The organism is Bradyrhizobium sp. Pa8 (assembly GCF_052588265.1).
In genome coordinates, this window is record NZ_CP176767.1 from 508864 (window position 1) to 565485 (window position 56622).

Below are 56622 nucleotides of genomic sequence, written 5' to 3' on the forward strand. Positions count from 1 at the left end.
CCTCGCCACGAGCGCCAGCGCAAAGGGCAGCGCGTCGGGGTGGGACTTCCTGAAGGCATCGAGTTGCGCGGTGATCTGGGCAACCTGGCCATCGTCGAATTTCGCGATCTTCTCAGGCAGCTTTTCGTTGAACTTCGGCAGCGCGTCGCCGGCGCGCAGCACTTGCTGCATTTTCCTCACGTCGTCGAAGGCGGTGAGCGAGGCCGTGTATTGCGTGAGCTTGGCACGTGCGGACTCGGTGCTCTCCGCCGATGCGAGGGTGTTCTCGAGGACCTTGAGCACCTTGGTCTGGAAGACCGACGCGGTTTTCAGCACTTCCTTCGGGTTGTTGGCGGTGACCTGGTCGTTGATCGCCTTGATGTAGTCGCGCGCCATGGTCGGCAGCAGGTCGCGGCAGATCCACTCCCAGATCGGCGTGAGCGTGTTGCGTGAAATCCGCCCCGCATTGGCATGCTCGGGCGCGCCGTCGATCAGGAGCAGTTCGAGCGGCGCGAAGAAATTGCGTGAGGGACTGGTGGCGCGTGCCTGGCTCGATCCGTCCTTGCGGAACTCGGCGCGCAACTTCGCCTGGATGTCGGACGAGCCCGGCATGTCGATGCCGCACAGTTCGAGCCGCTCGAGTTCGCTGAGCAGACAGCTGCGCGACAGCGGCGTCAGCCTCTGCAAGAACTCGGACAGCTGATCGATCTCGCTCATGGCACGCAATCTTCCGCAGCGTTTCCCGCAGGCCTGCCGGCCTCATGCGTGGAGGCATTTGCGCGCTCTCAATCGTGACCAAGAGAAGCAAGTCATTGTTAATTTATCCGTAAAAACCGGGAGGCGCGGGCGCGCGCTGGGGAGCGTTGGTTAAGGAGGCATTTCGTTGCCCGCTCAAGTTTTGGGCGAAATCCTCAACCTGCGCGTGGTTAGGCGCGTTGTTACTCAAGCATAAATTGTGCCTGCGCCGGTATTTCAGCACAAAACTGCCAAAATCACCGTAGTCTTACGGAGCAAAAAGTTAACCACAGACGGGCCTCGGTTCCGCTAAACGAGTCACATGGGGTCACAGAACGATACGGCCACCGATTCGCGGCCGTCGGAATGGTTCGAAAGCAGCACTGCTCCGACCGAAGAGCTCGATTTCGCCCGCCTGAACGCCGCCCGCGCCAAGGCGGCCGACGAGATGGCCAGCGCCATCGCCCGCGAGCTCAACGGCCCCCTGACCGCGCTCCTGCTCTACATGGGCGAGATCAAGCACCACAGCGACCAGTTCGCGCCGGTTACCGCCGATCGGGCCTATTTGCAGCGCGTGGTGGAGAATGCGCTGGCGCAAACCGAACGGGTTTGCGGCGTGGTCAAGCAGCTTGCCGGTCCTCACAGGGATGCCTTGCCGATCCCGTCCAGGACCGAGGGCGCCGGATTGAACGCCGCCCGCGCACAGCAAGCGCAGCGTGGGCCGAGCACCGAGTTGCTGGGCCTGTCGGGCCAGAAGCGGCTGACCAAGCGCGAACGCGAGGTGCTGAGGCTGATCAGCGAGGGTTACTCGAACAAGCAGGGCGCGCTGCGGATGCAGATCAGCCCGCGCACATTCGAGAGCCATCGCGCCGAGGCGATGCGCAAGCTCGGCGCGCGCAACACCGCGGACCTCGTCCGTGCGGCGCTGCTGCATTCGATCGATTGATTGAGGTTCTGTCCTGCGCCGCCGGGCGGGCGATCAAGCCTGAGAATGGCCTGGCGACCCGATGGACTCAGAGATAATCCTCGGCGAAAGGGCGCACCCGCGACGGCGGTCGCAGCGACTTGGGCTCTTCCTTCGGCGCGCTCGGAATGATCGTGATGGTCCAGCGCGGCGGCATGCTCGATTCCTGCTCCAGCACCGAGCGAACGAAACCAGTCACCGTCGCCTCGCCAGCCTTCACCGTCGCCGTCCTGCCGTTGAACTGTGCGATGCGGAAGCGACGGACCTCTTTCTGATCCGCAGTCTCATAGGTGAACATGGAAACCCTCCTGGTTTCCGGCGACTATCGCCACCTATGATTAGCCATCTGTGAAAATCCCAAACCGTAGAAGTACGGCGGGCTTGGCGCGGTTTTCGTCAGAGCGTTTTCGAGCGAAGTGGATACGGTGCGCGCAAGCCCCGCTCCGATTCCATCGAAATGAAAATGGCTCTAGCCCAGCGGCTCCTGCGCGCGCGCCGCGGCGTAGGCGTCATCCATCAGGTCCAGGAGACCGTGGAATTCGGCCTCGCCAAGGGTCTCCGCGGTCTGCTCCAGCCGCAGCGCCAGCGCCGCAAGCCTGACATAACCGAACGTTCCGGCCGCGCTCTTCAGCGAATGCGCTTCGCGGATGATCCTGGCGAGGTGCCGCGCGAGCGAGAGCGTGCGGAACAGTTGCAGGCGCGCGCAGGTCTCGCTCCAGAACACGTCACGGACTTCACAGGCCCCGTCCTCGCCGATCTCCCGCACCAGCGCCTCGTACGCACCCGGCTCGCGCGCGGGGGCGGCATCGAGCGCTTTTGGCATCGGCGCGGCGGTCACTTCAAGCATGGCTTTGGCCTGTCCTGGTCAGGGTTCGTCTGCCGCGCGGCCTGTACGGCGCGAGGCACGCCCCGTGTCTACGGCATCCGAATTTCAGTTCCGGTAGCAGGACGATCCGTGTTTGCAGGCCGGCGTTAGCCGCCGGTTTACCAAGGCGCCTGTCAGCGCGGGCCGAGCAGCCGGTCGTACTGGGCCTTCACGGTGGCGTAGCATTCGCACGCCGTCTGGCGCAGGCCGTCCAGGTTGAGGATCTGGATGTGTCCGCGGCTGTAGTGGATGAAATTGGCGTGCTGCAACGTATTGGCGACCAGCGACACGCTGTTGCGGCGCGCCCCGATCATCTGCGCCATCGCCTCCTGGGTCAGCAGCAGCCGGTAGTCGCCGGAGAGGTCATGGGTGTGCAGCAGGCATCGCGACAGCCGCGACTCCACCGGATGGGCGGCGTTGCAGCCCGCGGTCTGCTGGACCTGTGCGTAGACGGCCAGCCCGTGACGGGTGAGCAGCGTCCGCAAGCTGCTGCTCCGGTCGGCCGCGTCGCGCAGCCGGTCGAGGTCCATCACGGAGGCGGCACCGGGGACCAGCACGACCGCCGTGTTCAGCGCGCAGGCATCGCCCATGGTCGAGAGCGTTCCGAGCAGGCTGTCGCGGCCGACCATGGCGACCTGCACATGCTCGCCCTTGGCGAGTTTCACCACCAGCGAGATGACGCCCCGGTGGGGAAAGTAGGCGCGCTTGAGCGTCTCGCCGGTCTCCACCAGGATCGCTTCGTGCGGCAGATCGACCATGCGCAAATGCGGGCGGATCAACTCGTAATCCTCCGCCGACAGTGCGGACAGGAAACCGTTGGATGGACGCGCCATCGTTTCCAAGACTGCCTCCGTCTCAATCAGCCCCCGAAACGCGAAGCGGACGGGCTGCTCGCTGCACGGATAAATTTCATCATGTTCCCGACGGGATATATTGGCAATTGGGACAAGATGTCCGGTAGCGATGGCGCCCCCTGCTGCACTGTGTGCACACCGGCATGCAGGCCGGTTGTGCCGGGCTATCGTCACCGCGGGGCTCCCAGCAGGCGGGCGTGGCAGCCCTTTACCGCCGCATAGCAGTCGCAGGACGTCGTTTCCAATGCGCGCTCGTCGACGATCTCGATCTGGCCGCGGGTGTAGTGGATGATGTCGGCGCGCTGGAGCGCATTTGCGACGAGGGAAATCGCGTTGCGCCGTACGCCCATCATCTGCGCCAGCGTCTCCTGTGTCAGCGGAAGGAACCTGCTGTCGGACAGGTCGCGGGCACGCAGGAGCCAGCGCGCCAGCCGCGCTCCGACCGGGTGCACCGTATTGCACAGCACCGATTGCTGCGCATGCGCGAGCAACACCTGCTCGTGGCGGATCATCAGGCTGCGAAACTGCGCGCTTGCGGCCGCCACCGCCCGGAAGGCCGAGATTTCGAGCACGGACGCAGTCCCGGGGAAGAGCACGGCGGCGTCCGTCGGTGCGATGCCGTCGGCAAGCGCCGCGCCGCTGCCGACGGCGCTGTCGCGGCCCAGCATCGCAACCTCGATCATCTGTCCCTCGGAGAGACCCACCGTAATCGAAACGGATCCGCCGTGCGGGAAGTAGACATGTCGCAGCGCGGCGCCTGCCTCGGCCAGGACAGATTCCCTGACCATTTCGACTGTCGCGAGATGGGGGCGCAGCAGATCGAAATCCGCCGCGCCGAGCATTCGCAGCAACTGGTTGGGCGGGTGGTCGCTCGCGGTCATGCAGGTCTATCCGGCGCGTTCATTAGTACGATCGGGCGCCGCGCCCTTTGCGTCATCTAGTTGCACGGCGATCAATACATATTGTAAAGGTTGTGGGCCCGTCCATATACCCGTTGGAGGGCAGACAGCCTGCGGCATTTGCGGCGGAAATTGAGAATTCGCTCGTGAGCTAAGGGGCCGTCTGCATCAAGCGGCAGGAAAAAGCGGCAAGGGGGCTGTCACGAGCCGGGAGCATCGCGTCCGCGCCGCCATCGGACACCGGCCGACACCTGCGGCTTCCCATCTCAAGCGCGCATGTCCGGCCATCTGGTCTGCGCGGCTTCGCAACACCGCGCTTGTCGCACCCCTTGCCCCCGATTTCCCGACAGGACCGGTGACGCTTGCGGCCATCAAATATTTCGACCCCAGCCAGAGAGCCAGCCAGAGAGAACGGCGTGGCCCACGGTTCGATTTTTGAATCGCCGAAACGGGAAGCTCAAACGGGGCCAGCAGATCTGCACCATATTCTCGTCGTCGACGACGACCCGATGGTGTGCATGGCCATCGAGATCTAGCTGCAGCAGAATAATTTCCGGGTGACGATTGCCGACGGAGGAGAAGCCAGCCTCCGCGCTCTCGAAAACGATCAGGTCGATCTGATGATGATCGATATCTCCATGCCGCATATGCGAGGGTTCGAGTCGATCCCGATCTTCCACGAGCGCGCGCCGGCTATTCCGCTGATTGCGATGTCCGGCTACGCCTTCGCAAATTTGAACGCGCCCGCACCCGACTTCCTCCGGATGGCGCTGGAACTCGGCGCCGCGCGTTGCCTTCGCAAACCGTTTACACCGGACGCGTTACTCGCTGCCATCAAGGATTGCCTCGCGGAGCATGGTGCTGTCTCCGCAATTGGGTTAGCGCAGTAGCAATCGCGGTGGCCGCGAATAAGCGTCCGTTTACCGCAAGCGACGCTGTTGCGGACGGAGCAGGCGAGCAGCACGCGGTCGTGTGAGTGATTCTGATTGCGCGTGATTTGATTCAATTCGCGCGGTCCGTGCATATCGTCCTTCGCCGGCAGGATTTTTCGCGCACGTCGCAGTGTTGTTATCGGAGCGTTTACCTATCGCGTCTGTCGCGTGAGATGCGGCGCCGCTTTTGCCGAAAGACGCAATCGCAGGTCTCGAAGCGCAAACTTGTCTTCAATATCCGTATTAGCACGGAGGCTGAAATTAACGGGACCGTGAAAGGGGTTGTCTAACGATCCAGCCGCGGACCTCCGCCGAACTCCAGGTGCGGCCACTCCAAGTGCGGCCCAGGCGTCGAAGTCCGGCTCAGTAAGGCGTAGCTCATGGATGATCTGTTGCGGGAGTTTTTGACGGAGACCAGCGAGAGCCTGGACACCGTCGACAATCAGCTGGTGAAGTTCGAGCAGGAGCCGAACAACGCCAAGATCCTGGATAACATCTTCCGCCTGGTCCACACCATCAAGGGCACTTGCGGCTTCCTCGGCCTGCCGCGGCTTGAAGCGCTGGCGCATGCCGGCGAGACGCTGATGGGCAAATTCCGCGACGGCATGCCGGTGACGGGGCAGGCCGTGACGGTGATCCTGTCCTCGATCGACCGCATCAAGGAGATCCTCGCCGGGCTGGAGGCGACCGAAGCCGAGCCCGAGGGCACTGACCGCGATCTCATCGACAAGCTGGAGGCGATGGTCGAGCAGGGCATGGCGGCAATGGCGGCTGGCAGCGCTGCTCCCGTTGCTGAAGCGCCGCCGCTGGTGCCGGAAGCCCCTGTTGCTGCTGCGCCTGCACCCGCCAAAGAGATGACGCAGGGCTCGCTGATCGACCAGACCCTGGAGCGGCCGTTGCGTCCGGGCGAAGTCTCGCTCGACGAGCTCGAGCGCGCCTTCCGCGAGACCGCGATCGAAGCGCCGGCCCCTGTCGTCAAGGCCGAGCCTGCGCCGGCTGCTGAAGCTCCGGCACCCGCCGCCAAGGAAGCTGCAAAGCCCGCCAAGGAGAAGGCCGCGCCGAAGAAGTCGATGGCTGACGAGGGTGCCGCCGAAGGCGACCGCATCGCCAACCAGTCGATCCGCGTCAACGTGGATACGCTGGAGCATCTGATGACCATGGTCTCCGAGCTGGTCCTGACCCGCAACCAGCTGCTGGAGATCTCCCGCCGCAACGAGGACACCGAGTTCAAGGTGCCGTTGCAGCGCCTGTCCAACGTCACCGCCGAGCTGCAGGAAGGCGTCATGAAGACGCGCATGCAGCCGATCGGCAATGCCTGGCAGAAGCTGCCCCGCATCGTCCGCGATCTGTCGAGCGAACTCGGCAAGCAGATCGAGCTGGAGATGCACGGCGCCGACACCGAGCTCGACCGCCAGGTGCTCGATTTGATCAAGGACCCGCTCACCCACATGGTGCGCAACTCCGCCGACCATGGCCTGGAGACCCCCGCCGAGCGGCTCGCGTCCGGCAAGGGCGAGCAGGGCACCATTCGCCTGTCCGCCTATCACGAGGGCGGCCACATCATCATCTGCATCGCCGACAACGGAAGAGGCCTCAACACCGAGAGGATCAAGGCCAAGGCGATCTCCTCCGGTCTCGTCACCGAGGCCGAGCTCGAGAAGATGAGCGAAGCCCAGATCCACAAGTTCATCTTCGCGCCCGGCTTCTCCACGGCAGCGGCCATCACCTCGGTCTCCGGCCGCGGCGTCGGCATGGACGTGGTGCGTACCAATATCGACCAGATCGGCGGCACCATCGACATCAAGAGCGTTGCCGGTGAAGGCTCCTCCGTCACCATCAAGATCCCGCTGACACTGGCCATCGTCTCGGCGCTGATCGTCGAGGCCGCCGGCGACCGCTTCGCGATCCCGCAGCTCTCGGTGGTCGAGCTGGTCCGAGCCCGCGCCAACTCAGAGCACCGCATCGAACGCATCAAGGACACCGCTGTCCTGCGCCTGCGCAACAAGCTGCTGCCGCTGATCCACCTCAAGAAGCTCTTGAAGATCGACGACGGCGCCGCCTCCGATCCCGAGAACGGCTTTATCGTGGTGACCCAGGTCGGCAGCCAGACCTTCGGCATCGTGGTCGACGGCGTGTTCCACACCGAAGAGATCGTCGTCAAGCCGATGTCGACAAAACTGCGTCACATCGACATGTTCTCCGGCAACACCATTCTGGGCGATGGCGCGGTCATCATGATCATCGACCCCAACGGCATTGCCAAGGCGCTCGGCGCCGCCGGCTCCTCGGCCCATGACATGGGCGACGAGAACGGCGCGCATCACATCGGAAGTGGCGAGCAGACCACCTCGCTCCTCGTCTTCCGCGCCGGCTCCAGCCAGCCCAAGGCGGTCCCGCTCGGGCTCGTCACCCGCCTGGAGGAGCTGCCGGCCGACAAGATCGAGTTCTCCAACGGCCGCTACATGGTGCAGTACCGCGAGCAGCTGATGCCGCTCGTCGCCATGGAGAGCGTCACCATTGCCAGCCAGGGCGCCCAGCCGATCCTGGTGTTCGCCGATGACGGCCGCTCCATGGGCCTCGTCGTCGACGAGATCATCGACATCGTCGAGGAACGGCTCAACATCGAGGTCGGCGGCTCCGCCTCCGGCATTCTCGGCTCGGCCGTGATCAAGGGCCAGGCCACCGAAGTGATCGACGTCGGCCACTTCCTGCCGATGGCGTTCGCCGACTGGTTCACCCGCAAGGAGATGAAGCCGTCGCAGCACTCGCAGTCGGTGCTGCTGGTCGACGACTCGGCCTTCTTCCGCAACATGCTGGCCCCGGTGCTGAAGGCGGCCGGCTACCGCGTCCGCACCGCGCCGACCGCGCAGGAGGGCCTGGCTGCGCTCCGCGCGCAGAGCTTCGACGTGGTCCTGACCGACATCGAGATGCCCGACATGAACGGGTTCGAGTTCGCCGAAGTGATCCGCTCCGACACCAATCTGGGCGCGATGCCGATCATCGGCCTGTCCGCGCTGGTGTCGCCGGCGGCGATCGAGCGCGGCCGTCAGGCCGGCTTCCACGATTATGTCGCCAAGTTCGACCGTCCCGGTCTGATCGCGGCGCTGAAGGAACAGACCGCGGGTGCCGCCGGCGCCTCCGAGCTGAGCCGGGCAGCGGCCTAAGAGCGGGATGGATCAGGAGATACGCAGATGAGCAACAAGACCCAGACCACCGAAGGCGCCATGGTCGAATACGTCACCGCGATGATCGGCGGCCAGCTGTTCGGCCTGCCGATCTCCCGGGTCCAGGACGTGTTCATGCCCGAGCGCGTCACCCGTGTTCCGCTGTCCTCGCGCGAGATCGCGGGGGTGCTGAACCTGCGCGGCCGCATCGTCACCGTGGTCGACATGCGCGCCCGGCTCGGCCTGCCCAAGCCCGAGGACGGCAAGACGGCGATGGCGGTCGGTGTCGACCTGCGCGGTGAATCCTACGGCCTCCTGATCGACCAGATCGGCGAGGTGCTGCGGCTTGCCGAGGACGGCAAGGAAGAGAACCCCGTCAACCTCGATCCCCGCATGGCCAAGCTCGCCGGCGGTGTCCACCGCCTCGACGGGCAGCTCATGGTCGTCCTCGACGTCGATCGCGTCCTCGAGCTTAAAACCGAAGTGCAAATGGCTGCCTGAGCTAACCAAAACATCGAAGCTGGAGAACCAAAATGAAGACATGTTTGGTGGTCGATGATTCCAGCGTCGTGCGAAAGATCGCGCGCCGAATCCTGGAAGGCCTGGAATTCGAAGTCACCGAGGCCGAGGACGGCTCGAAGGCGCTGGAGATCTGCAAGCGGCAGCTGCCCGACGCTGTACTGCTCGACTGGAACATGCCGGTCATGGACGGCTTCGAGTTCATGGGCCACATGCGCCGCCTGCCCGGCGGCGACCAGCCGAAAGTGGTGTTCTGCACCACCGAGAACAACGTGGCTCATATCGCCCAGGCGCTCAGCGGCGGCGCCAACGAGTACATTATGAAGCCCTTCGACAAAGACATCATCGCCGACAAGTTCGCTGAAGTCGGCTTGATCCCGGTCGGACAAGCCATGGTCTGAGTATCTGGCCCAAGCGTTTCAGCCAGAGTGTCCCCAGTACAGCTTCCGAGAGGCTATCCGTGACCCCGACCGAGTATGAGTATCTGCGTAAGTTCCTGAGGGATCATTCCGGGCTCGACCTGTCCGCAGACAAGCAATATCTGATCGAAAGCCGGTTGTTGCCGCTCGCCCGCAAGGCCGGGCTCTCCGGGATCGGCGAGCTCGTGCAGAAGCTGCAGGGCAGCTCGAGCGCGCTCGTCACCAGCGTGGTCGAAGCCATGACCACCAACGAGACCTTCTTCTTCCGCGACAAGGTCCCGTTCGATCATTTCCGCGACACCATCATGCCTGAGATCATCAAGGCGCGCGCCGGCCGCCGGAGCGTGCGCATCTGGTGCGCCGCCGGCTCGACCGGGCAGGAGCCCTATTCGCTGGCGATGTGCCTGAAGGAGATGGGCGCGGCCCTGACCGGCTGGCGCGTCGAGATCATCGCGACCGACCTGTCGCAGGAGGTGCTCGAGAAGGCCAAGGCCGGCATCTACAGCCAGTTCGAGGTGCAGCGCGGCCTGCCGATCCAGATGCTGATGAAATATTTCAAGCAGACCGGCGAGACGTGGCAGATCAATCCCGAGCTGCGCGCGATGATCCAGCACAGGCAGCTCAACCTGCTGCATGATTTTGCCCAGCTCGGCACCTTCGACGTCATCTTCTGCCGCAACGTGCTGATCTATTTCGACCAGGACACCAAGATCAACATCTTCAACCGCCTGGCCCGCCAGATCGAGGGAGACGGCTTCCTGGTGCTGGGTGCAGCCGAAACCGTGGTCGGACTGACCGACACGTTCAGGCCGATCCCGGATCGTCGCGGCCTCTACAAGCCGAACGACCCGCGTGCAGCGGCAGCCAAACCGGCGATCGCCGGCGCCGCGCCGCCGCGCATGGCGGTGTTGGCAGGACGATAGGCATGGCAGAGGATGGCAAGGGCGCGGAGCGCGTCACGTTCAGTCGAGGCTATGATGTCTGCATCATGGCGATCGACGGCACGTGGCGGCGCGACTGCAAGCTCAATGCGATTTCCGACACCGACGCCATCCTCACGGTGGATGGCTCGATCCAGGGATTGAACCTGAAGGAATTCTTCCTGCTGCTGTCGTCGACCGGGCTCGCCTATCGCCGTTGCGAGCTGGTGCGCGTCAACGGCGCCGAAATGGACATCCAGTTCCTGCGCGGCAAGAACCGGAAGAAGCGCGGCGCCTCCAGCGGCCGGGACGAGGCTGCGTGATTTTCACGCGCGCCTCGTCGTCGTTCTCTGCGACGTTGGTTCACATTTGCTAAAACATCCAGACGAATTCGCCGCGCCGGCTTTACGGGGTTGAAGCGCGATCCGTGTATCGATCGCTCGTCTCAATTCTCAGGATACGGTAATGCCCAGAAGCTCCCTCTCCCCCATCCCGTCAAACCTGCCCGACGTCGCCGAGCGGCGTGCGCTTCAGCTTCTGGTGGTCGACGACGACGCCACGCAGCGCAGCCTGATCACGGTCGCCGCCAGGCAGGCCGGCCATGAAGTGACGGTGGCGCCGTCGGTCGCCGAGGCGATCGAGAAGCTCCGCGCCGCCCGCTTCGACTGCGTGACGCTCGATCTCGTGCTGGAGGATGGCGACGGCATCGACGTGCTGCGCGAGATGGCGGCGGCGAAATTCGCAGGCCACGTGATCGTCATCAGCGGTATGGACGGCAAGCGCCGCAGCGCCGCCCGCAGCTTCGCCCGTTCCGTCGGGATCCAGCTCCAGGGCCTGCCGAAGCCGCTCGATCTCGCCGCGCTGCGCATCAGCCTCGCCAATCTCGGCAAGACCGCAATGGGGCTGCCGGCGATGCATACCTGGGGTGGCGTCGCCACCGACGCGATTGTGGAACGGCACCGCGCCTGAGGCGCGGAGCTGCCATGCGATCGGACGCGGGCACTCCGCCGCGCCGGTCGCAATTCAAGCCGGGTTGCCGGATTCAGACAGGCATTGCAGGGCGTGGCCGAGGCCTGACCGGCAGGCGTTGAGAGCGGCATTCGCGGTGGCATAACGCGGCGTGACGTCGTCGAGTACGAAGACGTCGGCGGAACCTTCCGGATCGTTGCCGTGTTCTCGATCCATGGCTGCGGCGATCCGGCGCATACTGGTCTCGATCTGCGCGATCAGCAAGCGAAGGTCGGCGGCGATCAATCGTTGGCTGTCGGCCTCGGATGTCGCGACCAGCGGCGGCGTATCGGCCAAATTTAGCATGGATATTCTCCGTCTCCTGCAATTAGGCGCAATGCCGCTACTTGTGCGTTAAGTCTATGTCCCGTACAAATACGGGTGGGCCGAATCCGCGCCGAACGCCATAACGGTTGGCGCGGACGCGAGTCCGTAATGCCAACTGGATGTGGCACATGGCCGAGCAAACCTCTCGTGGTGAAATCTTCGTGGTCGACGACGACCCTGCGGTTCGCGACACCTTGTCGATGGTGTTGAAGGCGGCGGGTTATGAGGTGATCTGTTTTGCGGACGGCGCAGCGCTGCTCTCCGTCGCGCGGAACCGTACGCCGGCTGCGATCCTGCTCGACGTGCACATTCCCGGAAAGTCGGGCCTCGACATTCTGAAGGAACTGCACGGCGAAGATTATCCGGCGCCGATCTTCATGATCTCCGGGCAGGGCGACATCTCGATGGCGGTGGGCGCCATCAAGAGCGGCGCGCTCGATTTCATCGAAAAGCCGTTCCGCGGCAGCGAGATCGTCGGCCGGCTGGACGAGGCGATCGGAGCCTATGCACGCAGGCAGGCAGAGAGCGTATCGCCGAAATTCTCTTCGCTGCACTTCCCCGGACGCGAGCCGTTGACGCGGCGTGAACGCGAGGTGCTCGAGCAGTTCGCTTCCGGTGCGTCCAACAAGGAAGCCGGCCGTACGCTCGGCATCAGCCCACGCACCATCGAGGACCATCGCGCCAACATCATGAAGAAGCTCGGGGCGCGCAACGCCGCCGATCTGATCCGCATCGTGATGACCGCGGCCCAACGCGCGTCGTAAGGCGACTGGCCATCTCTCTCGTGCCCCGGACGCTGCGCGTCATGCAATGATGCGCTGCTGAGCCGGGGCCTATCTCTCCAATCTCACGGCTGAGGTTCCTGGGCCCCGGCTCTGCACAGCAGCGCATAGCGCGTCGAAGACGCGCGTGAGCGCGGTTACGGCGCTGCAGTGCGTCCGGGACACGAGACTGTCATCCCTGCAGCGCCTTGCGGATGATCCGCGCCAGATCGGATTTGCGATACGGCTTCGCCAGCAGCAGCACACCTGAATCCAGCCGGCCGTGATGGATGATCGCGTTCTCGGTATAGCCTGAGGTGTAGACCACCCTGAGGTCGGGACGCGTCTTCGACACCTCGTCGGCAAGCTGCCGTCCGTTCAACTTGCCGGGCATGATGACGTCGGTGAACAGCAGGTCGAACGGCTTGCCGGTGGCGACGATCGCGAGCGCCTCCGCGGCGTTCGCAGCCTGCAAGGTGACGTAGCCGAGTGAATGCAGCTGCGCCAGCACGTAGTCGCGCACAAGCCGGTCGTCCTCGACCACGAGGATCGTCTCGTGTCCGCCCTCGATCGTCGACGGCATCACGCCTTCGCCCACGGCTGCGGGCGTCTTGCCGGGCGGCAGATACATCTTGATCGTGGTGCCGTGGCCTTCCTCGCTGTAGATCTTGATGTGGCCCGTGGACTGCTTGATGAAGCCGTAGACCATCGAAAGCCCGAGCCCGGTGCCCTTGCCCGGTCCTTTCGAGGTGAAGAACGGATCGAACACCCGGGCCAGCATGTTCGCAGGAATGCCGGTGCCGGTGTCGCTCACGGCGATCAGCACATAGTGTCCGGGCCTGACGTCGTTGACGCTGGCATAGACCTCGTCGAGATAGGCGGCGCCCGTCTCCACGATCAGCTTGCCGCCGCCGGGCATGGCGTCGCGGGCATTGAGCGCGAGATTCAGGATCGCGGTTGTGAGCTGGTTGGGGTCGACGATCGCGACGCAGCTCTCGTCCTCGAACACCGATTCGATCTGGATCTGCTCGCCCAGCGTCGGGCGCAACAGCCTTGCGGTGTCGATGATCAGCGCGTTGATGTCGACCTCGCGCGGCTGGAGCGGCTGCTTGCGCGCGAAGGCGAGCAGGTGCTGGGTCAGCTCGGCGCCGCGCCCGGCGGCCTCGTCGATCATCTTCGTGATCGCCGCAAGCTCCGGCTCCTTCGCCACCGCGTCGGCCAGGATCTCGATCGTCCCGGTGATGACGGTGAGGATGTTGTTGAAGTCGTGCGCCACGCCGCCGGTGAGCTGGCCGACCGCCTCCATCTTCTCGGCGTGGCGGATGCGCTCCTCGGACGCGATCTTGTCGGTGAGGTCGCGGTAGAACACGTTGAACAGAATGCCTTCGCGGCGTCTCAGCGCCGTGACGCTCAGCTCGGCCCTGAATTCCTTGCCGTCGCGACGACGAACCATGAGCTCGCGGCGGCGATTGAGCGTCTGGCCGTCCCGGGACTCGAGGAAGCGCGCGAGGCCGGCCTTGACCCGCTCCCGCTCGCTCTCGGCGACGATGAGGTCGACCCCATTCCTGCCCAGCGCCTCGTCGCGACGCCATCCGAACAGCTCTTCGGCCCGCGAGCTCCAGTTCAGGATGATGCTGCGGTCATCGGTCTGGACGAAGGCGTCGAGCGCGGTCTCGACGATATTGCGCGCGAGCAGCTCGCTTTCGCGCAACGACTCTTCCGCGCGCCGCGCCTCGGTCATGTCGCGTCCAACGAAGAAGAAACGCTTGGCCTGATCGGACCAGTTGCCGAGCCAGGACAGCCAGACCTCGCGTCCGTCCTTGTGGATGCAGCGGGTGTCGGCGAGCTTCGGGTGCCCGCCGCGCCGGAGCGCGCGCATCTCCTCGCGGGATTGCTCGAGATGCGCGGGATGGATGAAATCGACGCCGCTGCGGCCGATCATCTCGTCCGGCGGGTAGCCGAGCACGGCCTGGCTGCTCGGGCTGACCTGCACGATATGGCCCCGCGAATCCATGATCATGATCAGATCTTCCGAGGCGTCGAACAGCTGCCGCCGTTCCTCGATCTGCTGTTGCAGCGCGCGCTCGGTCCGTCGCGCATCGGTCAGGCTGCGCGCCGTGCCGGACGCGCCGATGATCTCGCCCGAATCGCCCCTGATCGGTGACAGGCTCACCGAGATTTCGACCGGACTGCCGTCCTTGCGCAGGCGCACCGTTTCGAAATGCTCGATCCGCTCGCCCGTCGCAATCCGCCGCAGATAGTCCTTGCCCTCTTCGCGGCGATCGGGTGGCAGGAGGATCAAGGTCGGCTGTCCGACCGCTTCCTCGGCCGTATAGCCGTAGAGGCGCTCGGCCGCCGCATTCCATCCGATGATGATGCCGTCGAGCGTCTGCATGACGATCGAATCGTCGGAGGATTCGACCGCCGCACTGAACAGGCGTTCGCGCACGGCAAGCTGGTCGCGCGCGGCCTCGGTGCGCCGCCGCTCCTCGACCTCATGCTCCAGCGCTGCCGTCTTCGCCCGCATCTCATCGATCAAGCGGGCAAATGCCCGCGCCAGCACGCCGGTCTCGCCGGGGGCGTCGGTTGGAATTCTGATGGAATTGTCCCGACCGAGCCACTCGACCGCCGCAGTGAGCTGCCCGATCGGCCGGGTCAACGACCGCGCCAGCAGCACGGCCAGCATGGCGGCGACCAGCACCGCGATGAGGCCGATCGTGATAGTCGTTCTTTCGATGGTGACGGCCGGCGCCATGAAGACGGCGTTGGGCACGACGCGGATGATACCGACCCACTGGTCCTCGGCCAGGATTGCGGGTGCGATCGCGGTGCCGCTCGGCTTGCCGTCACTGCCCGGCACGACCTGGGTCGCACCCAGCGTCGATCCGGTGATGGCTGCGAAATAGGGGAAGTCGTCCTGCCAGCGTGTTGGCGTCCCTAGTTGCGAACCGAACTCGCGGGTGCGGTCCGGATCCACGAGATAATCGCCGTTACGGCCGACCACATAGACCGATTCACCGTTCCGGATCGATATCCTGATACGGTCGAACACCTGGCGCATGTCGACATTGACGACGACGATGCCGAACAGCCGGTGATCGGGCCCAAACAGGGGCGCCGCGACGCGCAAGGTCGGAACATAGGGCATCTGAAGCACGCCGTCGTCGATGTCCAGTTCGACCGGTGAGACGATGACCCGGTCTTCTGCCTGCTTGATCGCCTCCTGGAAGAAGGAGCGCTCGTCCTTGTTCTGCAAGGCATCGTCGGGAACGGCTCGCACCGCTCCGTTCGGGCCGGAGCGGTCGACGCGCAGATATTCGACGCCATCGGCGCCGATGATGCGGAATTTTGCGTAGGCCGGGTTGGCGCCGACGTCGGCCACGAGGCGCGTCAGCAACCGGTCGCGCCAGGTCTTCTCCGAGAGGTGGTCGACCGGATCGACCCCGTCGTTGAAATGGGCATCGATCATGCCGCGCGCGGCGGCACGGGAGCGGAACGTCGCAACGTCGGCGCGGGCGCCGTTCAGATGCGCTTCGAGCTGCGAGGCCAGGAGCCGCGAGTGGCCCTCGATACGGTCGAGCACGCGCGGCAGGAAGGCTTGCTCCAGGCTGTAATGGCTCAGCCATCCGACAGCGGCGACCGCAGCTGCGACCAGCAGGATCATTGCGATGGCCAGCCGGGTCGCGAGGGTCATATCGGCCTTCGCGCCGCGTCGCGAGCGGTCCCGAATGTCCTGCTACGCTGCAACATGGATCACCCCGTCATCGGCTGCCGGAGCCGACATTAGCTCGCGGCGCTGATGTGAGGCAGCCGTCGACAGCGGCGAGCAGGGCGTCCGGCCGGAACGGCTTCTGCAGACTTGCGACCGCGCCGAGCTTGGTCGCCATCTTCAGAAAGTCCGGCTCGGCATAGGCGTCCGGGGTGACGACGCGGCCGGAAATGACGATGATCGGAAGGGCCGGCTGCAGCACGCGGATGTGGCGCATCGTCTCCAGTCCGTCCATGCCGGGCATGAATATGTCGAGGAACAAGAGGTCGAACCGGCTCGCCTCGAACCGGGCAAGTCCCTCGTAGCCATCGCCGGCGACCGTGACGTGATGACCCGCTCTCTCCAGGATCAGCCGGATCGTGATCTGCACGGCCGGATCGTCATCCACAATCAGGATGTTGGCCACGTCTGAAACCCTCCGGGCCGGATGGGACGTCCAGCGGCCCCAAATCAAAGCATCAAATGCGAAATTGTTGCGCGGTTTCCGTCCGGCCTGCAAGCACTTCGCGGCCGACACCTTGTCCGCCTCGCGCGATTCCGGCGAGGTCGGTCATATGCATGCTTACGTGCACATGGAGCCCCTGACGCGCGCCCGGGTCGTGTCGCGCCTAATCGGTCAGGTATTCGGGATGGTGGCTCCGGATCTTGTCGAGCTCGCTGAGCGTGCCCGACAGGTGCTTGCGCAGATGCTGTTGCGCGGCGTCGGCGTCTCCGGCCTCGATCGCGCGCGTGATCAGCTTGTGGTGGCGGACGATGTTCTGGGCCTTGCCGGGCGAGGGCAAATGCAGTCGGCGCAGCCGGTCGATATGTCCGCTGCGGCTGCGCACCAGCGTCCACAGGTCTTGCTTTCCGGCGGCGGCGTAGAGCTGGGCGTGGAAGTCGTTGTCGGCGGCCATGAAGGCCTCGAAGTCGCCGGCCTTGGCAAATTGCTGTTGTAGCGCGATGGCATGATCCAGGCGGACCACGAGCGCCGCGTCCCTGCCGGCGGCTAGCAGGCGGACGATCTCCAGTTCCAGTGCCTGACGCAGGAAATGCGCCTGCTCGGCGCGGCTGATGTCGATCCGGCTGACGACAGTCGCGTGCTGCGGAAACACGTCGACCAGGCCTTCCTCCTCCAGCCGCATCAGCGCATCGCGCACCGGCGTCGAGCTGACGCCGAACTGGCCGGCAAGCTCGGCGCGTGACAGGGGGGCGCCCGGCGGCAGCTCCAGGGCGATGATCGCATTGCGCAGCCGCTCGAACACCTGCGGCGCGGCCTGGCGGGCGCGGTCGAGCCGGGCGGCAGGTCTCGAAGCGGTTTTCGCCGCGCGCGGCGCGGTGTGGGTTGCTTCCATGTCGGGTCCCGCGGGCTTGCCTTTGATGCACTAATATATTAGTGCATCAGCAGGGTCAACGCAGCGCGACGCGCACCCGGAGGAAACACACAACAATGATCAAGCATCTTCGTAGCAAGCTTGCGGCTGCCGCCCTGATCGCCGCAACCGTCCTGCCGCTATCCGCGGCGCATGCGCAGCAGAAGTCCGAGATCTCGCTGTCGCGCCAGCCCGGCATTTTCTACATGCCGAGCCACATCATGGAAAAGCAGAAGCTGATCGAGAAGCACGCAGCTTCGCTCGGCGTACCCGGCGTCACCACCAAATGGGTGACCTTTTCCGGCGGCGGCGCGCAGACCGACGCGCTGCTCGCCGGCGGCGTCGACATCCTCAACACCGGCACCGGCAATCTTCTGCTGCTGTGGGACCGCACCCGCGGCGGCGTGAAGGGCATCGTCGCGACCTCGGCGCAGCCGATGACGCTGATCAGCCGCGACGCCAACATCAAGTCGATCAAGGATTTTGGTCCGAGCGACAAGATCGCGGTGCCGACGGTGAAGGTTTCCACGCAGGCGATCGTGCTTCAGATCGCAGCCGCCGAGGCCTTCGGCGCCGACCAATGGTCGAAGCTCGACGCCAACACCGTGCAGCTTGGCCATCCCGACGCCTATGCGGCGCTGTCCAATCCCAAGCACGAGGTGCACACCCACTTCTCGATCCCGCCTTTCACTTTCCTCGAGCTGAAGAACGTGCCGGGCGCGCATGTCGTGCTGAACTCGCCGGACGTGATGGGCGGTCCACTGAGCCAGGCCCAGTTCTTCACCACGACCAAATTCGCCGATGCCAATCCGAAGATCATCCAGGCGGTGCGCGATGCCACCAAGGAAGCGCAGGATCTGATCCGCAGCGACACCAAGCAGGCGGTCGAGATCTATAAGGAGATCACGGGCGACAAGACCTCCGTGGAAGAGCTGCTCGATCTCCTGAAGGAGCCCGGCATGATGGAATGGAATCTCGAGCCGCAGGGCACGATGAAATTCGCAGCCCATCTGTTCAAGACCGGCACGCTGAAGAACCAGCCCAAGGCCTGGACCGATTACTATCTCCCCGTCGCGCACGACCTGAAGGGCAACTGATGGCGCTGCTCGACGTCAACGGGGTGACGCTGCGCTACAAGACCTCCAGCGCCGTCGTCACTGCCACCGAAAGGGTCAGCTTCACCGTCGACAAGTCCGACCGCTTCGTGCTGCTCGGGCCGTCCGGCTGCGGCAAGTCGACCCTGCTCAAGGCCGTCGGCGGCTACATGACGCCGAGCGAGGGCCGCATGACCATCAACGATCGCGAGATCCACGGTCCGGGCGCCGACCGTATGATGATCTTCCAGGAGTTCGACCAGCTCCTGCCGTGGAAGAGCGTGCTCGCCAACGTGATGTTCCCGTTGCTGACCGCGCGAAAGCTGTCGCGCAAGGACGCCGAGGCGCGGGCGCGGTCCTATATCGAGAAGGTCGGCCTCACCCGCGTCGTCGATGCCTATCCGCACACGCTGTCCGGTGGCATGAAGCAGCGCGTCGCGATCGCGCGCGGCATGGCGATGGAGCCTGATATCCTGCTGATGGACGAGCCGTTCGCCGCGCTCGACGCGCTGACGCGCCGGACTTGCCAGGACGAGCTGCTTCAGCTCTGGAGCGAGACCAAATTCACGGTGCTGTTCGTGACGCATTCCATCGCGGAAGCGATCCGCATCGGCAACCGCATCCTGCTGCTGTCGCCGCATCCCGGCCGGGTCAAGGCCGAGGTCGTCGATGTCGACAAGGTCTCGAATGGAGACGGCAGCGCCGGCCGGCTGGAGAAGGAGATCCACGATCTCCTGTTCGCCGCCGAAGCCACGGCGCATTGAGGGGGCCAGTCATGGGCGAAGCGAGAATATTGCTGCGTGACGCGTCGGTTGCCGCGACCGGCGGTGCGGGCGAGGTCGAGCGCAAGCTGAGCGTGCCGGAGCTGTTGTGGAACGACGGCTTTGTCCGCAAGACCGTCATCATCCTGTTCCTCGCAGCCGTCTGGGAGGCCTACGGGGTTTTTCTCGACAATCCCCTGCTGTTTCCGACGCTGCACGACACCATCGTGACGCTGTACGACCGGGTCAAGGACGGCACCATTCCGATGCGCGCCTGGACCTCGCTGAAGGTGCTGTTCATGGGCTATTCGGCCGGCATCGTGCTGGCCGCGATCTTCACCGTGCTCGCCATCTCGACGCGGATCGGCACCGATTTTCTGGAAACGGTCACGGCGATGTTCAACCCGTTGCCGGCGATCGCGCTGTTGCCGCTCGCGTTGATCTGGTTCGGGCTCGGCAATGGCAGCCTTGTTTTCGTGCTGATCCATTCGGTGCTGTGGCCGGTCGCGCTCAACACCCATTCCGGCTTCAAGAGCGTGTCCAATACGCTGCGCATGGTCGGGCGCAATTACGGCCTGCGCGGGCTGCCCTACGTGGCCAAGATCCTGATTCCCGCCGCCTTCGGCTCGATCCTCACCGGCCTCAAGATCGGCTGGGCCTTTGCATGGCGCACCCTGATCGCGGCCGAGCTGGTGTTCGGCGTGTCCTCGGGGCAGGGCGGGCTCGGCTGGTTCATCTTCGAAAACCGTAACCTCCTCGACATACCTGCGGTCTTCGCAGGCCTCTTGACGGTGATTATCATCGGGCTCTTTGTCGAGAACCTGATCTTCCGCGCCATCGAGCGGAATACCGTGCAGAAATGGGGCACCCAATCATGACCAAGAAGAAAATCACGCCCGACCAGCTCCGCAGCGCGCGCTGGTTCGCGCCCGACGACCTCCGCTCGTTCGGCCACCGCTCCCGCACCATGCAGATGGGCTACGCCCCGGAGGAGTGGAAGGACCGCCCCATCATTGCGATCCTCAACACCTGGTCGGACGCGCAGCCCTGCCACATGCACTTCAAGTCGCGCGTGGACGACGTCAAGCGTGGCATCCTGATGGCGGGCGGCCTGCCGATCGAGCTGCCGGCGCTGTCGCTGTCGGAATCGCTGCTGAAGCCGACCACTATGCTCTACCGCAACCTGCTCGCCATGGATGCCGAGGAGCTGCTGCGCAGCCATCCCGTCGACGGTGTGGTGCTGATGGGCGGCTGCGACAAGACCACGCCGGCGCTGCTGCTGGGCGCGACCTCGATGAACATCCCGGCGATCTATCTGCCGGCGGGTCCGATGCTGCGTGGTAATTGGAAGGGCAAGACGCTCGGCTCCGGCTCCGACGGCTGGAAATACTGGGACGAGCGGCGCGCCGGAAAAATCTCCGACAAGGACTGGCTCGACATCGAAGCCGGCATTGCGCGGAGCTACGGCACCTGCATGACCATGGGCACGGCCTCGACCATGACCGCGATTGCGGAAGCCATCGGCATGACGCTGCCCGGCGCCTCCTCGATTCCGGCCGCCGACGCCAACCATATCCGCATGGCCTCGGAATGCGGCCGCCGCATCGTCGAGATGGTGTGGGAGGATTTGACGCCGAAGACGATCCAGACCCGCAAGGCGTTCGAGAACGCAATTGCTGTGGCCATGGCGATGGGCTGCTCCACCAACGCGATCATCCATCTAATCGCGCAGGCCCGCCGCGCCGGCCTCGACATCGGCCTCGACGATTTCGAGACGGCGAGCCGCAAGGTGCCCGTCATCGCCAACGTCCGTCCGAGCGGCGATGCCTATCTGATGGAAGACTTCTTCTATGCCGGCGGCCTGCCGGCGCTGATGGGCCAGATCAAGCCGCATCTGCATCTCGACTGCATCACCGTCACCGGCCAGACGCTGGGTGAGAACATCGCGCATGCCGAGGTGCACAATGCCGATGTCATCCGCGGCGTCGACAATCCCATCTACAAGGAAGGCGCGCTCGCCGTGCTCAAGGGCAATCTCGCGCCCGACGGCTGCGTCATAAAACCCTCCGCCTGCGCGCCGCGCTTCCTCAAGCACACCGGGCCGGCGCTGGTGTTCGACGACTATCCGTCGATGAAGAAGGCGGTCGACGATCCCAACCTGGACGTTACCGAGGACCACATCCTCATCCTGCGAAATGCGGGGCCGCAGGGCGGGCCGGGCATGCCGGAATGGGGCATGCTGCCGATCCCGACCAAGCTCGTGAAGCAGGGTGTGCGCGACATGGTGCGTATCTCGGACGCGCGCATGAGCGGCACCAGCTACGGCGCCTGCATTTTGCACGTCTCGCCGGAGTCCTACATCGGCGGCCCGCTGGCGCTGGTGCGGAACGGCGACCGCATCACGCTCGACGTCGCCGCGCGCACCATCAATCTCGATGTGCCCGAGGCCGAGCTCGAAAAACGCCGTGCCGCCTGGAAGCAGCCCGAGCGCCGCTTCGAGCGCGGCTATGGCTGGATGTTCACCAAGCACATCAAGCAGGCCAATGACGGCTGCGACTTCGACTTCCTGGAGACCGATTTCGGCGCGCCGATCGGCGAGCCGTCCATCTACTGACGCTGTCGTTCCGGGCCGCGCGTAGCGCGAGCCCGGAACCCATTTCACCGCAGTGCGTGCGGCCCGATGGATTCCGGGCTCACGCTTCGCGTGCCCCGGAATGACAAAGAGAGAGCATCAAATGTCCAAACTCACCGAAGCCACCCGCAACAAGCTCAAATCCGTCTCCACCGCCACCGTCGCCACCGCGTTGTTCAAGCGCGGCCTGCGCATCCAGATGATCCAGGACGTGCATCCGCTCGGCGCCGACCAGCCGACCATGGTCGGCGAGGCCTTCACGCTGCGCTACATGCCGGCGCGTGAGGACCTCAACACCATCGACGTGTTCAAGGACCGCTCGCACCCACAGCGCAAGGCGATCGAGGATTGTCCGCCCGGCAGCGTGCTGGTGATGGACAGCCGCAAGGACGCGCGCGCGGCGTCGGCCGGCGCGATCCTGGTGACGCGATTGATGAAGCGCGGCGTCGCCGGCGTCGTCACCGATGGCGGTTTTCGCGATTCCGCCGAGATCGCGAAGCTCGGCATCCCCGCGTATCACCATCGCCCCTCGGCGCCGACGAACCTCACGCTGCACCAGGCGATCGAGATCAACGTTCCCATCGGCTGCGGCGATGCGCCGGTATTCCCGGGCGACGTCATTCTCGGCGACAGCGATGGCGTCATCGTGATCCCCGCGCATCTCGCCGACGAGATCGCGAACGAAACCTTTGAGATGACCGCGTTCGAGGATTTCGTCACCGAGGAAGTAGGCCGAGGTCGCGGTATCTTCGGTCTTTATCCGGCTACTGATCCGCAGACGCTCACCGATTTCGCGGAATGGCGGAAGAAGAACGGCCGCTAGGCCAAGACCAATCACATCAAGAAACAGGCCGGCCGCATCAAGCGCCGGCCTTTTGTCGAGCAGGGGAGGACTTCAATGAATTTTACACGACGCAATCTCTTGGCCGGTGCTGGCGCAGCTGCGGCGTCCACGTGTCTAGCCCGCGCCGCCGGTGCCCAGTCGTTTCCGTTCACGCCCAACCAGCGCTACCCCGATCCCGCCGTCCAGATCCTCGATCCGAGCTTTGGAAAATACCGGCTCTATTCCTCGACGGTCGAGCAGGTCGCGTCCGGCATGCGCTGGGCCGAAGGCCCGGCTTATTTCCCCGAGGGCGGCTATCTGCTGTTCTCGGACATTCCCAACAACCGGATCATGAAGTTCGACGAGAAGACGGGACAAACCAGCGTGTTCCGCCCTAACGCCAATTACGCCAACGGCAATGCGCGCGACCGCCAGGGCCGCCTCGTCACCTGCGAGCACTCCGTGACCCGCCGCATCACCCGCACCGAGAAGGACGGCAAGATCACGGTTCTTGCCGACAAGTTCGAGGGCAAGCGGCTGAACGCGCCGAACGACATCGTGGTGAAGTCCGACGACAGCATCTGGTTCACCGATCCGCTGTTCGGCATCAACGGCGAGTGGGAGGGCAAGAAGGAGAAGGCCGAGCAGGCCACCACCAACGTCTACCGCATCGCCAAGGACGGCAAGATCAGCGCCGTCCTCACCGACCTCGTCAATCCCAACGGTCTCGCCTTCTCGCCGGACGAGAAGAAGCTCTACATCGTCGAATGGAAGGGCACGCCCAACCGCAGCATCTGGAGCTACAATGTCAGCGACGACGGTGCCTTGAGCGGCAAGACCAAGCTGATCGACGCCGCCGATCAGGCCTCGCTCGACGGTTTCCGCGTCGACCGCGACGGCAATCTCTGGTGCGGCTGGGGCTCCAACGGCGCGCTGCAATCCGAGCCCACTGACATCGGCGGCCGCAAGGTGTTTCAGCTCAAGGGCAAGTCCGAGGATCTCGACGGCGTGATGGTGTTCAACGCGGACGGCAAGCCGCTCGCCTTCATCAAGCTGCCCGAGCGCTGCGCCAATCTCTGCTTCGGCGGCCCGAAGAACAACCGGCTCTATATGGCGAGCAGCCATTCGGTGTATGCGCTGTACGTCGAGGCGCACGGGGCGGTGTGAGGCGATGCGTTGTGGGGCAGTAACTCGCCCTACAACCCCCACTGTCGTCCCGGGGCGCGCAAAGCGCGAGCCCGGGACCCATAACCCCAGGGAGCAGTTTGGTGAAGACTCGGAGTTAGCGGCCCGCGCCGCAATTACTCCCTGGGATTATGGGTCCCCGCCTTCGCGGGGACGACGAGATGAGTGTGTGGCTACGCTAGGGTCTCAAGCTTCCGCCTTGCCCGCCATCCCGGCCGCCCACAGCGCGAACGCATAGACGATCGCGACTTCGTCCAGCCGATCGAACCGCCCCGATGCGCCGCCGTGGCCAGCGCCCATGTTGGTTCGGAGCAACACCGGCCCGCCGCCGCTCATGGTGGCGCGCAGGCGCGCGATCCATTTGGCCGGCTCCCAATAGGTCACGCGCGGATCGGTCAAGCCGCCCATCGCCAGGATCGCCGGATAGTCCTTCGCCGTGATGTTGTCATAAGGCGAGTAGGACAGGATCGTGCGAAAATCCTTTTCGCTCTCGATCGGGTTGCCCCATTCCGGCCATTCCGGCGGCGTCAGCGGCAGCGTGTCGTCGAGCATGGTGTTGAGCACGTCGACGAACGGCACCTCGGCGACGATGCCGGCGAACAGCTCGCCGGCGCGGTTCGCCACCGCGCCCATCAGCATGCCGCCCGCCGAGCCGCCATGGCCGACGATGCGTTTTGCGCTGGTGTATTTCGCATCGATCAGCGCCCGCGCGCTGGCGGCGAAATCATCGAACGAGTTGGTCTTCTTCTCGCGCTTGCCGTCGAGATACCAGCCCCAGCCCTTGTCGGCGCCGCCGCGAATATGGGCGATGGCGTAAACGAAGCCGCGTTCGACCAGCGACAGCCGGTTGGCGTTGAAGGAGGCCGGCATCGCCATGCCATAGGAGCCGTAGCCGTAGAGCAGCAGTGGCGCCGAGCCGTCGAGCTTCAGCCCGCGGCGATGGAGGATCGAGACCGGCACCTCGGCGCCGTCATGCGCCCTGGCCATGATGCGCGTGGTGATATAGTCGGCCGCATCGTGGCCAGACGGAATCTCCTGGCGCTTGCGCAAGGTGCGCGTGCGCTTGACCATGTCGTAGTCATAGACTTCCGACGGCGTCGTCATCGACGAATAGGCGAAGCGCAAATTCGTCGTCTCGAATTCGTAGGAGCCCATTGTATCAAGTGAATAAGCCGCCTCGTCGAAGGCGATGGCGTGCTCCTCACTCGTCTTGAGATCGCGGATCACGATCGACGGCAGCGCATTGGCGCGCTCCAGCCGCACCAGATGGCCGGCATAAAGATCGAGGTCGATGATGTAGATGCCGGGACGATACGGGATCAGGTCGCGCCAGTTCTTGCGCTCGGGTGCGCCAAGCGGCGCGGTGACGATCTTGAAGTCGATGGCGTCGTCGGCATTGGTCAGGATGAACAGCTCGTCGCCGCGGTCGGCCAGCGAATATTGCACGCCGTCCTCGCGCGCTGCGACCAGGCGCGGCGGCGCTTCGGGGTGGGCGAGATCGATCAGCTGCTGCTCCGAGGTCTCGTGATCGCCGCCCGCGATCACGCAGAAGCGGCCGCTCGTGCTCTCGTGCAGATGGGTGAACCAGCCGGAATCCTGCTCCTCATAGACGAGCGTGTCGTCGGCCTGCCCAGTGCCGAGCCTGTGCAGCCACACCTGCATCGGCCGGTGATTGTCGTCGAGCTTCACGTAGAAGAAGCTCTTGCAGTCCTTGCTCCAGACGATGCCGCCATCGGTCTCCTCGACCAAATCGTCAAGATCCTTGCCCGTGGCCCAGTCGCGGACGCGGATGGAAAAATATTCCGAGCCCTTGGTGTCGGCGCTCCAGGCTTGCAGCTTGTGATCGTTCGAGTGGCGGCTGCCGCCGAACTTGAAATATTTGTGGTCTTTCGCGAGCGCATCGCCGTCGAGCACGATATGGCCCTCGCCACCGTCGCGCGGCATGCGGCCGAACAGCTCGTGTTGCCCACCCTCACGAAACCTGCGGAAATAGGCGAACGGCCCGTCGGGCGAGGGCACGCTGGAATCGTCCTCCTTGATCCGCCCGCGCATCTCGCGCACCAGCGTCTTCTGAAGTGACGAGGTGTGACCGAGCAGGCTCTCGGTGTAGCCGTTCTCTTCATCGAGATATTTTCGGATGTCGGGATCGAGCACGGCGGGATCGCGCAGCACCTCCTGCCATTTCTCGTCCTTCAGCCAGGCATAGTCGTCGGTCACGGTGATCCCGTGCCGCGCGAAGGAATGCGGCCGGCGCGGGGCGACGGGGGGCTGGGAAGGTGTCTTGGCTTGGGTCACTCGGTCCTCATCATCTCGTACTCGCGCTGCGCTCCCTCTTTACCTCTCCCCGTAAGAACGGGGAGAGGGAGAAGAAAGGCGCGCCGCATCGCTCGCCGTGTTCCACCTTATATCGTCCCGATTCCGCGAATTGCCAGCGCCGCTGCGCCAAGGACTGCGCCAAGTCGCCGGGTTGTTGATCGCCCCCTTGTATGCTTTAGGGGCGATACCCCCGCCGCCGGTCCAGCCTGATGCTGTTCAATTCCTACCCGTTCATCCTGCTGTTCCTGCCGGCCGTGCTGGCCGGCTATTTCTGGCTCGGGCGGCGCAGCAATCTGGCGCCGGTGATCTGGCTGGCGCTGGCCTCGCTCGCCTTCTACGCCATCGGCAGCTGGCAGTTCGTGGCCTTGCTGCTGAGCTCGATCGCCTTCAACTACGGCGTCGGCTATCTCCTGATCGCGGCGAAGCTCGCCCCAATGCAACGAAAGGCGGTGCTCGCGCTCGGCGTCGTCGGCGACCTCCTCGTGCTCGGCATCTTCAAATATGCCGGCTTCGTCGCCGAGAACATCAATGCGCTGGCCGGCACGCATGTCGCGGTCCACATCCTGCTGCCGGTCGGCATCTCCTTCTACACTTTCACCCAGATCGCGTTCCTGGTGGACGCGTATCGTGGCCAGGTCGCGCATTACGCCTTGCCGCACTATGCGCTGTTCGTGACCTATTTCCCGCATCTGATCGCGGGGCCGATCCTCCACCACAAGGACATGATCCCGCAGTTCGAGCGGAAGGAGACCAAGTATCCGGACGCGCACCTGATCCTGTGCGGAATCATCATCTTCGCGATCGGCCTGTTCAAGAAGACCTGCCTTGCCGACGGCATCCAGCCCCTGGTGGCGCTCGCCTTCGAGGCGCGCTCGCCGAGCTTCGATCAGGCCTGGTGTGGTGTGCTCGCCTACACGTTCCAGCTCTATTTCGACTTCTCCGGCTATTCCGACATGGCGATCGGGATATCGCTGATGTTCGGCATCTTTCTGCCGGTGAATTTCAACTCACCCTACAAGGCCACCAGCATCGTCGAGTTCTGGCGCCGCTGGCACATGACCTTGTCGCAGTTCCTGCGCGACTATCTCTACATCTCGCTCGGCGGCAATCGCCGCGGCCGCGTGCTGCGCTACGTCAATCTGATGATCACGATGCTGCTCGGCGGTCTCTGGCACGGCGCGGCCTGGACTTTTGTCGTCTGGGGCGTGCTGCATGGCGCTTACCTCTGCGTCAATCATGCCTTCAACGCGCTGGCGCCCAACGTCCCGACGTTGCTCGTGCACCCGGTCCGCATCGTCGGAGCCGTGCTGACGTTCCTCGCCGTCGTCGTGGCCTGGGTTTTCTTCCGCGCCGAGAGCGTTACTTGGGCGCTGCGCGTCCTCCACGCGATGGCCGATCCGTCGAATATCGTCCTCGGCCGCGAGGAGATCGCCGCGTTGGTTCTGGTGTCGATCTACGCCGCACTGGTGTGGCTGGCGCCGAACACGCAAGCGATCATGGGATACGATCACGACAATCGCAGGGTCGGCGAGGCCCTGCCGGCAGGGCGGATGCGGCCGCTGGTCCTTTACGGCGCGTCGCTGGTGCTCGCTCTCGGGATTCTCGGCATCCAGAGCCACAGCGAATTCATCTATTTCCGGTTCTGATGCGGGGCACTTTCACACATCTGAGACGTCTTCTGCTCGCCAGCATCGCCTGCGTGCTGGGCGCGGCGGTGCTCACCTATCTCGTCGATCCCCTGCAACTGTTTCGCCCGTCGCGACTGGCCTTCTATTCCGACGACACGCGCGTGCAGAATGCCGGGTTGATCCGCAGCCAGTCGTTCGACACCGCCTTCATGGGCACCTCGCTCGCGATCCATTTCCGCCAGAGCGACATCGATCGCGCGCTCGGCGTCCACTCGCTCAAGCTGGCGATGACCGGGTCCAATTCGCGCCAGCAGGGTTTTGTGCTGGAGCGGGCGATCGAGCGCGGTGCCCGGCGCGTGGTGTGGGCGATGGACGATTTCATCTTTGTCGATGCGGCCGATATCGAGGCCGATCCCTTTCTGTCCGTCGATCTCTATCGCCAGACAACGAAGGGCATCGCGTCCTATCTGCTCAGCGCCGCGATGGCGAAGGAATCCCTGTTCGCGCTGCTGCGGTCGATCCCGGCGCTGCAACAACCGCTGACGCTGGCGGCGCCGTTTCTCCCCGTCAAGTTCGCGCTGCCCGACGTCGACGACATCTACGCTTTGCCGCGCGATTTCGACATTGCGCGTGACTACAATGCGAAGAAGACGCTTGCCTCGTTCGCCTACATCACGAGCCCCGTGCGCAGCCGCTTCCTCGGCGAAGGCTACGGCTACGACGCCATGCTCCGGCATTTCGAGCGCGACGCCGTCGGCTTGATCACGCGCCATCCGGACGTGACCTTCGACATCTACTTGCCGCCCTATTCGATCCTGCAGTTCGTCGCGATGCGCGATGCCTCGCCTGCGACGCTGAAGATCGTCACCGACCTCACCGCGCGCATCGCCGAGCGGCTGACGCAGCTTCCGAATGTGCGTCTGTACGATTTCCGCGCGATCAAGGAAGTGACGCACGATCTCAATAATTACAGCGACGTCATCCACCATTCGCCGGCGGTCGACGCGAAGGTGCTGAAATGGCTGGCGGGTGGAGAGTATCGCGTCGATCCCGAGGCGCCGCTCGCGTCGCTGGATGCGCTGAAGGCGCAGGTCGAGGCGTATCGAGTGCCGCGGCCGTAGCCAAACACTCCGCTGTCGTCCCGGACAAGCGAAGCGCAGATCCGGGACCCATAACCACGGGGAGGAGTTTGGCGAAGACTCGTAGTGAAAAGGCCCGCGGTACTGGCACCCGCGCCTTATCGATAGATCACGCGGTATGGGTCCCTGCGTTCGCAGGGACGACGACGGTGCTTGTGGCTACCGCCTACACCGCCACCTGCTCGCCGAGATACGCGACCGCGGCCTCAAGCCCGCCCTTGCCGTGCGGGATCTTCAGCGCATTCAGCCCGATCTCGATCACCCCCAACGTGCCGAGCAGCATCGGCGCATTGACGTGGCCCATATGGGCGATGCGGAACGCTTGTCCCGAGAGATCGCCGATGCCGGTGCCGAGCACCACGCCGCACTTGTCCTTGCAATAGCGTTGCAGCAGCGCCGGATCATGGCCGTTGCTCATGGTCACCGTGGTCACGGTGTTGGAGCGCTCGCTCGCCTCCGCGACGTTGAAGCCGAGCACCTGGCCTTCCGACCAGGCGGCGACGGCACGGCGCGCGGCTTCGCCAAGCAGGCTATGGCGGCGGAAGGCGTTTTCCAGCCCTTCCTCGTGCAGCAGGTCGATCGCCTGGCGCAGCGCGAACAGCAGATGCACCGGCGCGGTGCCGGCATATTTGCGATAGTGCTCGCTGCCCTCGCGCTCGCTCCAGCTCCAATAGGGCGTGCTCATGTTGGCCTTCTTGTGCACCTCGAGCGCGCGCGCGTTGGCGGCGACGAAGCCGAGGCCGGGCGGGGTCATGAGGCCCTTCTGCGAGCCGGACATCGCGACGTCGATGCCCCATTTGTCCATCTCGAACGGCATGCAGCCGAGCGAAGCGACGGTGTCGACCATGTACAGCGCGGGATGGCCGCTCGCCTTGATCGCCTTGCCGATCGCCTCGATGTCGTTCTGCACGCCCGATGCCGTGTCGACCTGGACGACGACGACGGCCTTGATGGTGTGCTCCTTGTCGCGGCGCAGACGCTCCTCGACCTCGTGCGGCCGCACCGCGCGGCGCCAGTCGCCCTTGAGCACCTCGACCTCGGCGCCCATCAGCGCTGCCGCGTGGCCCCAGCCGATCGCGAAGCGGCCGCTCTCCAGCACCAACACCTTGTCGCCGCGCGACAGCACATTGCTCAGCGCGGCTTCCCAGGCGCCGTGGCCGTTGGCGATGTAGATGTAGGATTTGCCCTTGGTCGCGAACAACTTCGAGATGTCGCTGAGCAGGCTCTCGGTCAGATCGGTCATCTGCTTGGAGTAGATGTCGATCGCCGGACGATGCATCGCCTGCAGCACCTCGTCGGGCATCGTGGTGGGCCCGGGGATGGCCAGAAATTCCCGGCCCGCGCGAACGGTCATTGCTGTTGGTCCTTGTGTCGTGATGACAGTCTGGAGGGTTGCTCGCTTAGGCTTTTACGCGTTGGAGGCATCTAAGAAAAGCGCGTAAAACGCAGGTCTGGGGCTCTTATCTCTTGGTTTCGCGGCAGCCGGCGGCTTCGGCCTCTTCCACCGAGCAGAACCAGCGGGTGCCCTTGCTGATCTTCATCTTGATCTGGGTGTACCAGCGGCTGGTCGGCTGGTGATAGATGCATTCGCCGGCGGTGTTGACGTTGCCCTTGATGGTGCAGTCCGGCGAGGGCGCGACCGGCCCCGAGGCCGAGGCGAGCAGCACCGCATGCGCGCCCTCGGGCGGCTTGGTTGCGCCCAGGATGGTGGTCTTCTTGTTGCGGACGCGCCAGTCCCACGGCGCGATGAAGGCGCCCTGCCACATACCGGCCTTTGCCTCGCGCGCGGCAGCCTCATCGGGTTCGTAGTCGTGAGAGACGCGGGTGTAGGCGAGTGCCCAGCCGCTGCGCACCAGCCATTTCTGGATGTCCTCGCCGCCGACCTCGCAGCGCGCCACGGTGCGGCCGCGCCGGTCGATCGCGCGGGCGTGGCAGACCCAGTTCTTGCCTTCGGTGTATTTGGCGAGCTCGTCGCGCGCCGCGATGCCGCAGGTCCAGCGCTCGGTTTTTGTATTGAGGCAGAGCTGGTCGACCGCGGGCGCGTCGATGCCGCCGAGCCGGATCCGCGTGTTCCCGATTAGGACGGAATCGCCGGCGCGGACCTTTGCGGTACCGGTGATGTCGGCGGCCTCGGCCAGCGAGGGGATGGCGAGCAAAGACAGCGCAATCAGGAATTTTCGCAACATGCCGGTCCGCGTGTTCAGGACAATCTCGATAAGCCGCGCAATTGTGGTCGGCTTTTGTCCGCCCGGCCAGCATATGCCTAACGATTGAGCTTTCAACTTCCCGTCATTGTAGCGGGGCTTGCTTACCCTCCCCTTGAGGGGGAGGGTCGGCACGCGATCGAGCGCAGCGAGATTGCGTGACGGGGTGGGGTGATCTCTCCACTCGGGCACTGTTCGTCGCGGAGAGACCGTCACCCCACCCCGCTCGCGCTGCGCGCGATCGACCCTCCCCCTCCAGGGGAGGGTAAGAGCGAAACCTACCCTCGCGCCATCGCCCGCTTCGCCACCGCCAGCCCCATCAGCACGAAGGCCGACGTCACCTCGGGACCACCCACCAGAATCCGCGTCGGCGTCTTCATCTTGTTCCATTCATAGGCGCGGAACGGGCCGCGGCGGCCGCCTTCGCCGAGGCTCGCGACGATCACGTTCAGCGCCGGCGCGAAGGCGCGCGGGTCGGCGCCGAGATGGCCGAGTGCGATCAGCGCCAGCGCCGCGTCGAATACGTTCATCTCCGCGGCCATGAGCTCGCCCTTGACGTAGGAGAGCACGCGATGGCGGATGAAATCGAAATCGCCGTCGGGGTCGATCGCAGCCTGCGCCGCCAGCGGCAGCGCCAGGAAGGCCGCATAGCAGCGGCCGAAATAGGCGCTGTAGAGCTCGGGCAGATAATAGATGTGCGAGCGCGGATTGGCGAAGGCACCGCTGGCGGCGAGCCGCTTCTGGAAGCCGATGATGCGATGCACGGTTGCCAGCCGCGCCGGCGTCTCCAAAACCTTCCAGCGCGCGAGATTGCGGAAGCTGACCTCGAGAATGTCGAGATTGAGCGTCGGATCGAGATCGTTGCCGTAGGGCCGCTCGCCTTTGAGGTTATCGATCCAGGTCGCGACGCCGCCCTCGTAGTCGATGTTGTCGTTGAGCGGCACGGTCACCCGCGGTTCGTTGACGCCGGCGAGCACCTGATAGCCCGAATAGAAGTCCAGCAGCGGCTGGTCGATGATCGGATCGGTGCAGCCGGCTTGTGTCGCTGCCGAGATCGAGCACGCCGTGGTGTCGCAATCCGGCACGTAGACGCCGAAGCCGAGGTCCTGCTTGATTTGGGCGAAGAAGCGGGAGAAGCGCGGATGCGGCGCCGGCGCGAGCGCGGTGATGACATTGAAGCGTGTGCCGTCGATACCCTCGACCTCCTCGCGGCTGATGTTGACGCAAAAATCGACCATGTCGGCTACCGCACGCTCGGCCGCAATCCTGTCGGCCGGCGAGGCGAGCCCGGTCTCGACATAGCTCAGCAGCGCCTCGATGAAGAACGCGTCGTAATAGGCCGAGCGGTGTCGGATCTGCACCGGCTCCCACATCGGCTCGGCAATGCCGCTCCAGGGCGGATTGACGACGGCCGCTGCCTGTGAGCGCGCGATGAAGACGCGGGCGAGGTTGAACAGCAGCGAGGAGTTCTTGTAGCCGCGCGCGTTCAGCCCCGTCAGCGCCATGGTCAGCTCGCGCCCGCGGACATCGGGGTCGCCGATCAGGTTGAAGGCGGCATAGGTCGGCAGGAAACCGTTCTTGCGGTACGAGCCGAGCAGGTGCTGCGCGCAGTCGCGGATCACGCCGTCGATCTGCGCTTGTTGCGGCGCTAAGCCTGTGAATATCGCCGGCGGCGGTTTTGGATGGTCGAGCGCGATGCCGTCGACGAGATCGGCGATCGGCTGGCCGACCGCCGCCCAGTCGGGCTCGGCGTCGTCGCGCGCCCGCACCAGCGCCGTGCGAAGCCGGGTCAGCTTCGCCTCGTCGCGCAATTCGGGCAGCCCGGCGCGGCGGAGCAGGATCCGCAATGCGGGATTGCCGAGCGCGGTCTTGTAGAACTTGGCCAGATGCGGATCGCCGCTGGCTGGGCCCGACAATACGGGATCGCAGACGTCGTAAAGCGAGGGGCCGTCTTTTCGCGCCGTCAGCGCCCGGCAGGCGGCGCCGGCAAAATAATGAAAGCTCATGAAATACCTGTCGCGGGGCCTTGGCCGGGGGCCGGCCGGCGCGCTCCCATCTGCGCGCCACCCCCTGCAAGTCTTTGAAAAAGCTACCCGGATTCGCAGGAAATACAAATGTGATGGTGGTCACGGAAAAATCCGGCACGGGAGCTGCTTGATTAAGGCCGTTACAAGGGGCTGGCGCCGAAAAAACATGCGAATTCCGTTCGGAGGATTAACTAATATCTTCAGGTGCTTAGCTCAAATTTTGGGCGATCTATTGCTCGGCAGGCGATATCCGGTTAAGGCTTTGTTTGGTGCGGCGCCGCAAATTGCGCGCAATTCGGGGGCACATCCCCGGCCAATCCCTCAAACCTGAAGACGCTATCGCGCTACTCAAACAGTGTGCGCGCGCTTGGCTGGTCTTTGGCACTGACAGGAATGAAGCGAGATGAATGTAAGGCAGCTCGAGCTTTCCAGACGCACGATTGCGGTGGCCGCAGCCCTCATCGGCACGGTGTCGCTCGTGATCGGCGCCCATGCTGCCCTCAACATGCGCGCGATCGATGCCGCCAAGGCCGTTTCGACCGACCAGGTCACCGGCTCGATCGGCCAGTCGTCCCGCCTCGCCCTCGTCATCGGCAATGGACATTATCCGGACGCCAGCGCGCCGCTGACGCAGTCGATCAACGACGCCCGCGCGCTGTCCTCGTCCCTGCGCAAGAACGGCTTTGACGTCGACATGGTGGAAGACGCCACCAAGGACGACATGGTCCGCGCCGTCAATCGCCTGAAGTCCCGGATCAAGCGCGACACCGTCGTCATGCTGTTCTTCGGCGGCTACGGCGTGCAGGCCGGCCGCGAGAGCTACATGCTGCCGGTCGATGCTGCGATCTGGAAGGAAAGCGACGTCCGCCGCCAGGGCGTCTCCATCGATGGCGTGCTCGACATGATGAAGGAGCAGGGCGCCAAGGCCAAGCTCGTCGTCGTCGACGCCTCCCGCCGTAATCCCTACGAGCGCCGCTTCCGCTCCTACAGCCACGGTCTTGCGCCGATCAGCGCGCCCGACAATGCGTTGATCCTGTCCTCCGCTTCGCCCGGCAAGGTCGTCGACGACGGAAAGGGCGAGCACAGCGTGCTGGTCAGCGAGTTCCTCACCAATCTCAATGCGCAGGGCAGCGCCGAAAGCGTCTTCAACAAGACCCGCGTCGCCATCTCCCGCGCCTCCGAAGGCGACCAGGTCCCGACCATCTCCTCCTCGCTGCTCGAGGACGTCCATTTCGGCGAAGCAGCCGGCGGCTAGCCGCAAATTGTAGGGTGGATTAGCCCCGCGAATTGCGCGAAGCGCAAATCGCCAGGCGTAATCCACCACTTCTCTCTCTCTCGTCCGCGTGGAAAGCAAAGAGGTGGATTACGCCTTCGGCTAATCCAGCCTACGGCATGCGTGCTTGCTTCGCGCACATCTGTCCCCACACCGTCGCTTCGCCCTCGCAATGACGAGTGCGGCGAGACCTACTTCGCAGCTTCCGTGGCCATCACCGGGCGCACCGGATCGCCTTCGCGCAGAATCGCGCCGGCGCGGGCGACGACGATATCGCCTTCGTTGAGGCCGTCGCGAACCTCGATATTGCCGCCCGACATCAGCCCGATCTCGACCCGCTTGGTCTCGACCCGGTTGCGGCGGATCACCTGCACCACGGTGCCGGCGGTGGAATACTGCACCGAGGTCAGGGGCACCGCGACGTTGCAGCTCTGTCCGGTCTTGATCAGCGCGCGCCCGCTCGCGTTCAGCAGCAGCCGCTTCTGCGAGGAGATGCCGATATAGACCATGCCCTGCTGGATGTTCGGCTCGACGGTCGGTCCGATGCGGCGCACCTTGCCGTCGAGGTCGCCCGCGCCGGCAATGCGCACGGTCGCCTGCTGCCCGACTGCGAGCTTCCGGATATCGGTGGTCGCGACCAGGCCGACCAGATCATATTCGCTGCGCGCCACGATCGTGAACAGCGCCTCGCCCTTGGCCGAGGCGAGGTTGCCGATCTGCGCGGTCGACGTCGCGATCACGCCCGCCACGGGGGCAGTGACCTGAAGCGTGCCGCCTTCGGGCAGCGCCAGCCGTGCCAGCACCTGGCCAGCCGTGGTGGTGTCGCCGGCTTCCGCCAGCACGTCCGTGACCTTCAGGCCGGGACGTTCCGGCCGCACGGAGGTCTCCTCACGCGCGATGATCGTGCCGGTGGCCTCGACGATGTCGGAGAAGCAGGATTTTGCGACCTTCAGCACCGTGACCGCGGGCCCCTTGGGCGCGTCGTCATCGGCGGCGCGCGTGGGCTGGGCGGACAGCAGAACCAGTCCGGCGAGAGCAACGAGTTTTTTGGAAGAGGAACGCGCAGGCAATGGACGCATCGGTCATTCCGGTTGGGGCCTTGACGGCCTCATCGTTAGCAGAAGCAACCGCGGCGGACCATGGGCCGGCAGGATGAGAATGCCGCAGCGCAGGCGGCGCGATGCCGCTTGGTAGATTAGTCGTGGCAAGGACGAAGAGGTTCGCTGTCCCTTACCCTCCCCTGGAGGGGAGGGTCGATCGCGCGCAGCGCGAGCGGGGTGGGGTGATCTCTCCACTCGGGCACTGTTGGATGTGGAGGCACCGTCACCCCACCCCGCTACGCATTTCGCTTCGCTCAATGCCTAGCGACCCTCCCCTCCAGGGGAGGGTAGGAAAGTAGCCTCACGGCAGACTCAAGAACTCCACCCAGTTCGGCTTCTTGCCGGTGGGATAGGATTTCAGCTTGGCGAGCGCGCCGCTGCTCTGGTCGATCGCATAGACCGTCATGCTGTCGGAGAGCTCGCCGACCGCGGCGAGGTAGCGCCCCGACGGATCGATGTGGAAGCCGCGCGGCTGTTTCTCCGTCGGCACGCTGCCGATCGCGGTCAGCTTGCCGCTTGTTGCGTCGACCTTGTAGCCGGCGAGCGTGTTGGTGGTGCGCTCGGAAGCGTAGAGGAAGCGGCCATCCGGGGTGATGTGGATATCGGCGGCCCAGGGCTTGCCAGTAAAGCCTTCCGGCAGCGCGGTGGTGCGCTGGATCTCGTCCCATGCGCCGCTCTTGGCCTCATAGCCGAACGCCGCGACGTCGCCGTTCAATTCATGGACGAGATAGACGAACTTGCCGTTTGGGTGGAACACGAAGTGCCGCGGCCCCGATTTCTCCGGCACCTTGGTCACCGGCGGGTCGCTCGGCGTCAGCGTGCCCGCCACTGCATCGAAGGCGAAGGTCAGCACCTGATCCGAGCCGAGATTGGTCGCGAACACGAAGCGGTTGTCGGGCGAGGGCAGGAAGGCGTGCGCATTCAGCCCGGTCGGAATCACCTGCTTCGGCTCGCCGGCGACGCCGTTGGCGAGCAGCGGATTGAGCGCGACCTTGTTACCACCATAGGAGGCGCTGAACAGGAATTTGCCGCCGCGGTCGGCTGCGATGTTCGCCATGCTGTCGGCGAGCGGTCCGTTGCCGATATGGCTGAGCTGGCCCGTTTTGGGATCGATCGCAAAGCTCACCGCGAGGAATGGTTGCGAGCGCACGCCGGCAATCAGCACGCGGTGGTCGGGTGTGATCGCGAGCGGTGTGGAGGAGCCGGGCTTGTCGACGCCGGTGAAGGCGGCGGTCTGCACCGGTGTCATCTCGCCGCTCTCGGCCAGCTTGAACACGCTGATGTCGTTGCTGTCGGCGTTGCCGACATAGGCGAAGGTCTCGGCCATGCCGGGGAGGACTCCAGAAACGAGGGTGAGGAAGGCGAGGGTGGTGGTGATCGCAGCGCGTGGCGCGATGCGGCGTGTCGATCTCGGCATGGGGCTCCTCCTTACAGGCGTATGGCGTTGTCGTTTTGTCGTGCAGGATAGCGGGAGCCGTGCCGCCGTACCAAATTCCAGTTGGGATCGATCGATGCCGAAATTGTATCGGTCGCGCGGGTGGCTACCGCACTGCGGCCGTCTGGCTGCGGGAGGGCAGATGCGGGCCGGACGCAGTGTTGGGTGCCCCGAGCAGGCCCCACACCGCCACCGCGAGCAGCGCGCAGGTCAAAATGGTCCAGGCGACCAATCGTTTCCGCATCAAGCCAAGTCCATCCGTCGTTTAAAGCCCGGGGGCCCGCTCATGATCGTGCACCGCAAACGGCGACGATCCTATGAACTCGTTCACAGGCACAACATCGCATCGGCATTGCGAACCAATGTCGCGGGAGTGCATTGACCCAAATGCCGCGTGAAAACGACCTCGAAGGCAAGCCCGACATGGGTGGCAAGCATGGCGGCCAGAAAGGCCAGCCCAAGCCGCCGCCGCGCCCGCGCGAGGGTCCGCGCGATGAGGACGTCGTGGCAAAGCGCCACACCGGCCAAACCGATCGCACGCCGCCGCCGACCAAACAAAAATAGCGCCGTATTTCGCGCCGGGAACATCAGCCTCGCCTTGCCGTTATGCTGATCCCGCAAGCGGACGAGGTCGAACCGGAGGCTGGCACGTGTTTTGGATCTATTGGAACACCGCTTGGTCGCTCATCATCAGCGGCATCATGTTCACCACCATCGTCACCCATCCCGACGCCGAGTTCGCCGAGATCCGGGCGGCAAAGCAGGCGAAGTGAGCCCGCGCGCCTGAGGCCCGATCGCCAGGGTTTGCCGGCACATCTGCAGCTCCGGCGCTCGGATCACGAGGCTTCACGCGATCCGGTCGACGTGCAGGCAAGGCTTTATCGATTGACAGGGCCGCGCGAGAGTGGTCACGTGACAGCAGGAAGTTGCATCGCTGTGACAAGCGCATCGACTTGTCCGAAGCTGGCGACCAATGTCGCAGCGCTATCCTCAAAATCGCAATGAAGCTCCTGCGCAATTGGCTGCCATGCAGGGCGTGTCGCATTTGCAGCCCCAAGCGAGGAGGATCGATTGCAGGTACTCGTCAGAGACAACAATATCGAACAGGCACTCCGTGTTCTCAAGAAGAAGATGCAACGCGAGGGCGTCTTCCGGGAAATGAAGCAGCGGCGTTCCTACGAAAAGCCCTCGGAGAAAAAGACTCGCGAGAAATCCGAGGCCGTTCGACGCGCCCGCAAGCTCGCGCGAAAGCAGGCAATCCGCGAAGGATTGCTGCCCGCGCCGCCGAAAAAGAAGCCTTTTGAGCGCAAGCCGCCCCTGCCGGAGGTCAAAGCTCGGGTCCCTACAGCCTGAAGTCGATGCCTCGCAGCACGATGCCGGGCGGCGTGCCTTCGAACTCCGTCGCGCGATATTTGCTCGCCGCGCGTGCTTCGATGCGATCCCGCAGGCGAGTGAACTGGGCTTCACGTTGCTCGGGCCTGACTGGCGTGCTGGGCTCGAGGTAGTCCATCGCCGAGGTCGAGATTGCGCAAGGAATCTCCCTGGCGCCGTCATGCATCGAGAACCGGACGATCATCCGATCGTATTCGTGGCCGATAAAGCGGCCGCTGGTCAATGTCATGGCTTACTCCGTCACCTGATTGCTGCTTGGCACGATCGCCCCCTCAAATCATCGCTGCCCGATCCCCGGTCGGCCGCAGCATGGCGCGCGTCGAGACTGCAGGCGGCCGTCGCTTGCCTCACTCATCCCCCGACAGCCGGACGAAATCGTCAAACAGCGCTGCCACCAGCGCGCGGTGTCGTGTGTCCTCGGCGGGCAGGCTCGCAGCATAGAGGTTGAGCAGATGGCGCGCCTTCACCGCCGCCTCCGGCCAGGACGTCGCGGGCACCGTCATCATGCGGTTCTCGAGATCGGCCTCGCGCTCGCGCAGCTCCCTGGCATTGGCCTCGACCTCAGCCAGCGCGCGGCGCAGGTCGGTCGCCTTCTGCGCGGCCATGCCGCGGTGCTTGTCGAGATCGACGGTGCGGTCAGTCATTGGCCATGCTCGCGTCTGCGGCCGCACACCTGCCTTTTGCAAGTGAAGCCCCAACCGGTGCCGGCTGTCACGACCATGCGCGCTTGCCGCGGCAATAGCCAGCACTATCGTCGCCGCGCCGGCAAGCGACGATGCCACGGCGCAGCCGTCATTTGCGCGGCATTTTAACCCTCGCTATCGGCTCGGTGCGGGCGTAGGGTTGCTGCCATCACCGCTCGTCTCAACGGCTTCGACCGGTGATTGAGGGTCACGTGTGCTCCCGCCGAAGGCTTTGCTGGAGCGTTCGATGGCGCGAGTTCTCGCGGATTGGATCCTGTCGCCGGTGATCGTTCCGCTGTTTCTTCTGCTTCTCGTCTGCGCAGGCGCCATCCTCAATGGCTAGCAATGGCTAGGGCAACACGTGTGCCGTATCTGGTCAGTGGAACCAACGAATACGGCAGCTCCAATCTCGGTCGCGGCGATGCGACGGTCGCGCTGCGCCTCGCGCGAAAACTGCTGCGCGAAGGCTACATGGACGTCAAGGTCTGCACCCCTCGTGGACGGCTGCTGCAATCGGATGAGCTCGACGAGCTCAAACCACCAACGGAGAGCGACATGGCAAAGGGCCAGCAACGCAGTAATCGCGAAACCAAGAAGCCGAAGAAGGAAAAATCCAAGGTGATCGCCGCGGCCCCGAGCCGCAAGGAAGCCGCCTGGCAACCGGATTTCGGACCGGCGAAGAAGAAGTAGCAAGGCGCCGGCGAGGGACGGGGTGACCGGCCGCGCTAAGCCGCCACCGCCTGCGCCGACAACAGCTGCCTCAGCTTCGCCGCCGGCACGGCGGGGCTGAACAGCCAGCCCTGCATCTGGCTGCATCCGAGCTGGCGCAGCACCTCGCGCTGGGCTTCGGTCTCGACACCTTCGGCCGTCGTCGCCATGTGGCGGGCGGCCGCCATGTGCACCACCGCCTGCACGATCGGGGACGAATCCTCGGACTGGCCGATGTCGCTGATGAAGCTGCGGTCGATCTTGATCTTGTCGAACGGGAAGCGGTGCAGATAGCTCAGCGACGAATAGCCGGTGCCGAAATCGTCGAGCGCGATGCGCACGCCGAGCTCGCGCAGCTGCTGGAGAATCGTCAGCGCCTCCTCGTCGTCGCGGATGAGCACGGTCTCGGTGACCTCGAGCTCGAGCCGTCCGGGTGCAAGTCCTGACTCCGCGAGCGCGGCTGCAACCTTGAGCGCCAGCGTCCTGGCGCGGAACTGCACCGGCGAGACGTTGACCGCGACGTGGATATCGCCGGGCCAGCTCGCGGCCTCGGTGCAGGCCTGCTTCAGCACCCATTCGCCGATCTCGCCGATCAGTCCGGTCTCTTCCGCGACCGGAATGAAGTCGGCGGGCGAGATCATGCCGCGCTCGGGATGGCGCCAGCGCAGCAGCGCCTCGCAGCCGTTGACCACATTGGCCGCGAGATCGACCAGCGGCTGGTAATGCACCTCGAACTCGCCGCGGGCGAGGGCCTGGCGCAGGTCGAGCTCGAGCTGGCGGCGCAGCCGCGCCTTGGCGTCGTATTCGGGCACGAAGAGGCGGAAGGTGCGGCGGCCCTCGGACTTCGCGGCATACATCGCGAGATCGGCGCGCTTGAGCAGATCGTCGAGGTTGTCGCCGTGATCCGGCGCGATCGCGATGCCGATGCTGGCATCGGTCGGGATCTCCTGGCCCTTGCAGTCCACGGGCGTACGCAGCGCTTTCAGGATGTTTTCCGCCAGCGCCGTCAGCTCGGTCCGGTCGCTGGTGCCGGCCTTGACGATGGCGAATTCGTCGCCGCCGAGCCGCGCAACGAGGTCGTTGCCGCTGACGCAGGCGCGCAGGCGGTTGGCGACCTGGCGGAGCAGCTCGTCGCCGACCTCGTGGCCGAGCGAATCGTTGACGCCCTTGAACTCGTCGACGTCGATGTAGAGGATCGCGAACGGCTGGCCTTGGGCAAGCTCCGCGATGCGGCGCTCCAGATGGCCGCGCATCAGCACGCGGTTGGGCAGGTCGGTCAGCGCGTCGTAATGCGCCATATGCGCGATGCGCTCGTCGGCGCGGATGCGTTCGGTGACGTCGTCGTGGGTCGCGAGCCAGCCGCCGGCCGCACCGGGCTGGTTCTTGATCTCGATCAGGCGGCCGTCCGCGGTCTCGACGACGGCGCTCTGGGTTCGCCCGGCATTGCTCAGAATGTCGTCGCAATAGGACGCGACGTCACCGTGGAACGATCCGGTGTCATGGCGATGCTGGATCACGTCGCGGAAATAGGCGCCGGGCTTCACCACCTCGGCCGACAGTCCGTACATCTCGATGTAGCGCCGGTTGCAGACGATCAGCCGCTCGTCCCGGTCGAACATCAACAGGCCTTGCGTCATGGTGTTCATCGCAGTGTCGAGCTGCTGCTTCTCCGCGGCGAGCCTGCGCGTCATCTGGCGGAAGATCAGGAACAGCGTGAGCACGAGCAGGCCGATCGACAGCACGGCGACGGCGACGAAGAATTTTGTCTGCGTCCGCCAGGTCGCCAGCGTCGCGTCCAGCGATTTGGTCGCGACCACGACCAGCGGCTCGCCGGTCAGGAGGCGCGCGGCGACGATGCGGTCCTTGCCGTCGATCGGGCTGGCGAGTTGCGTCGTGACGAAGGTGCGCTCGAACACCGCCATCTGCTCGCGCGTGCCGTTGCGAAAATTCTGCCCGATCATCGCGTCGATATGCGGAACGCGCGCGAGCAGCTGGCCATTCTGGTGGTGCATCGCGATCGAGGATTCCTCGCCGAGCCCGGCCGAGGCGAAGAAGGATTCGAGCTGCTCTGGCGAAATGGCCCGCGACACCATACCGAGGAATTCGCCGTGGGGACCGGAGACACGCCGCGCGAACACGATCGCAGGTCCGTTGCCGAACCGGCCGGGCACGACTTCGATCTCTTCCTGTGAGGCCGGATCGTTCCTGAGGCGATTGAAGTAGCCGCGGTCGGCGACCGAAATATCGGCGACAGGCCAGCGCCGCGACGAGTTGATCAGCACGCCGCCAGCATCGAACACGTTGGCGCCGGCGACGTCGGACCAGCCGCTCGCCTTCGCACGCAGCACTTCGTGCATGGCCAGCGTGGCCATCTCGCTGCGGAAGACATCGGCGGATGCGATGCCGTGGCTTTCGAGCTCGGCGATGACGCTCTTCTGGAGCACCGCAAAGTCGGCGAATTCGCGGTCGAAATGCCGGGCGAGCATGCGCACGGAGTTTTCCAGGCTGTCGCGGCCGCTCTCGATTGCATTTTGCCGGAAGCGATCGACGGTGAGCGCGGTGCCGATGGCCATCGCGACCATCAGCACGAAGCCGCCGGCGATCAACCACGTTAGCGGCGCTCCCTGCCAACGGCGGAGCAACACGCGCATGCGCGTGGTCCATCGGATTGATGTGCCCATCCAGCCCTCCCGTGGGATGCAAGATGCAGCAAAACCGACAAGAGCCCGTTACCAGTAAGGGTTAGGGAAACATGAATCGGAGCGGAATCAGAGGGTTGGTTTCCCTCGATCGGCGGGAGTTCCGCAGGCCGGGGTTACGCTGACGCGCTTCCGGTGGATCACCGGCGGATTTCCCACCTCAAGGCTTCCGCATTGGCCTTGGCGAACATCGCCGGCACGTCGAACTTTCCGGTCTCGAGATCATAGCGGCATTTCCAGCCGCCCAGTCCCTTCATGGCGACGTTCTTGGGATGATTGTCATATTCGCCCGACAGCGAGATCACGAGGTAGCGGTTGTTGGGCCAGTTCATGCCGAGCGAGCGATAGGCCTCTTCCGTACCCTCCATGAGATTGGCCGAGATGTGGAAGTCGAGCTTGGCGAACCTCTTCGTCTCCGGCCGGCCGTAGAAATGGGCCCAGGCGAGATCGCTGAGCGGCTTCTTCGTCGCGCTCGCGAAGACGCCCTTCTCGACATGGTAGAGATAGAGGTCCTGCTCGCCCGAGCCGGTCTTCTGCATCCGCACCAGCCATTGCGAGTCGCTGGTGAAGCGGAAGCCGGCCCCGTAGCCCTGCTCGGGCTTCAGCTCCGTCATCTGCTCGCCGCGGCGAGCCCAGACCTGCCATTTGACGTCCCAATCGCCGCTGTCCTTCATGTACTGCTCGAGCCTGGTGGCGCCGTCGGGCGAGGTAAAGGCGAGGCCGGCATTGTCGGTGAGGACGAACCCCGGCGGCGGGCCGGATGCGGCGAGCGCTGAAGAGGCGGCCAGTGTCAGGACAAGCGCCAGCCATGGCGCGGGACGGCAAAATGCGGTCACGGAAAAAAATCCTTAAGAAATGACCGCGATGCGGCCTCGATGATTTGACGCCGTCGGTGCCCCGCCGGTTCACGGCGGGAGCACCGGAACGAAAGGCGCATCATCCCAATGATCGTCTTGCTGCCGCAGCCAAATCGGCGCAATTTGCCGGTCTCGGTTGATTTGCGATCCAAGGGTTCACTGTCTGATGATCACCGCTTCCAAGGCCTTCATTGCATTCTGCCTGCTCGCGGTGGGCGGTACCGTGCTGGTGATCGGTCCCACCGAGCTGCGCCGCCTGCTGCCGGGCGGCGCGCAGACCGAGACCGCCGTCGCCGCCAAGCCGGAGGCAAAGCCCGAAGCCAAGGCGGAGACTAAGACGGAGACCAAGGCCGAGACCAGGCCGGAGCCGAAGCTGGACGAGCCGAAGCTCGCCGCCAGCGCGCCGCCCGCACCATCGGCGCCCCCGGCCTCCGCACCGAAGGTCGATGCGCTGGCCGAGACGCAGAAGCAGGCCGCGGCGCTGGCCGATCTCATGCCGGCCAAGCCGCCGGCGGCCACGACCGATGCCGGCCCGCGGTTCGACGTCGCGCGCGTCGACGATCACGGCGAGGCGGCGGTGATCGCGGGTCGCGCTGCGCCGGGTGCGCAGGTCGAGCTGCTGCGCGACGGCAAACCGCTCGATACGGTGGTCGCCGATGCCTCGGGCCAGTTCGTGATGACCCCGCCGCAGCTTCCCGCCGGTTCCTATGAACTGACCCTGCGGGCAAAAGCGCCTGACGGTACCGTCACGCAATCGGGCCGCAGCATGCCGGTGACCATCGCCGAAGCCGCGCCGCCGCCCGCGCGCCCGGCACCGGCCGCGAAGCAGGAGCTGAAGCAGGCCGAGAGGCCCGACGACAGGTCTGATGTCGTGGCATCCCTGCCGTCGGCATCGTCGCGCCTGGCATCGGCGGCTGACAGGTCTGCCGCCCGGCCGAGATACATCGGGGCACCGAAGCCCAGGGTGATGGCGCGGGTGCCCGCGGCCACGACCGTTGCATCGGCCTCGCCGGCGGAAATCATCAGCGGTCCACCGGCCGAAGCTGGCGGCAATCGGGTGATCTCCCGCGGCGACAGCCTGTGGGCGCTCAGCAAGCTCGCTTATGGTGACGGCTCCCGCTATTCGGTGATCTACAACGCCAACCGCGGCAAGATTCACAACCCCAACCTGATCTATCCCGGCCAGACTTTTGTGGTGCCGCAGAGGGCGGATTGAGGTCGCATCGGCAACGCCGGTACGCGTTGCGACGCTTTGCCCTCCGTCTCTCAGGAACATTCGGTTCCCCCGCGCGTCATTGTGATACGCCGCAGTGCGCGCTTGCCGCTGGGAGGAGGCCGAGGTGGTCAGGTCCGCTTTCATGTCCGGACGCATGGGACTGGCGCTGGCGGGCGCTGCTCTCATGATTGCGGCAGTGCTGCTGCCGAGTAAGGCCGAGGCGCAGTTCGGATTGCGTGGCGGCCCGCTCGGTGTCGCGCGCTTTGCCGTTGGCCACGTCATCGGCATGTCGCGCCTGCGCCACGCGCGCGTGGCGGTACGGGGCGGCCGATACCGCTCCGCCGCGTTGAGGTCGCAGGATCCTCGCGGCGCCGAGCGCGACCAGCCGGCCAACCCCTACATCCTGCGTGCGGCGCTCACGGCGCAAGCTGCGCTGTCGGGCTGGCACGGTGGCCGCCGCCCGCAAGGCTGGTGGCGCCACCCCGATGGCAGCTATGGCTGGGCCGGCCCGGTGTTCTGGCCGTTCGCGCATGACGACCTCACCACCGCGATCATCCTGGGCGATACGACCAGCCTCTCGCTCTATGGCTATGGCGACATCTACGCCGCGATCTTCGCCCCCTATGCGGCCACGGAATTCGCCGCCTACACAGCGCCGCAAGGCAGGCGCGCGCGAAAGGTCCCTTCGGTCGAGGCAGTCTGCGATGCCAGCGACACCGGCGGCCTGCCGGTCGACCGCATCGCCGCCCTGGTGCAGCCGAACGAATTGCAGCGCGCAGCGCTCGATGAGCTCGCGACCGCCTGGGTCGCGGCGCGCGACACCATTCGCACGGCCTGCCCGACGCAGGCCCCCGCGACCGCCGCGGAGCGCCTCGGCCTGATGCGCGAGCGCCTCGCGGCCATGATCAAGGCGACGGACGCGATCGCGCCACCGCTGGCCAAATTCGTCGATCTCCTCGATGCCGGCCAGAAGGCAAAGTTCGACGCGCTGGCCAATGAGCGCCGTGCCGCGCTTGCGGCCGGCCAGCGCAAGGACGCGCAGGCGCCGGCCGCCTGCGAGGCCGGCTATGATCCCCGCTATGATGTGCAGGCGCAGCGCCAATACGAGCAGCTCCTGCAGCAGCAATGGCCCGCGGCCGACATCGCGTCCACGCTGAGGCTTGACGACACCTCTCGCGCCCGGTTTGAGGTGCTCCAGGACACCACGTTGCGCACGACGGAGACGCTGAGTGCCTGCCCGTCCAACACCGAGCCCACGCCCCAGGCCCGCCTCACCGCCGTGAAGGCGCGGTTGGAGACGATGCTGCAGGCGGTGAAGGGCGTCGGCGACGCGCTCGACGATTTCCAGGCAGACTTGAGCGACGAGCAGAAGGCCGGCTTCGAGGCGATCGGGCCGAAGCGGGGGGCGTGATCAGCCGCACGCCCAATCGAACTTCATGTCCTTGAAGTCGAGCTGCGCGTTGCCGCCGCCGAAATTATAGCCGCCGAAATATTCCTCGAACTCGATGTAGAACGGGCTCATCTCCGGCACCGCCTGGCACGGCCGCATGGTGCCGCCGAGATGGTTGTGCGCGTGATCCTTGCTCCAGTCGTGCAGGCGGAAATTGTCGCGGCCCGGCACGCCGCCGACGTAGTAATAGTACGGCTGATAACCGGTCGGCGGGTTCTGGCGGGTGTGCTCGTCCTGCGGGCCCTTGCCGGCATTGGGATCGGTCGCGCGCGGCACAAGCGCGATCGCGCGGGTCTCGCTGAGATCGGCGCGCGGCTGCGCGGCAAACATCTTTCTTGCGTAAGGCGCGGCGGCCTCGAAGAAGGCACTGGCGCCGCCGACGTCGAGCCAGCGCGGCCGCTCTGCCGTCGCAAGCGGAAGCGGTGCCGGCGGCGCCGCGAACGCGCCCTCATATTCGGCTTTGGTCAGCAGCAACGCGGCATATTCGTAGTCGAGGATGTCGGTCATACGCGAAATCCGCGGATGCGCGGGTCGCGCCGGCACGGCCTCGCGAATCTCGGGATCATCGGGCGCCCCGCCGTCATTGTGATCGGGCGCCGTGGCGAAGAACGACACCGCAACGATGTCCTCGCCATGCACGCGATAATCATCCGGCAGCTTCAAGGTAAAGCCGTGCATCAGTGGAAAGCCGGTGACGGGATCGAGCGGCCATTGTTCGCTGCTGATGCCCGGCGGCAGGCCATAGACCCAACCCTGATCGCGCGCACGATCAGCGGGACGGTCCAGCATCTGCAAATCATACGCGCGCGAAGGCAAGGCAAGCGCCACGATCGTCTCCCAACCGAATTCTCGCCCCGACGCCGAGGCGATGGTTAGTCGCAGGGAGGAGGGATGTGGTTCGTGGGACGGATGTGGGAGATGATGCCATTCTGCCGGTGTTTTGCCCGACGTGTCAAAGGGCCTCCCCACCCGCGTAAGTCATTGATCCGACAGTCCCCGTCTACTGTGCATGGGGTTGTTTTCGCGTTTTTTGTTGCTGGCTACCCTCGCCGGCGCGCGGCGGACGCATCCACCACGTTCTCCACTTCCTCGCGCCAGGACAAAATCTCCATCGCCAGCACCGGGTGGTTGAACCCCTTGAGCACGAGGTCGTCGAGCGCGCGAGCTTCGACCCAGGGCTCGACGATGCCGTAGACGCGGCGGCTGACCACGATCTGGTTGGCCTTGGCTTCGTCGCAGAGACGCGAGGCGAGGTTGGTGACGCTGCCGATCGCGGCATATTCCAGCCGCTGCTCGAAGCCGACCTGGCCGAGCGTGGCATAGCCGAGCGCGATGCCGATGCCGAAGCCGAGCGTGTGCCCGCGGTTGCGCCACTTCTCGGTCAGCGGGCCGATCGTGTCGCGCATCTCCACCGCCATCTGCACCGCGCGCCGCGTGTGGTCCTCGAACTGGATCGGCGCGTTGAACAGGACCATCACGCCGTCGCCGGCGTATTTGTCGAGCGTGCCCTCGTATTTGAAGATCAGCTTGCCGAGCGCTGCGTGATATTCGCGCAGTACGTTCATCGCCTCTTCCGGCTCGGTCGCCTCGGTGAAGGCGGTGAAGCCGCGCAAATCGCAGAACACCACGGTGACCTCGCGGCGATGGCTGTCGAGCAGCGCGTCGTGACCATCCGACGAAGCGATGAGCTGGGCGACCTGCGGCGCGAGAAAACGTTCGAGCCGCTTGATGCGGCTGATCTCGCCGAGCTGCTTCTCGACGCGCTCTTCCAGCGAGCGGTTCCAGTTGCGAAGCTGCTCGGTCTGCTCCTGGAGCTTGGCCGCCTGCTGCTGCACGGTGTTATGTGCCGCGGCGAGCTCGCGGCCCTTGTGATCGACCTCGGTGAACAGCCGCGCGTTGCGCATCGCCAGCACGGCCTGGTTGGCAAAGGTGCGCATCAGGCCGGTGAGGCTTCCGGCGAACTCGCCGCCGGCCCGGCAGCACCACCAGCGAGCCGAGCGTACCCTGCTGGTCGACCAGCGGCACCACCAGCACCGAGTGGAAGCCGGCATCGATCGCGACGTCGCGCAGCGGCTGCCCGGAGGCCCGGTCGAGATCGGCAATCGCGATCGGCTCGCCGCTGTCGGCGGCATCGCTCAGGATGTTGGCGCCTTGCTGGATCGTGACATGCGCGCCGTCGGCCGATTTGTCGATGCCGTTGGATTCGATCAGGTTGAAGCGGCGCGTCTCGGCATCAAAGCCGTAGATCAGCACCGCATCGGCATGGGTGATCTCGATCGCGCGCGCCGCGATGGTCGGCAGCACGGCGTTGAGATCGAGCGAGGAGGCGACCGCGCGGCCGACCTCTTCCAGCGCCTTGAGCTCGTTGATCGACTGCGCGAGATCGCGGGTGCGTTCCTCGACCTTGGTCTCCAGGTCCGAATAGGTTTCCTGGAGCTGGCCGGCCATGCGGTTGAACTGGCCGGCGAGGTCTTCCAACTCGTCGGATGTGTGGACGTCGATGCGGTGGCCGAAATCGCCTTCGCCGAGCTTGTGCGCGCCGTCGCGCAGCGCCGTGATCGGGATGATCATGCGGCGGGCGAGCAGCGTGCCGGCGAGGATCGCGACCATCAGGCCCATGCCGATCAACAGCGCGATGCGCACGAGCTGGTCGCGGATCGGCATCAACGCCTGCGTCGTCGGCTGCTCGAACATCACGTTCCAGCCGAGCTTCGGCACGGTGCTCGCGGCGCTCATCACCGCATGGCCGTTGAAGTCGGTGCCCGACGTGTCGGGCTCGCGGCCGGGCGCAATCGCCGCCGCCACCTGCGGCAGCTTCGACAAGTCTTTGCCGACATCGGGTCCTTTCGACGACGTCGCCAGCACGCGGCCGCGCTGATCGACCACATAGGCGAACGCGGCCTTGCCGACCTGGGCGTCGGACAGGAAGTCGGAGAGGAAGCTGAGATCGATCTCGGCCACGGTGACGCCGGCATTGAAGCCGGAATGCGCCACCGAGATCGACATCATCGGCGTCCGATCGGAGAACCAGGCCGGTGCGTAGCTGACGCCGCGGGCAACCGTGTCGGTGAAGCGCATGTCGCGGGAGAGGTCGGCATTGCCGCCGGTCGTGGTCGACTGGCGCGAGACGCGCAGCACCTCGCGTCCCTCGCCGTTGAGCTGGAACAGCTGATTGACGACCGAGACCTGGTGCAGGAGCGATGCGTAGTCGGCGCGGCGCTTCTCGAGCGTGTCCTGGCTTGCCCGCGTCACCCAGCTGATCTGGCGCTCGAGCTCGGAGATCGACTGCTCGATGCGCCGGGCGGCTCCTTGTGCCTTGTCGTCGAGCCCGTCGGTCAGCTGGGTCTTGGTGGCGCGATAGGAGATCCAGGTCTCCATCGCGCCGTTGACGGCGAGGACAAACACGACGAGGCCGACGAGGGAGACGACGTATTTGGCGAACAGGCCCTCGCGCAGAAACCGTGTCTTGTCTTTCGCTCCCGCCATCCAGATCCTCTCGCGCCGTCATCGACGCCGGCGCTACGGGCCGTACCGGTCCAAGCGCCCTTCTACCACAATTCGGGCCGAGGGACGGTCCTGCGACCGGTCGACCGGCCAGCGTGGTTACCCGCTGTCGAGGTCGGGCTGGCCCGGAAGGGTCGCGAATTGTCGTGGCCTCATCCCTTTGGAGGAAGCGGCGGACGGAGAGGCTGATGTAAGGGTTGGCGTGGAGTCCAGTACGTTGGTCGGCCAATCATCGATTAAAGAGTTGTCGCAGTACGTCGTTCATCGGCTGGCTGTCCTGCTGCGCCACCGGAGGGTCGTCCTGCGCCGGAGGTGCGGGAGAGGCCTGCGGAGCGGGGGTGGACGGTGTTGCCGGCAGGCCACGGCTGCGGCCAGTGCCAGCGCCGGTCCCCGCGCCGCTGGAAAGCCCCTGCTGGATCAAATTGCCGATCGCCTCGCCCAGCGGGCCGCCGAGCGGGTTGCTCTGTCCCGGCTGCTGGGTTTGCGGATTGGCATTGTCGGCCGCGTTGCCGTTGCCCGGCGCGGCGGCGCCGCCAAGTCCGAGGCTGCCCAGGATATTGCCGAGCCCGGCGCCATCGGGGCCGAACAGGCCCTTGCCCATCTCGCGCAGCTTGGCATAGGCGGCGTCCGGATTGTCCAGCATGCCGGCCATGTCAGGGTAGATCCGCGGCTGCGACCAGCTGCCCTGGATCATCACGGGGATGCCGAAGCCAACCGGCTCCGACGCGCGGCCCTGGCCTTCGGTGGTCATCACGAGCTTCGGCTCGACGCGAAAACCCATCATCTTGGTGTCGAGGGCGATGGTACCGGCGCCGGTCACGCGCACCAGCGGTCCGATCAGATTGAGATCGGTCGTCACCGCCTGACCCTTGTCGATGCGGAACGACGCCGAGAGCTGCGACAGATCCGTGCTCTGGGCCTCACTGTCCTGCCAGCCGGACAACGTGCCCGATGTCAGCGAGCGGATCATCTGCGCAATATTGATGCCGCGGATGGCGCCGTCCTGGAAATTGACGAAGGCGGTGCCCTGCATGTTCGCCATCAGCGCGCGCTGGCTGGTGCCGGCGCTGCGCAGCGCCAGCTTGGCCTGCAGCTTGCCGTCGATCCGGTCGAACTCGGCAAGGCCCTGGAGCAGCGGCAATGCGCGCACGCCGACGAGATCGGAATGCATGGCAAAGCTCGGCGCACCGCTTGTGGCATCCAGGATCACCTCGCCCGAGACCTGGCCGTCATAAGCGCCGAGATTGGCGGTGCCGGCCTTCAGCACGCCGCCGGCGAGCTTCGCATCGAGCGCCAGCGGCGCGATGCGCGCATCGCCGATCACGGCCTCGTTCGCGGAGATCCTGATCTGTGCGTCGACATAATTGAGCCCCGACACGTCGATCGGTGCATTGCTCCAGGGCTGTCCCGACGTGCCCTCCGGCGATTTAGCCGCCGGAATCGCGAACCGCTGGAAGTCGAGATCGACCTTGACCAGGGGCTTGCTCGCAATATCGACCGAGGCCCAGCCGTTGAAGGCGCCGTCGCCGAGCCTGCCGTTCACGCCGTTGATCATCACGACATCGCCGCTCAACCGCATCTCGGCATGACCGGTGAGCTGCGACTTCAACACATCGGGCATGTCGATGGCGAAATCCACCGGAATGGTTGGCCGGTCGGCCGGCGGCACCGGCGTCGACGCCTTGATGTCGAACTTGGTCGGGTGATCGCCGACCCGCGCGGTGCCGGCGATGTCGACCTTGCGATCGCGGCCAACGACGGCGTCGGCGTTGATGGCGCTGATGCGGCCCTCGACGCGATCGCGCACGCGCGCGAATGCGACTTCACCGTCGATGACCTTGACGCGGTCGATGGTCGCACCACCGATGTCGAGCGCCAGCGGCTTCGACGCGGTGCCGGCATTCGGCAGTCGCTCACGCAGTAGCGGCTGGTAGAGCACGGGATGGGTGACGACGAGTTCGCTGATTTTCGGGCTGCCCGACCATACGCTCGAGAGCGACATGTCGGCCTGCACGCTGTCGACCGTCAGGCGCGTGATGCCGCTGCGATCCTTCGGGTCCTGAAGCGTGAGATCGTTGAGCGTGACGTTCAGCGTCGGCCACAGGCTGATCTTCGTGGTGCCGTCGATGGACAGGCGATAGCCGGTCGCGCTCTCGACCCGCGAGGCAATCGTCGTGGTCAGGAATCCCGAGGGAATCCCGACCACGAGGAGAAGCCCGATCACGATGATGACGGCGGCTATCGCCGCGCCGGCGAATTTCACTGCTCTCATGTCGACTTTCCAACGACGGACAATCGGCGCCGAAGCCCGCAGATGACCGTCCTATGCATCCGTCCTTTGCGCCTGAGTTTATCCCCGGACGGGAAGCGGCTCCAAGCACGTAAAAATAGTCAGGGGGTGCTGCAAAGTTATGTGACTTATGACACACTTCCCCGGCGCGGTTTTACGCGATCCTGATTTGATGGTTCCAAGCGATTTGCCAGGGAAACTGGCTAAGGAAATTCACAAGGACATTGAAATGAGCAAGCAGGCCGAATTTGCGGTCATCCTGAAGATGAACGCGATGTTCGCCGATCTCGGCGCAGACGAACTCCAGCGGCTGTCGAATCTCTGCCACACCCAGCACCTGGGGAATGGCGAGGTGCTGTTCCAGAAGGGCGATGCGGGGGACGCGCTGTTCGGCGTGCGCCGGGGCCAGGTCCGCATCGAGACCGGCGCCTCCGACGGCAGCCGTCTGACCCTGAACTTCATGGGGCCGGGCGACCTGTTCGGAGAGGTCGCGGTGCTGGACGGCCAAAGCCGCACCGCGGATGCGACCGCAGGCGAGGCCAGTGAACTGTTCGTGCTGCGGCGCGAAGATTTTCTCAGTTTCCTCGAACGCGAGCCGAAGGTCGCGATCAAGATCATCGCGCTTCTGTGCCAGCGCATCCGCTGGCAGAGCGAGCGCATGGAAGAATCCATGCTGCAACCGCTGCCGGTTCGCCTGGCACGGCGGCTCTGCGCGCTCGCCGCCGATTTCGGCTCGGAGGTCCATATCTCGCAGGAGCAGCTCGGCGTCTTCGTCGGCGCCGCCCGCGAGAGCGTCAACCGCCAGCTTCAGGCCTGGCGCAAGGAGGCGATCCTCGATCTCCAGCGCGGCCGCATCCTGCTGCGGAACATGACCAAGCTGACGGCGATCGCGCGGAACGAGTAGGGTCAACTGATCGGCAGCCTGCGCCGGCGGACGCGATCCCGGTCGATGGTGATGATGCTGCCCTGGATTTCGTTCTCCGTCAGGGCGGATAGAACCTCTGCCAGGCGGGTCCGTACGGCCATCTCTGTCCAGTCGCCGCCTCGAAAAAGAATGAGACTTGGGCTGTCGCTGCCCGCGGTTGCGAGCAGGCGAGGATAGTCGAGATCTGCTGTGACGACCGTGCGCGCCTCCTGCCTGGCGCGATCGATGATTTCAACGTCACTCGCAGTGTGAAGCCCGATCATTGAGGCGTGGACCGCATCATGCCCCTCTCTGTCAGCCAGTGCGACAGCACCGGCGAAAGGGGCATGTCGATGAGGAATTTCACTTTGCCGGAACGATGGGATGCAGCTCGACGGCTTGATCCTCGGCAAGGAGGGCCGCGTAGCGCAATGCTTCGTCGATGTCTTCGCGCTCGAGATACGGGTAATTGTTCAGAATGGATTCTCGAGTCTCGCCCGCCGCCAACAGGCCAAGTAGTCGTGCGACCGGAAACCGCAGCCCGCGAATACAGGGCTTGCCGGTGCAGACTGCGGGGTCGATCGTGATGCGCGTGAAAGTCACTTGAGTAACATGGCGCCTCGGGGTGCCCTTCGCCAGTACACCCCGTCAGGCGGCTTGCTTGGAATCTACTCCGCCGCGGGGTGCACCATGCCCTTTTTATCCGGCGCCGCGCCGTGATGATCGGCGGTCTCGGCATCCTCGCTGTGCACGATCAGCCGCTTGGCGAATCGCCAGATCAGGGCGCCGAGATCGTCCATCACCATGAACATCGCGGGCACGAATACCAGCGACAGGATGGTCGAGAAGATCAGGCCGCCGATCACCGCGAGCGCCATCGGCGAGCGGAACTCGCCGCCGGCGCCGACCGCGAGCGCACTCGGCATCATGCCCGCGGCCATCGCGATCGTGGTCATCACGATCGGGCGCGCGCGCTTCATGCCGGCGTCGATCATCGCTTCCTCGCGCGGCTTTCCGACGCGGATCGCCTCGATGGCGAATTCCACCAGCATGATCGCGTTCTTGGTGACGATACCCATCAGCATCAGGATGCCGATCCAGACCGGCGTGGTGAGCTGCTTGCCGGTGATGAGCAGTGCGGCGATGGCGCCGCCGATCGAGAGTGGCAGCGAGAACAGGATGGTGATCGGCTGCAGGAAGGTGCCGAACAGCAGCACCAGCACGGCGTAGACCATCATCAGGCCCGCGGTGATCGCAGTGGCGAAGCCGTCGGACAGCTCGTTCAGGCTTTCGGCGTCGCCGGAGGGCGAGACCTTCACGCCCTTCGGCCGGCTCTTCATCACCGGCAGGTCGTAGATCTTCTTGGTCGCGTCGCCGAGGGCGGCGGAGCCGACGAGGTCGGCGGCGACGGTTGCCTGCCGCTCACGATCGTAGCGGTTGATGCTGGTCGGACCCTGGTCGAGCTTGACGTCGGCGATGACCGAGAGCGGCACGCCGCCCTTCTCGCCGCGTTCGCCGAGCGGCACGCGCAGCTGTTCGAGCGTCCTCAGATTACCGCGTGCGGCGTCCTCGAGCTGGACGCGGATCGGCACCAGGCGGTCGCCGACGTCGAACTTGGCGAGCGCGGGCCCGACATCGCCGATGGTGGCGACGCGGATGGTCTGCGACAGGCTTTCCGTGGAGACGCCGAGGCGCGCGGCGAGATCTGCGCGCGGCTCGATGCGCAGCTCGGGCCGCTCGAGCGTGGTTTCCGAAATCACGTTGGAGATCGTCGGAATCCGCTTCATCTGCGTCGCGAGCTCGCTGGCGACGTTGTTGACGATGTTGGCGTCGACGCCGGTCACGACCAGCGAGATGGCGCGCAGGCCGTTCTCGTCGAGGAACCAGAAGCGGATGTCGGGAACGTTCTCCAGCTCCTGGCTGATCGAGAATTCCAGTTCGCGCTGGGTGATGTCGCGGCTGTCCTTGGGCGTGTAGTTGATGATCAGAGAGGCGCGCCGGACTTCCTGGGTGCCCGGCGGGACGCGCCCGCCATCGACGAAGATGCTCTTCACCTCCGGCCGCTTGCGCAGGCGTGCGACGATGTCCTCGGTGACCTTCTCGGTGTAGGCAAGCTGGGTGCCCGGCGGCAGCTCGAGCGCCAGCAGCGAGCGCGCGCTGTCCTGCGCCGGCAGGAAGCCCTGCGGCAGCAGCGTGATGCTCCAGATTGAGGCGGCGAACACCCCGAAGCCGATCAGCACGGTGATGAAATGGTGCTTCACCGACCAGGCCACGATCCTGTGATAGGCCCGCAGCACGCGGCCGGGCGGCGGCTCTTCGTGCGCATGGTGCTTGAGGAAGTAGGCGGCCAGCACCGGCGTGACGAAGCGCGCCGCGAGCAGTGAGAAGAACACTTGCACCGAGACGGTGATGCCGAACTGCTTGAAGAACTGTCCGGCGATACCCGACATGAAGCTCGCTGGCGCGAAGATCGCAATGATCGTCAGCGAGATCGCGATCACCGCGAGGCCGATTTCGTCGGCGGCCTCGAGCGCAGCACGGTAGGGCGATTTGCCCATGTTCATGTGCCGGACGATGTTCTCGATCTCGACGATGGCGTCGTCGACGAGAATACCTGTCGACAGCGTGATGGCGAGGAAGCTGACGAGGTTCAGCGAGAAGCCGAGAAGGTCCATCGCCCAGAACGCCGGGAAGATCGACAGCGGGAGCGAGATCGCGGCAATGATGGTGGCGCGCAGGTCCCGCAGGAACAGGAGCACGATGATGACGGCAAGGATGGCGCCTTCGAACAGGGTCGAGATCGCCGCGTGGTAATTGCCGTTGGTATATTCGACCGAGGTGTCGATCACCTTCAGGTCGACGTCGGGATAGGCGGCCTTCAGCGCGTCGATGCGCTTCTGCACGGCCTCGGCCACCTTCACATCGCTGGCGCCCTTGGATCGCTTGATGCCGAGCGCGACCACCGGCTCGCCGTTGAAGCGGGCGAAGGTGCGGCGGTCGGCGATGGTGTCGGTGACGGTGCCGAGATCGTCGAGCCGGACCTCACCGCCGCCGAACAGCGGGATCATGGTGCCGGCGAGATCGCCCAGTGTCTTCGCGCCCGCAAGCGTGCGGATCGCCTGGTCGTTCTTGCCGATCTCGGCGCGGCCGCCGGCGACGTCGACATTGGTGCCGCGCAGGCTCTGGCTGACATTGACCGCGGTCAGCCCCATCGCCTGCATCCGGTCCGGATCGAGCGAGACCAGGATCTCGCGCTCGACACCGCCGATGCGCTCGACCTGGGCGACGCCGCGCACGCCCTGCAGCGCGCGCTTGACCACGTCGTCGACGAAATAGGAGAGCTGCTCCGGCGTCTTGCCGGGCGAGATCGCGGCATAGGTGACGATCGGCAGGCCGATGACGTCGACGCGCTGGATCAGCGGTTCGGTGACGTTCTGCGGCAGGTTGGAGCGCACCCGCGTCACCGCGTCCTTGACGTCGTTGAGCGCGCGGTCGGTGTTGGTTTCCAGCGCGAACTGGATGGTGGTCACTGACACGCCGTCGGTGATCGAGGAGGTGATGTGCCTGACCCCCTCGACGCCGGAGACGGCATCTTCAACCGTCTTGGTGACCTGGGATTCGAGTTCTGCGGGTGCGGCGCCGAATTGCGACACCACGACCGAGATCACGGGAATGTCGGCCGAAGGCAGCCGCGTCACCGCGAGCTTGGTGAAGGACACCCAGCCGAGGACCAGGAGGATGATCGAGAAGACGACCGACGGCAGCGGATTGCGGATCGACCAAGCCGAGATATTGAGAGCCATCAGCGTACCCGCGTGCGATCGAGTTCATCGGC

51 protein-coding genes and 1 pseudogene (2 of these 52 cut by a window edge) are annotated in these 56622 nt (G+C 65.1%); 24 read left to right on the forward strand and 28 right to left on the reverse strand.

What is annotated here, in order from left to right; all coding sequences use genetic code 11:
- Positions 1–696, reverse strand: partial view of a hypothetical protein gene (locus tag ACKWRH_RS02390; RefSeq protein ID WP_445219165.1) — the 5' portion only. It extends 468 nt beyond the left edge of the window; the window shows 696 of its 1164 coding nt (coding positions 1–696); it begins with the start codon at positions 694–696; its stop codon lies off the left edge, out of view.
- A 340-nt stretch (positions 697–1036) separates the two neighbouring features.
- Here ACKWRH_RS02390 and ACKWRH_RS02395 point away from each other — a divergent pair, with 340 nt between their 5' ends.
- Positions 1037–1660, forward strand: a complete 624-nt coding sequence (locus ACKWRH_RS02395; protein WP_445219166.1) for a LuxR C-terminal-related transcriptional regulator — start codon at positions 1037–1039, stop codon at positions 1658–1660.
- A gap of 67 nt (positions 1661–1727) precedes the next feature.
- Here the strand turns inward: ACKWRH_RS02395 and ACKWRH_RS02400 are convergent, their stop codons facing one another.
- From ACKWRH_RS02400 to ACKWRH_RS02415, 4 genes are all read right to left on the reverse strand, one after another.
- Positions 1728–1976, reverse strand: coding sequence for a hypothetical protein (locus tag ACKWRH_RS02400; RefSeq protein WP_063980459.1), 249 nt, complete (start codon positions 1974–1976; stop codon positions 1728–1730).
- A 171-nt stretch (positions 1977–2147) separates the two neighbouring features.
- Positions 2148–2525 (reverse strand): Hpt domain-containing protein, encoded by a 378-nt coding sequence (locus tag ACKWRH_RS02405; protein ID WP_445219167.1) that lies wholly within the window; start codon positions 2523–2525, stop codon positions 2148–2150.
- Between the two features lie 152 nt (positions 2526–2677).
- Entirely contained in the window at positions 2678–3376 is a 699-nt protein-coding gene (locus tag ACKWRH_RS02410; protein ID WP_445219168.1) for a Crp/Fnr family transcriptional regulator, read from the reverse strand.
- A 191-nt stretch (positions 3377–3567) separates the two neighbouring features.
- Complete coding sequence (locus ACKWRH_RS02415) at positions 3568–4278, reverse strand: Crp/Fnr family transcriptional regulator (RefSeq protein ID WP_445219169.1); 711 nt, start codon at positions 4276–4278, stop codon at positions 3568–3570.
- A 554-nt stretch (positions 4279–4832) separates the two neighbouring features.
- On the opposite strand from ACKWRH_RS02415, the gene ACKWRH_RS02420 reads away from it, so the two are divergent.
- The 7 genes from ACKWRH_RS02420 (at position 4833) to ACKWRH_RS02450 (ending at position 11219) form a co-directional block, all read left to right on the forward strand.
- Positions 4833–5186 (forward strand): response regulator, encoded by a 354-nt coding sequence (locus tag ACKWRH_RS02420; protein WP_445222608.1) that lies wholly within the window; start codon positions 4833–4835, stop codon positions 5184–5186.
- Between the two features lie 422 nt (positions 5187–5608).
- Positions 5609–8392, forward strand: a complete 2784-nt coding sequence (locus tag ACKWRH_RS02425; protein WP_445219170.1) for a hybrid sensor histidine kinase/response regulator — start codon at positions 5609–5611, stop codon at positions 8390–8392.
- Between the two features lie 27 nt (positions 8393–8419).
- Positions 8420–8893 carry a chemotaxis protein CheW gene (locus ACKWRH_RS02430; RefSeq protein WP_445219171.1) on the forward strand — a complete coding sequence of 158 codons (474 nt, stop codon included), beginning with the start codon at positions 8420–8422 and terminating at the stop codon, positions 8891–8893.
- A 32-nt stretch (positions 8894–8925) separates the two neighbouring features.
- On the forward strand, positions 8926–9312 hold the full coding sequence (locus tag ACKWRH_RS02435) for a response regulator (RefSeq protein ID WP_036044878.1): 387 nt from the start codon (positions 8926–8928) through the stop codon (positions 9310–9312).
- A gap of 59 nt (positions 9313–9371) precedes the next feature.
- Positions 9372–10253, forward strand: coding sequence for a CheR family methyltransferase (locus ACKWRH_RS02440; RefSeq protein ID WP_445219172.1), 882 nt, complete (start codon positions 9372–9374; stop codon positions 10251–10253).
- Positions 10254–10255: 2 nt separating this feature from the next.
- Positions 10256–10573 carry a pilus assembly protein PilZ gene (locus tag ACKWRH_RS02445; protein ID WP_071908598.1) on the forward strand — a complete coding sequence of 106 codons (318 nt, stop codon included), beginning with the start codon at positions 10256–10258 and terminating at the stop codon, positions 10571–10573.
- 142 nt (positions 10574–10715) lie between these two features.
- Positions 10716–11219, forward strand: coding sequence for a response regulator (locus ACKWRH_RS02450; RefSeq protein WP_304492372.1), 504 nt, complete (start codon positions 10716–10718; stop codon positions 11217–11219).
- A 54-nt stretch (positions 11220–11273) separates the two neighbouring features.
- Here ACKWRH_RS02450 and ACKWRH_RS02455 read toward each other — a convergent pair whose 3' ends face one another.
- Entirely contained in the window at positions 11274–11564 is a 291-nt protein-coding gene (locus ACKWRH_RS02455) for a hypothetical protein (protein ID WP_445219173.1), read from the reverse strand.
- A 149-nt stretch (positions 11565–11713) separates the two neighbouring features.
- Between ACKWRH_RS02455 and ACKWRH_RS02460 the strand changes: the two genes are divergently transcribed.
- Complete coding sequence (locus ACKWRH_RS02460) at positions 11714–12349, forward strand: response regulator transcription factor (protein ID WP_028160526.1); 636 nt, start codon at positions 11714–11716, stop codon at positions 12347–12349.
- 190 nt (positions 12350–12539) lie between these two features.
- On the opposite strand, the gene ACKWRH_RS02465 is transcribed toward ACKWRH_RS02460, so the two are convergent.
- The 3 genes from ACKWRH_RS02465 to ACKWRH_RS02475 form a co-directional block, all read right to left on the reverse strand.
- Positions 12540–16040 carry a PAS domain S-box protein gene (locus ACKWRH_RS02465; protein ID WP_445219174.1) on the reverse strand — a complete coding sequence of 1167 codons (3501 nt, stop codon included), beginning with the start codon at positions 16038–16040 and terminating at the stop codon, positions 12540–12542.
- A gap of 67 nt (positions 16041–16107) precedes the next feature.
- A complete protein-coding gene (locus tag ACKWRH_RS02470) occupies positions 16108–16521 on the reverse strand; it encodes a response regulator (protein ID WP_445219175.1) in 414 nt (137 codons plus the stop codon).
- 202 nt (positions 16522–16723) lie between these two features.
- Complete coding sequence (locus tag ACKWRH_RS02475) at positions 16724–17449, reverse strand: GntR family transcriptional regulator (RefSeq protein WP_445219176.1); 726 nt, start codon at positions 17447–17449, stop codon at positions 16724–16726.
- A 95-nt stretch (positions 17450–17544) separates the two neighbouring features.
- On the opposite strand from ACKWRH_RS02475, the gene ACKWRH_RS02480 reads away from it, so the two are divergent.
- The 6 genes from ACKWRH_RS02480 (at position 17545) to ACKWRH_RS02505 (ending at position 23944) form a co-directional block, all read left to right on the forward strand.
- The gene (locus ACKWRH_RS02480) at positions 17545–18564 is read left to right on the forward strand and encodes an ABC transporter substrate-binding protein (protein ID WP_445219177.1); all 1020 of its coding nucleotides are present in this window, start codon (positions 17545–17547) and stop codon (positions 18562–18564) included.
- Positions 18564–19325 (forward strand): ABC transporter ATP-binding protein, encoded by a 762-nt coding sequence (locus ACKWRH_RS02485; RefSeq protein ID WP_445219178.1) that lies wholly within the window; start codon positions 18564–18566, stop codon positions 19323–19325. The genes ACKWRH_RS02480 and ACKWRH_RS02485 overlap by 1 nt, the downstream gene beginning before the upstream one ends.
- Before the next feature lie 11 nt (positions 19326–19336).
- Positions 19337–20200, forward strand: coding sequence for an ABC transporter permease (locus ACKWRH_RS02490; RefSeq protein ID WP_445219179.1), 864 nt, complete (start codon positions 19337–19339; stop codon positions 20198–20200).
- The gene (araD, locus tag ACKWRH_RS02495) at positions 20197–21936 is read left to right on the forward strand and encodes an L-arabinonate dehydratase (RefSeq protein WP_445219180.1); all 1740 of its coding nucleotides are present in this window, start codon (positions 20197–20199) and stop codon (positions 21934–21936) included. Before ACKWRH_RS02490 ends, araD begins: the two co-directional genes overlap by 4 nt.
- Positions 21937–22057: 121 nt before the next feature.
- Positions 22058–22777 (forward strand): ribonuclease activity regulator RraA, encoded by a 720-nt coding sequence (locus tag ACKWRH_RS02500; RefSeq protein WP_445219181.1) that lies wholly within the window; start codon positions 22058–22060, stop codon positions 22775–22777.
- 75 nt (positions 22778–22852) lie between these two features.
- Positions 22853–23944 (forward strand): SMP-30/gluconolactonase/LRE family protein, encoded by a 1092-nt coding sequence (locus ACKWRH_RS02505; protein WP_445219182.1) that lies wholly within the window; start codon positions 22853–22855, stop codon positions 23942–23944.
- Between the two features lie 204 nt (positions 23945–24148).
- Here ACKWRH_RS02505 and ACKWRH_RS02510 read toward each other — a convergent pair whose 3' ends face one another.
- Positions 24149–26257, reverse strand: a complete 2109-nt coding sequence (locus ACKWRH_RS02510; protein ID WP_445219183.1) for a S9 family peptidase — start codon at positions 26255–26257, stop codon at positions 24149–24151.
- 230 nt (positions 26258–26487) lie between these two features.
- Between ACKWRH_RS02510 and ACKWRH_RS02515 the strand changes: the two genes are divergently transcribed.
- Together ACKWRH_RS02515 and ACKWRH_RS02520 are read left to right on the forward strand one after the other, a co-directional pair.
- A complete protein-coding gene (locus ACKWRH_RS02515; protein WP_445219184.1) occupies positions 26488–27924 on the forward strand; it encodes an MBOAT family O-acyltransferase in 1437 nt (478 codons plus the stop codon).
- On the forward strand, positions 27924–29027 hold the full coding sequence (locus ACKWRH_RS02520; RefSeq protein WP_445219185.1) for a hypothetical protein: 1104 nt from the start codon (positions 27924–27926) through the stop codon (positions 29025–29027). Before ACKWRH_RS02515 ends, ACKWRH_RS02520 begins: the two co-directional genes overlap by 1 nt.
- 184 nt (positions 29028–29211) lie before the next feature.
- Here ACKWRH_RS02520 and ACKWRH_RS02525 read toward each other — a convergent pair whose 3' ends face one another.
- From ACKWRH_RS02525 to ACKWRH_RS02535, 3 genes are all read right to left on the reverse strand, one after another.
- Complete coding sequence (locus ACKWRH_RS02525; RefSeq protein ID WP_445219186.1) at positions 29212–30399, reverse strand: pyridoxal-phosphate-dependent aminotransferase family protein; 1188 nt, start codon at positions 30397–30399, stop codon at positions 29212–29214.
- Positions 30400–30505: 106 nt separating this feature from the next.
- Positions 30506–31231, reverse strand: a complete 726-nt coding sequence (locus ACKWRH_RS02530; RefSeq protein WP_445219187.1) for a thermonuclease family protein — start codon at positions 31229–31231, stop codon at positions 30506–30508.
- Between the two features lie 296 nt (positions 31232–31527).
- Positions 31528–33255, reverse strand: a complete 1728-nt coding sequence (locus tag ACKWRH_RS02535; protein WP_445219188.1) for a hypothetical protein — start codon at positions 33253–33255, stop codon at positions 31528–31530.
- A gap of 424 nt (positions 33256–33679) precedes the next feature.
- Here ACKWRH_RS02535 and ACKWRH_RS02540 point away from each other — a divergent pair, with 424 nt between their 5' ends.
- The gene (locus tag ACKWRH_RS02540; protein WP_445219189.1) at positions 33680–34531 is read left to right on the forward strand and encodes a caspase family protein; all 852 of its coding nucleotides are present in this window, start codon (positions 33680–33682) and stop codon (positions 34529–34531) included.
- 209 nt (positions 34532–34740) lie between these two features.
- Here the strand turns inward: ACKWRH_RS02540 and ACKWRH_RS02545 are convergent, their stop codons facing one another.
- The 4 genes from ACKWRH_RS02545 to ACKWRH_RS02560 all read right to left on the reverse strand — a co-directional run bounded on the left by ACKWRH_RS02545 (position 34741) and on the right by ACKWRH_RS02560 (position 37672).
- Positions 34741–35628 (reverse strand): efflux RND transporter periplasmic adaptor subunit, encoded by an 888-nt coding sequence (locus ACKWRH_RS02545; protein WP_445219190.1) that lies wholly within the window; start codon positions 35626–35628, stop codon positions 34741–34743.
- A 322-nt stretch (positions 35629–35950) separates the two neighbouring features.
- Positions 35951–37066, reverse strand: a complete 1116-nt coding sequence (locus ACKWRH_RS02550; RefSeq protein WP_445219191.1) for a lactonase family protein — start codon at positions 37064–37066, stop codon at positions 35951–35953.
- A gap of 124 nt (positions 37067–37190) precedes the next feature.
- Positions 37191–37328 carry a hypothetical protein gene (locus tag ACKWRH_RS02555; RefSeq protein WP_175627410.1) on the reverse strand — a complete coding sequence of 46 codons (138 nt, stop codon included), beginning with the start codon at positions 37326–37328 and terminating at the stop codon, positions 37191–37193.
- Between the two features lie 83 nt (positions 37329–37411).
- Positions 37412–37672 carry a hypothetical protein gene (locus tag ACKWRH_RS02560; RefSeq protein ID WP_445219192.1) on the reverse strand — a complete coding sequence of 87 codons (261 nt, stop codon included), beginning with the start codon at positions 37670–37672 and terminating at the stop codon, positions 37412–37414.
- A gap of 62 nt (positions 37673–37734) precedes the next feature.
- On the opposite strand from ACKWRH_RS02560, the gene ACKWRH_RS02565 reads away from it, so the two are divergent.
- Together ACKWRH_RS02565 and rpsU are read left to right on the forward strand one after the other, a co-directional pair.
- Entirely contained in the window at positions 37735–37857 is a 123-nt protein-coding gene (locus ACKWRH_RS02565) for a hypothetical protein (protein ID WP_256376446.1), read from the forward strand.
- 298 nt (positions 37858–38155) lie between these two features.
- Positions 38156–38437 carry a 30S ribosomal protein S21 gene (gene rpsU / locus ACKWRH_RS02570; protein ID WP_445219193.1) on the forward strand — a complete coding sequence of 94 codons (282 nt, stop codon included), beginning with the start codon at positions 38156–38158 and terminating at the stop codon, positions 38435–38437.
- Here rpsU and ACKWRH_RS02575 read toward each other — a convergent pair.
- Together ACKWRH_RS02575 and ACKWRH_RS02580 are read right to left on the reverse strand one after the other, a co-directional pair.
- Positions 38427–38705, reverse strand: coding sequence for a DUF1488 domain-containing protein (locus tag ACKWRH_RS02575; protein WP_445219194.1), 279 nt, complete (start codon positions 38703–38705; stop codon positions 38427–38429). The genes rpsU and ACKWRH_RS02575 overlap by 11 nt on opposite strands.
- 118 nt (positions 38706–38823) lie before the next feature.
- Positions 38824–39120: a hypothetical protein gene (locus ACKWRH_RS02580; RefSeq protein WP_445219195.1), complete on the reverse strand. Its 297-nt coding sequence runs from the start codon at positions 39118–39120 to the stop codon at positions 38824–38826.
- A gap of 306 nt (positions 39121–39426) precedes the next feature.
- Here ACKWRH_RS02580 and ACKWRH_RS02585 point away from each other — a divergent pair, with 306 nt between their 5' ends.
- The gene (locus ACKWRH_RS02585) at positions 39427–39849 is read left to right on the forward strand and encodes a hypothetical protein (protein WP_445219196.1); all 423 of its coding nucleotides are present in this window, start codon (positions 39427–39429) and stop codon (positions 39847–39849) included.
- Positions 39850–39884: 35 nt separating this feature from the next.
- Here ACKWRH_RS02585 and ACKWRH_RS02590 read toward each other — a convergent pair whose 3' ends face one another.
- Together ACKWRH_RS02590 and ACKWRH_RS02595 are read right to left on the reverse strand one after the other, a co-directional pair.
- Positions 39885–42548 carry a bifunctional diguanylate cyclase/phosphodiesterase gene (locus ACKWRH_RS02590; RefSeq protein ID WP_445219197.1) on the reverse strand — a complete coding sequence of 888 codons (2664 nt, stop codon included), beginning with the start codon at positions 42546–42548 and terminating at the stop codon, positions 39885–39887.
- Positions 42549–42706: 158 nt separating this feature from the next.
- Positions 42707–43402, reverse strand: coding sequence for a hypothetical protein (locus tag ACKWRH_RS02595; protein ID WP_445219198.1), 696 nt, complete (start codon positions 43400–43402; stop codon positions 42707–42709).
- Positions 43403–43589: 187 nt separating this feature from the next.
- Here ACKWRH_RS02595 and ACKWRH_RS02600 point away from each other — a divergent pair, with 187 nt between their 5' ends.
- Both ACKWRH_RS02600 and ACKWRH_RS02605 read left to right on the forward strand, forming a co-directional pair.
- Positions 43590–44639 (forward strand): LysM peptidoglycan-binding domain-containing protein, encoded by a 1050-nt coding sequence (locus ACKWRH_RS02600; RefSeq protein WP_445219199.1) that lies wholly within the window; start codon positions 43590–43592, stop codon positions 44637–44639.
- Positions 44640–44781: 142 nt separating this feature from the next.
- On the forward strand, positions 44782–46050 hold the full coding sequence (locus ACKWRH_RS02605) for a Spy/CpxP family protein refolding chaperone (RefSeq protein ID WP_445222609.1): 1269 nt from the start codon (positions 44782–44784) through the stop codon (positions 46048–46050).
- Here ACKWRH_RS02605 and ACKWRH_RS02610 read toward each other — a convergent pair whose 3' ends face one another.
- The 3 genes and pseudogenes from ACKWRH_RS02610 to ACKWRH_RS02620 form a co-directional block, all read right to left on the reverse strand.
- Positions 46051–46917 (reverse strand): hypothetical protein, encoded by an 867-nt coding sequence (locus ACKWRH_RS02610; RefSeq protein ID WP_445219200.1) that lies wholly within the window; start codon positions 46915–46917, stop codon positions 46051–46053.
- Positions 46918–47129: 212 nt separating this feature from the next.
- A pseudogene (locus ACKWRH_RS02615) lies at positions 47130–49575 on the reverse strand (adenylate/guanylate cyclase domain-containing protein).
- Positions 49576–49822: 247 nt separating this feature from the next.
- Positions 49823–51865 carry an AsmA family protein gene (locus tag ACKWRH_RS02620; RefSeq protein ID WP_445219201.1) on the reverse strand — a complete coding sequence of 681 codons (2043 nt, stop codon included), beginning with the start codon at positions 51863–51865 and terminating at the stop codon, positions 49823–49825.
- A 247-nt stretch (positions 51866–52112) separates the two neighbouring features.
- Between ACKWRH_RS02620 and ACKWRH_RS02625 the strand changes: the two genes are divergently transcribed.
- The gene (locus ACKWRH_RS02625; RefSeq protein ID WP_445219202.1) at positions 52113–52787 is read left to right on the forward strand and encodes a Crp/Fnr family transcriptional regulator; all 675 of its coding nucleotides are present in this window, start codon (positions 52113–52115) and stop codon (positions 52785–52787) included.
- Positions 52788–52789: 2 nt separating this feature from the next.
- Here the strand turns inward: ACKWRH_RS02625 and ACKWRH_RS02630 are convergent, their stop codons facing one another.
- The 4 genes from ACKWRH_RS02630 to ACKWRH_RS02645 all read right to left on the reverse strand — a co-directional run.
- Entirely contained in the window at positions 52790–53071 is a 282-nt protein-coding gene (locus ACKWRH_RS02630) for a DUF5615 family PIN-like protein (protein WP_445219203.1), read from the reverse strand.
- A 79-nt stretch (positions 53072–53150) separates the two neighbouring features.
- Positions 53151–53390 carry a DUF433 domain-containing protein gene (locus tag ACKWRH_RS02635; protein WP_445219204.1) on the reverse strand — a complete coding sequence of 80 codons (240 nt, stop codon included), beginning with the start codon at positions 53388–53390 and terminating at the stop codon, positions 53151–53153.
- Positions 53391–53455: 65 nt separating this feature from the next.
- Positions 53456–56590: an efflux RND transporter permease subunit gene (locus ACKWRH_RS02640; protein WP_445219205.1), complete on the reverse strand. Its 3135-nt coding sequence runs from the start codon at positions 56588–56590 to the stop codon at positions 53456–53458.
- Positions 56590–56622, reverse strand: the 3' portion of a protein-coding gene (locus ACKWRH_RS02645) for an efflux RND transporter periplasmic adaptor subunit (RefSeq protein WP_445219206.1). It continues 897 nt past the right edge of the window; only the last 33 of its 930 coding nucleotides appear in the window; its start codon lies beyond the right edge, outside the window; it ends in the stop codon at positions 56590–56592. The genes ACKWRH_RS02640 and ACKWRH_RS02645 overlap by 1 nt, the downstream gene beginning before the upstream one ends.

What these genes read in the sequence shown, in the direction of transcription:
- ACKWRH_RS02560 (WP_445219192.1), bottom strand. Translation starts at nt 37,672, where the DNA reads ATGTTCCCGGCGCGAAATACGGCGCTATTTTTGTTTGGTCGGCGGCGG.
- ACKWRH_RS02530 (WP_445219187.1), bottom strand. Translation starts at nt 31,231, where the DNA reads ATGTTGCGAAAATTCCTGATTGCGCTGTCTTTGCTCGCCATCCCCTCG.
- ACKWRH_RS02450 (WP_304492372.1), top strand. Translation starts at nt 10,716, where the DNA reads ATGCCCAGAAGCTCCCTCTCCCCCATCCCGTCAAACCTGCCCGACGTC.
- ACKWRH_RS02620 (WP_445219201.1), bottom strand. Translation starts at nt 51,865, where the DNA reads ATGAGAGCAGTGAAATTCGCCGGCGCGGCGATAGCCGCCGTCATCATC.
- ACKWRH_RS02535 (WP_445219188.1), bottom strand. Translation starts at nt 33,255, where the DNA reads ATGAGCTTTCATTATTTTGCCGGCGCCGCCTGCCGGGCGCTGACGGCG.
- ACKWRH_RS02445 (WP_071908598.1), top strand. Translation starts at nt 10,256, where the DNA reads ATGGCAGAGGATGGCAAGGGCGCGGAGCGCGTCACGTTCAGTCGAGGC.
- ACKWRH_RS02515 (WP_445219184.1), top strand. Translation starts at nt 26,488, where the DNA reads ATGCTGTTCAATTCCTACCCGTTCATCCTGCTGTTCCTGCCGGCCGTG.
- ACKWRH_RS02545 (WP_445219190.1), bottom strand. Translation starts at nt 35,628, where the DNA reads ATGCGTCCATTGCCTGCGCGTTCCTCTTCCAAAAAACTCGTTGCTCTC.
- ACKWRH_RS02455 (WP_445219173.1), bottom strand. Translation starts at nt 11,564, where the DNA reads ATGCTAAATTTGGCCGATACGCCGCCGCTGGTCGCGACATCCGAGGCC.
- ACKWRH_RS02525 (WP_445219186.1), bottom strand. Translation starts at nt 30,399, where the DNA reads ATGACCGTTCGCGCGGGCCGGGAATTTCTGGCCATCCCCGGGCCCACC.
- ACKWRH_RS02605 (WP_445222609.1), top strand. Translation starts at nt 44,782, where the DNA reads ATGTCCGGACGCATGGGACTGGCGCTGGCGGGCGCTGCTCTCATGATT.
- ACKWRH_RS02490 (WP_445219179.1), top strand. Translation starts at nt 19,337, where the DNA reads ATGGGCGAAGCGAGAATATTGCTGCGTGACGCGTCGGTTGCCGCGACC.
- ACKWRH_RS02475 (WP_445219176.1), bottom strand. Translation starts at nt 17,449, where the DNA reads ATGGAAGCAACCCACACCGCGCCGCGCGCGGCGAAAACCGCTTCGAGA.
- ACKWRH_RS02430 (WP_445219171.1), top strand. Translation starts at nt 8,420, where the DNA reads ATGAGCAACAAGACCCAGACCACCGAAGGCGCCATGGTCGAATACGTC.
- ACKWRH_RS02520 (WP_445219185.1), top strand. Translation starts at nt 27,924, where the DNA reads ATGCGGGGCACTTTCACACATCTGAGACGTCTTCTGCTCGCCAGCATC.
- ACKWRH_RS02425 (WP_445219170.1), top strand. Translation starts at nt 5,609, where the DNA reads ATGGATGATCTGTTGCGGGAGTTTTTGACGGAGACCAGCGAGAGCCTG.
- ACKWRH_RS02540 (WP_445219189.1), top strand. Translation starts at nt 33,680, where the DNA reads ATGAATGTAAGGCAGCTCGAGCTTTCCAGACGCACGATTGCGGTGGCC.
- ACKWRH_RS02435 (WP_036044878.1), top strand. Translation starts at nt 8,926, where the DNA reads ATGAAGACATGTTTGGTGGTCGATGATTCCAGCGTCGTGCGAAAGATC.
- ACKWRH_RS02480 (WP_445219177.1), top strand. Translation starts at nt 17,545, where the DNA reads ATGATCAAGCATCTTCGTAGCAAGCTTGCGGCTGCCGCCCTGATCGCC.
- ACKWRH_RS02505 (WP_445219182.1), top strand. Translation starts at nt 22,853, where the DNA reads ATGAATTTTACACGACGCAATCTCTTGGCCGGTGCTGGCGCAGCTGCG.
- ACKWRH_RS02460 (WP_028160526.1), top strand. Translation starts at nt 11,714, where the DNA reads ATGGCCGAGCAAACCTCTCGTGGTGAAATCTTCGTGGTCGACGACGAC.
- ACKWRH_RS02640 (WP_445219205.1), bottom strand. Translation starts at nt 56,590, where the DNA reads ATGGCTCTCAATATCTCGGCTTGGTCGATCCGCAATCCGCTGCCGTCG.
- araD (WP_445219180.1), top strand. Translation starts at nt 20,197, where the DNA reads ATGACCAAGAAGAAAATCACGCCCGACCAGCTCCGCAGCGCGCGCTGG.
- ACKWRH_RS02550 (WP_445219191.1), bottom strand. Translation starts at nt 37,066, where the DNA reads ATGCCGAGATCGACACGCCGCATCGCGCCACGCGCTGCGATCACCACC.
- ACKWRH_RS02600 (WP_445219199.1), top strand. Translation starts at nt 43,590, where the DNA reads ATGATCACCGCTTCCAAGGCCTTCATTGCATTCTGCCTGCTCGCGGTG.
- ACKWRH_RS02465 (WP_445219174.1), bottom strand. Translation starts at nt 16,040, where the DNA reads ATGACCCTCGCGACCCGGCTGGCCATCGCAATGATCCTGCTGGTCGCA.
- ACKWRH_RS02555 (WP_175627410.1), bottom strand. Translation starts at nt 37,328, where the DNA reads ATGCGGAAACGATTGGTCGCCTGGACCATTTTGACCTGCGCGCTGCTC.
- ACKWRH_RS02410 (WP_445219168.1), bottom strand. Translation starts at nt 3,376, where the DNA reads ATGGCGCGTCCATCCAACGGTTTCCTGTCCGCACTGTCGGCGGAGGAT.
- ACKWRH_RS02500 (WP_445219181.1), top strand. Translation starts at nt 22,058, where the DNA reads ATGTCCAAACTCACCGAAGCCACCCGCAACAAGCTCAAATCCGTCTCC.
- ACKWRH_RS02395 (WP_445219166.1), top strand. Translation starts at nt 1,037, where the DNA reads ATGGGGTCACAGAACGATACGGCCACCGATTCGCGGCCGTCGGAATGG.
- ACKWRH_RS02575 (WP_445219194.1), bottom strand. Translation starts at nt 38,705, where the DNA reads ATGACATTGACCAGCGGCCGCTTTATCGGCCACGAATACGATCGGATG.
- ACKWRH_RS02485 (WP_445219178.1), top strand. Translation starts at nt 18,564, where the DNA reads ATGGCGCTGCTCGACGTCAACGGGGTGACGCTGCGCTACAAGACCTCC.
- ACKWRH_RS02580 (WP_445219195.1), bottom strand. Translation starts at nt 39,120, where the DNA reads ATGACTGACCGCACCGTCGATCTCGACAAGCACCGCGGCATGGCCGCG.
- ACKWRH_RS02625 (WP_445219202.1), top strand. Translation starts at nt 52,113, where the DNA reads ATGAGCAAGCAGGCCGAATTTGCGGTCATCCTGAAGATGAACGCGATG.
- ACKWRH_RS02415 (WP_445219169.1), bottom strand. Translation starts at nt 4,278, where the DNA reads ATGACCGCGAGCGACCACCCGCCCAACCAGTTGCTGCGAATGCTCGGC.
- ACKWRH_RS02400 (WP_063980459.1), bottom strand. Translation starts at nt 1,976, where the DNA reads ATGTTCACCTATGAGACTGCGGATCAGAAAGAGGTCCGTCGCTTCCGC.
- ACKWRH_RS02590 (WP_445219197.1), bottom strand. Translation starts at nt 42,548, where the DNA reads ATGGGCACATCAATCCGATGGACCACGCGCATGCGCGTGTTGCTCCGC.
- ACKWRH_RS02630 (WP_445219203.1), bottom strand. Translation starts at nt 53,071, where the DNA reads ATGATCGGGCTTCACACTGCGAGTGACGTTGAAATCATCGATCGCGCC.
- ACKWRH_RS02405 (WP_445219167.1), bottom strand. Translation starts at nt 2,525, where the DNA reads ATGCTTGAAGTGACCGCCGCGCCGATGCCAAAAGCGCTCGATGCCGCC.